Source organism: Fructilactobacillus lindneri DSM 20690 = JCM 11027 (assembly GCF_002907375.1).
Lineage (GTDB): Bacteria > Bacillota > Bacilli > Lactobacillales > Lactobacillaceae > Fructilactobacillus > Fructilactobacillus lindneri.
Map to the genome: position 1 here is coordinate 1 of NZ_MIYK01000017.1, position 57,671 is coordinate 57,671.

The window sequence follows — 57,671 nt, forward strand, 5'->3', positions numbered from 1 at the left end:
CATGTATTAGGCACGCCGCCAACGTTCGTCCTGAGCCAGGATCAAACTCTCATTTTAAAAATGAGAACTTTACTAGCTCTTATTTATTTTATTTCTTAAAGCAAATTGACTTTGCATAATGTTTTAACCTTTAAACTAAGTTTAAAGATTACCTTACACTTTTGTAATCAAAATCCTGTTCAGTTTTCAAAGATCTACTCTTGCACTGCTTCTGCAGTGCACTTACTATAATAACTCGTTTAGAAATAATTGTCAACGATTTAACTTGATTAATTTTAAAAAACTCAATTACTTAAAGATTAATTTGTCAAAGCATTTCGTAGTCATTCCTAACGAACAATTATTAGTATATCCTATTGGTCAAAGAATGTCAAACATTTTTAAACAATTAATTTTAAAAAATTTATTTTCAATTTTTAATCATAAAAACATGCCATTCCTTAAGCGACAATTAATAATATACACCCGGTTAATTCCCATGTCAACAATTTGGTCAAAAAAAGTCAAAATTATTTATAAAGTTACATTAGTTCACTAAGATACCTAATTAAATGCTTTAAGGTATAATTAAATTACTAATTAAAAAGAAGAAATATCAATGTTCTTTAAAAATAAAAAAAAATTAATTACTGCCGCTGCTTGTTGCTTAATGCTAATACCTTTATCAGCTTGTAATAAGAATTCAAATACCAAACCAAATAAAATCAATGTAGTGTCATCAGTCAACTTTTATGGAGACGTAGCTAAACAGGTCGGAGGAAAACATGTTAAAGTTGCTTCTATTATTAATTCCAATGTTGACCCTCATGATTTTGAACCAACAATTAATGATGCCAAAAAAGTCGATAAAGCTGATGTAGTGATAGCAAACGGAATTTGTTATGATGATTGGATGACTAACTTAATTAAAAATTCTAATGATAAAAAACAAACAGACATAGATGTCGGTACATTAATGCATAAAAAAAATGGAGACAATGAACATATTTGGTATGATCCTCAAACAATGGATAAACTAGCAAATAAATTAGCTGCAGTTTATTCTAAAAAAAGGCCTCAAGATAAGAAATTATACTATCACAATGCTAATTTCTATCGACAAAAATGGTCAAAAACAACAGCTTTAATTAAGCAAATTAAAAAATATTCTCATGGTAAATATGTTGCCGTTAGTGAGCCTGTCTTTGACTACTCTTTGATTTCAATGGGATACAAAATAAGTGATAACGGGTTCGCAAATGCAATTGAAAAAGGAGTCGATCCATCTGCAACAGATATTACACATCTACAATCAGATATTACACATCATAAAATTGCATTCTTTGTAAATAACATTCAAGCCTCTGATCCAGTCGTAGCGGGAATGGTTGATTTGGCTAAAAAAAATCATGTACCCATAGTTAATGTTTCAGAAACAAAGCCGCCTCATAAAAATTATATTCAATGGATGACAGGTCAATATAGACAAGTTCTCCATGCTCAAAAACAATAGCTAGCAAAAAAGACCTCATTTTTAATGAGATCTTTTTTATTATTTATTAATTTTAAGTTGTTGCATAACAGTTTGAAGCATTTGTTGCTTAGCTTTATTTTTGGCTTCTTGTTGGAATTCATTAGTGTACTTCTTAGTCAATTTTTCTTTCTGACTAGCAGTCATCTGTGGATTCTTTTGCATTTCAGCCATCATTTTACCTTGAACATATTGTTCGCCTTGTTGTTTCATAGCTGCCATAACTTGTGGATCTTTTTGTTTAGCTTGCATTTGGGCAGCTTGCTGCTTCATTTTTGTACCAATCTCTTTTGCCTGTTGCGGAGTTAGTACTAGATAGTTTTTATCAACATGAAAAGTATTAGTACGTTTTATAAATGTTTCTTTCTGTGCTAGTCCAAACATCATGCGATAAAAATTATTTTTGTAAACCCAATCTTCTTTAGTGGTAACCAATTTATTATCATTAGCACCTTTTTTAATTACATTTTTAGTATCGATAACTTTTGTAATGGTTGGCTTCTTTTGATCAGCATCTTTTTTATAAATAACAGCTTGATCATTAGATTTTTTACCAATCTTTTGATATAAAATCATATCCATTTGCTTATTAATTGAAGTAAATGAATGTTGTGTTGCTGTCGTTTTCTTCGTCATTCCAAAATGACCATGAAAATTGGCAATAATTCCCACAATTGCTAGTATTGTAATAATTCCAAAAAATATTCCACTTAAATTCGATACTAGTCGATTAGGAATCAAGTTCCAACAGATAAAGAAAGCTAATACGGCAATAATTAAAATAACAAAAATCATTATTCGTTACCTCCTTTAGCCTTTTTAGTATCCAATACTCGACCATTCTTTAACGCAAATGCAATAAGGAAGGCAATTACTGAAATTATAAACGCAATTCCAAACGTTGCTGTATAACCTTTTAAAGTAGCATTAATTGCTAAATCACGATAGTGAAGTGGATTATTAATTCTCATCATGTGAGATGGCATATTGTTTGAAGTTACGTTTGAAAGAATTGAAACCATGATAGAAGTTGCAATCGACCCACAGATTTGTCGAACGGTATTATTAACTGCTGTTCCATGTCCCATCATTTTAACTGACAATGAATTCATTCCAGCGGTGGTAACGGGCATCATAACCATAGCAATCCCAAACATACGAACCGCATACAATACAACGATGTAAGCAGTTGAAGTGTCTTTTGTCAAAAACATGAATGGAAATGTTCCAACTGATAGTAAGAATAATCCACCAATTGCCAAACGTTTAGCACCAAATTTATCAAATAGAATCCCTGTAATTGGACTCATCAATCCCATCATTAAGGCGCCACCTAATAAGGCAAGTCCAGAATGAAAGGCACTTAATCCTTTAACAATTTGTAAATATAAAGGAAGAACCATTTCAACACCAATCATAGCCATAAAAGCAACGGAAGCAATTGCAGTTGAAATACTAAATTTAAATGACTTGAAGACACTTAAATTCAAGAATGGATCCTTCATAGTTAATTGACGCCAAATAAATAATATAATAAAAATTGCACCAATAATCAATGACCATATAACGGTTGCACTTCCCCATCCATCATTACCGACAGATGAAAATCCATAAAGTGCACTACCAAATCCAATAGTAGAAAGAACTAATGATAAATAGTCTAGTTTTGATTTATGAGTTTTAAGAACTGGCTTAATGTAAAAAAGTCCTAAAATCAACACAATAGCAGCAATTGGAATTAAAATTCCAAATAAATCACGCCAATTATAATTATCAATTACCCAACCAGAAAGTGTGGGACCAATAGCAGGTGCTAATCCAATTACGATTCCACCCATTCCCAAAGCAGCTCCACGTTCCTCCGCAGGGAAAATCGATAATAAAATTGTCTGCATTAATGGTATAATTACCCCAACACCAACAGCTTGAACTAGTCGAGCTACAAATAAGACCTGAAAAGTTGGAGCAACATACGCCATAATCGTTCCAATTTCAAAAATTAACATTGCTCCTAAATACAACCATTTAGTATTAACCCGCTCTGCCAACCATGCACTAACCGGAATCAAAATTCCGTTAACCATCATAAATCCAGTAGTTAACCACTGAACCGTAGATGTACTAACGTGAAAGGCATGCATTAAAGTTGGAAAAGCTGTTCCTAAAATAGTTTGATTTAAGACGGCAACGAAAGCTCCTACTAATAACAAAAGAACAAAAATCGTACGATTATACGGTTTCCCCTTTGCATCAACAGTTTGTTTCTCACTCATCTAAAAACCCCCTAAATCTTAATAATAAGAATTACTGCCTACTATACAATTACGTTTTTCGCTTGTCAAGTAACTTTACAATTAAATAAAGCAGCAAAAAAACTTACACTCATGTTTCATGAGTATAAACTTTTTTGCTTTGATACTTATTGTTTATTGTCGCCTAGTTTAACTTTACTCAAAATATTTAAGTCAGAATCAATATCATAAACAATTGGTTGACCAGTAGCAATTTCAACATCCATGATATCTTCATCAGAAATGTTTTCGATATACTTAGTCAAAGCACGAAGTGAGTTACCGTGAGCTGCAACAATCACATTTTTGTTGTCTAATAACTTAGGTGCAATTTCGTCTTGCCAGAAAGGAATAACTCTTTCTAAAGTAGTTTTTAAGTTTTCACCTGCAGGAATTGCACGTGGATCTAAATCAGCATAACGACGGTCTTTAGTAGCAGATCCTTCATCATCAGCACTCAAAAGTGGTGGCAAAACATCGTATGAACGACGCCAAATATGAACTTGATCTACTCCATATTTTTCAGCAGCTCTTTCTTTATTTTTACCTTGTAAAGCACCATAATGACGTTCATTCAAACGCCAAGATTTCATTTCTGGAATCCAAAGTTGGTCACTTTCCTCTAAGGCATAATCTAAAGTTTTAATTGCACGTTTTAAAACTGAAGTATAAGCTTGATCAAATTCAAGACCAGCTTGTGCAATAAGTTCCCCGGCATGCTTGGCTTGTTTGACCCCTTCTTCACTAAGATCAACATCAACCCACCCAGTAAATTTGTTAGCTAAGTTCCATTCACTTTGTCCGTGACGAATTAAACATAATTTTGCCATTATTATACCTCTTTCATTTTTAAAGTCATTTTTTAAACATCTATATCATACATCATTTTAAGAGCTTTTTCAGCCACCCAGTTTTATGCAGTTGTGGTCGCTTTTTCTTATCAACTTTTTGAACTCCTAAAACATCTAGGAAAAATGTGAAAATTGGAACTGACACAATTAATCCCCATGTGCCTAAAAAGTGTTCGCCAAGCAACAATACTACAAACGTATAAAAAATTGGCAACTCTGTTTTAGCCGACATAAACTTAGGATTTAACACATATGCTTCTAGCAAATGAACCACAGAAATAATAATTAAAATATAAATAATATATCGAATTCCACCTACCGCATAACCTGCAATCGATAACGGTACCAATGAAATAATCACTCCCGCAACTGGGATTAAACTCAATAGAAAAATCATCACTGCAAAAATCAATAATTGAGGCATATGCATAAACGCTAAACAAATGGTTGTAATCGTAGTATTACAAATTGCAATAAAGAACTGTGCCTCTAAAACAACTCCAAATGTTTTAACAAAGATATTTCCAAAATAATAAATATCTTTGAAAAACCAACCAAACGTACTGGTAAGAAACTTTTGCGAAAACTCTTTCATTTGTTTTAACTCTAATGTAAAGAAAAAACTTAGAAGCAATGACATAAACATTGCAACTCCAATTGTTCCAGCGCTAGTAACATAATCCCAAATCAATCCCATACTGCCTTTAATTTGTTGCGGAATGTTCACCGTTTTCATGAAACTAACTACCATATTGCGTATTTGGGCATTTTTTATCATGTGTGGCCGTTCGTAAAACTTAAATAACATCCTCGTATATTCAATTCCCTGATCTGCAATTGCGGGTAAATAAACAATCGCAGCTACTACTACCAACCCAACAATTACTGCATACATTACAATCACTAAAATCGGTGTAGGAATTTTAATTCGCTTTCGAATCCAAATAACAGATTTAGTAACTAATAACGTAAAAATAAATGTTAATAACAAAGTTGTCATCATGTCGCGACAGATATATATAACTAATATCAAAAACATCAACACGCAAAAACGGCGCAATTTCACATTATTTAAAAAAACTTGCCAATAATTTTGCATTAGTTACAATCTCCATTTTTTAAAATTAAATATTAGCTTGCAAATAGGTTCGCATAAGTATCTGGGTTAGTATAAACATCATAAGGATCAGTACTTGGTGTGTAAGTGTTTGGATTGTTAGCAGGAGTAGCAGCTCCACTATTATTATTTGAACTACTGGTTGGCTCAGTGAAACGGTTGGCATATGTTTCTGGGTGAGTATAAACATTTAAACTACCCGTATCATTAGCTGAATTAGTAGAGTTGGCAGCTGTAGCAGCTGGTCTTGCTGTATTGCTACCAGTTGTTCTAGTACTAGTTGCTGCTGGTTGTTGCGTACTAGCTGCTTTTTTAGTAACGATAGTTGGTTGTGAGTTAGATTTATTAGTTTTAGTAACTACTGCAGCATTATTACTAGTAGTAACTTGATTATTATTGCTTGAACTATTGTTACTTGAATTAGTATCGCTTGAATTAGTGTTTTCACTCACGCCATCAGATTTATCTTTGCTGGAATCATTCTTCAACGCTTTATCATTTGATTTCTTCAAATCTTTAGCATTACTCAAAATATCTGAATAGTATGATTCAGTAATCACATCATCATTAAAAATTGTATCTAAAGTGTTATTTGAATCAGTGTATTTCTTGGCATTATGCTGTTTAACTGCCTTTGCATAAGTTTTTTTGAATTTTTTATCGTTTTTAATAACATCATTAGCAGTCTTAACTTTATCTTTAGCACGATCAGCTAATACCTTAGAACCATCTTTTTTATCTCTAGCATCTTTGTATGAATCTCGTGCGGTATCGAAATCTTTGTCTTTCATTTCGTTATTACCGTCAATGAATTTTTTAGTCTGATTCAATAAAGCATTAGCTTCTTTTGAATCAGGTTTTTCATCAACTGCTGCTTGTAGTTTATCCTTAGCTTGCGAATAATCCCCATTATTAATTTCAGTTTTTTCGTTTCTAATATTATTGTTATAAGCGGCAGAACTCGTAGAATGGTCAAAATAGAACCACCCACCAATGCAGGCTACGACTACAACTACAATCACGCCCCAAATCCATTTTTTCATTAAAAATACCTCCGTCTAAAAATTAATAAATTATTTGTTTAATTATACCATACTAAAAAATTCAATATCATCCTTAATAGTTACGTAAAAAAGCAAAATAGCATATAATGTACTTTAGATTTTAACAAAGAGAGGTACTTTTTATGCTCGAAAAACCATTTTATAATGAATTCCTTAAACGTAGTTTTAACATGCCAATGGAAGTAACATTTTGGGATGGAAAAACAAAAAAATATGGAAAAGGAACTCCAAAAGCTCATATTACCATCCATAAAGTCATTCCAATTCGCGAAATCAAGCGCAATGCTTCGATTGCCTTAGGAGAAGCGTATATGAATGGTACCATCGAAGTTGATGGAAACTTGGAAGATCTAATAACTTCCGCTTATGAAGCTGCTGATAGTTTCTTCCGTAATCAAAAATTTATTAAATTTTTACCTAAAGCTTCTCATTCAGAAAAAGAAAGTAAAAAAGACGTCCAAGATCATTATGATATTGGAAATCAATTTTACAAACTATGGCTTGATGAAACCATGACCTACTCTTGTGCTTACTTTGAAAAACCAACTGATACACTTTATCAAGCACAAGAAAATAAAATTCATCACATTATTAAAAAGTTAAATCCACAACCCGACCGTACACTATTAGATATTGGTTGTGGCTGGGGAACGTTAATGTTAACTGCTGCTAAGGAATACAACATTCGTGTTACTGGTGTAACTCTTAGTCAAGAACAATACGACTATGTTAACAACAAGATTAAAGAAGAAGGCTTGGAAAACTTAGCCACAGTCAAATTACAAGATTATCGTGAAATTCCTAAAGATGAAAAGTTCGACTATATAACTTCTGTGGGAATGTTTGAACATGTTGGTAAAGAGAATCTTGATGAATACTTCAAAGTTGTTTCTGATCATTTAGCTGATGGCGGGACTGCCTTGATTCATGGAATTACTAGACAACAAGGTGGAGCCGTAAATGGTTGGATTAATAAATGGATTTTCCCAGGCGGATACATTCCAGGATTAACCGAAAACATCCAACATATCATTGATAATGGAATGCAGATTTCTGATTTAGAATCACTACGTCGTCATTACCAAAGAACACTAGAAGAATGGGATAAAAACTTTAGAAAAGTAATTCCAGAAGTTACCGAAATGTTTGATGAAGATTTTGTCCGCATGTGGGACTTATATTTACAAGCTTGTGCTGCTTCATTTAAAGCTGGGAACATTGATGTAATGCAATATTTAATTTCAAAAGGTCCTTCAGGTGAAATACTCCCAATGACAAGAGACTATATGTACAAAAAATAATAATAAAGTAAAACAGCTTCGCTAGTTTTAAACTAACGAAGCTGTTTTGTTTAGTTTTATAAAACAATTGCCAATAAAAAGACAAGTGCCAATCCAACAATTACCGACAAGGCCATGGATCTTGTCCAAAAGGCAACTGCAATCACTACTACACTAGCAATCAATTCTGGAATTGTTCCGGCAATAGAAAAAGCATAGGTTTTAGTAATGAATAAATCTTTTACTACCAAAGATGTAAATAAACAAATTGGTACGAATTCCATCCACTCATTAAACCACTTTGGAATCTTACGTTTCCGAAAGAAAAACAAAGGAACAAATCGAGGTATTAAAGCCACCAGGAAGCATAATAAAACTAACAGAAAATGCTGCATTCCGTTCCATTCCATATTTTATACTCCTAACTTATTCCTTTGGCGTTCCCGCGGGATTTTTAAACATTTTAATTAAACGACTCTTATGGTGGGTTTTAATCCGTCTTCTTCTCAAATAGTTATCAATCAGAAATCCAACAAAAGATGCAATTAAAGTTGCACATACTAATCCCAGTGTTGATTTAGTTAGCACTAAGAAGAAAATAGCAAGAAAGGCAGCGAGAAAGGCAATCATAACTTTTAAAAGACTCTTAACTTGCATTACAATCATAAATAAAAACAATGCCGTTAACGCAAAATGAACAACAGTTAAATCGATCTTAACTGCGCTACCAACCACACTACCGACAAAATTACTTAAAGTCCAAAATAGCAACGTCCAATGTTCAATCTGCAACGCATCTCGAGGCGTAAACTTCTTATCAGTTGAAAATTTTAGATAGTTAACTGCGTAATTTTCATCATTCATGGAACAAGAAAATAAAAACATAAACAAAATGCTCTGCCCATGCAAATACTTTGATAAACTAGATCCCAACAAAGCATAACGAAGTTCAAGGAAAAACAACATCAAAACAATCGTTAATAAAGGTGAATTAATCGTTAACATCGATGCAATCAGAAATTGCACACCGCCAGAAAATACTAAAAGTGAAACTAAAATTGTATTAAAAGTATTAAAACCAGCAGCATGTAATAAAATCCCACAAGCTATTCCAATTGAAATATAACTTATATCTAGTGGAAATGAAATCCCAAAGTTTCTGCGCCAAGCAGATTCATTGGGATTCGGTACCAATTTAGTCAATTGAAATCCTCCAAAGTAGTGACTTCGTTTTTTTATTTTACAAATTTAATTTACAGTTCTAATTATATTGTATCTAAGCAAAATAAAAAACCATTTCTACTAACTTTTTCTAAAATTAAATTGTTTTAAAGGATATCCCGAAACAAATTTGTAAAAAAACCTGCTTTTTCATCAGACTTTTTAGTATAAACCGGAACAGCTGTATCTTTTCCAACATAAGCAACCTTTTGCTTATACATTCCTAACTTTAAACCACCAATTTTTTGATTCTTTTTAACTGGTGCCATGACACTTCCATCAGTATTTTGCAATTTTTTATCAATCGTAACTTGTTTAGTGACGGGAACATGTCTATTATTATTGTTCAACCAAAAATAAACAGACTTTTTTATTTTAACAGGTATGACCACATCCACCCCGTTTGCAACGCTAACATCTTTTTTAAAATTTTTTTTATCATATTTAACTGTGTGATGATTGTTATAAACCTCTTCCATCAAACGAGTTGTTTGTGAAAAACGTTGACCGCGAGGCGTGCAAAGTACCACTGTAATAATTCGTTTTCCATCTTTATTAGTCGTCGCAACTAAATTTTCTTCTTGTTTCTCGGTGGTTCCTGTTTTCAATCCATCAACTGGAAAAACAGGATTTACTTGGCTAGCACCCGCTACCATCTCATTAGTATTTTTAATCACTTTTTGTGGTTGGTTCTTAGCATCAACAAATGTAAATTACGGTTGTTTGGTAATATCCAATATTTTAGGATCTGTATGTAACAATTGCTTAGATAATATTGCTACCGATTTTGCCGACATAGTATTTACAGCCATCTCCGGTACGTTTTTTAATTTCAAACCATGCGTACCACAGTTAGTTAATCCGCTGGCATTATAAAAAGTAGCATCTTTAATCCCTATTTTTTTTGCAGTTTGATTCATCAAATCAGCAAATGCCTGACTATTTCCACTTATCTTTTGACCTAGGGCCATCGCTGCACCACTTGCTGATCCTATCAAAGCTGCATCACATAATTCACGTACTGTATATTCACGTCCAGATACTAGACCTGCACTTGTAGTCCCAGGAATAGCACTAATCTCGGCTACTTGTGGAGAAATTTTTACTTTATCGTTCCAACTAAGTTCATGCGCTTGAATCCTTTGAATCACGATATAAACTGTCATTAATTTACTCAGCGAGGCAATTGGCAGTTTTTTCTGTGCATTTTTTTGATAAATAATTTGACCAGTACGTGCATCAATTGCAATTTCACCCTTAGCTGTATCAGTCTGAGCCGGAGTTTTTACTGAATTATGTGTCTGAACTAAGCCCGTAGTTGTTTGAGCGTGTACTGAAATGTTACTTAACATTAAAATCAATCCTGTCATTACGACAGTTAAAATTAAAGTCTTTGGAAAAATCAACTGTTTTTTTCCAACTTTCATAAGAAATCACCTGCTAAAACACTTTTATTTTTTAATCGGTAAAGTAAATGTAAATGTCGTAAGTTTATTATTTGAGCCTACATTAATACTTCCACCTTGATTATTGATGATTTCTTTAACAATTGCAAGACCCAAACCGCTCCCACCAGTGTCAGTGTTACGAGATGATTCTTCGCGATAAAAACGATCAAAAACTTTTGACAATACTTTTTGCGGAATCCTTTTTCCATCATTAGCGACAATAAAAGTAACCACATTTTTACCAGTTAGTTTTGCGCTTAAATAAATATATTTACCATCTTTTCCATATTTAAGCGCATTAGTAATCAGATTATTAAATATTCGACCCAGCATTTCCGCATTAGCTTCGATTACTAAATCTTTCTTAAGCGGTTTCACTTTGATTTTCATACCTTTTCTATGTGCTTCCAATGCAAAAGAGGTTTCTAGTTGCGTCAACAACTGATTGACATCAATCTTATTAATTTCTACATTTCGATCAGCTAAATTATTAGCCTTAGTATATTCAAACAGCCGATCAACCAGCTTTTTCATTTGTTGTGACTTGTCGTAAGCAATCCCACAGTATTTTAAAATATCTTTTTCATCTTTATATTGATGATCTTCAATTAAACCAAGATACCCAATAATTGAAGTTAAAGGTGTCCGCAGATCATGACTAACGCTAGTTACCAAATCGTCTTTGGATTTTTCAATTCGTCGTTCTTCATCAAGCGACTTAATAACATTTTCCACTAACGAATTAACACTATTTACAACTCGTTCATTATCACCACTCAAATGAAACGGAATTTTATGGTCAAAATGACCATCTGAAATATAGTGTAACTCATCAATAATTCGACTAATTTGAATCCGTTTATAAATCCTTACCAACCGCCACCAGACAATGATGGCATCAACCACTAACATTAGTAACCAAAAAAGCCCTTCCCAACTTAGTAGTCGCTCTTGAAAGGGTCCAAAGGTCATTGATTGTTTAATAATAAAAATCCCATCGTTAACGCCCTGATTGGTACGAACAAAATTAATTAAAATATTACCAACCGCAATATTTACTAATAACAAAAGAATCAGTGTTATGATTCCTTCAAACCATAATTCGTTTTTTTCTCGCTTCGTCAGCTTAAAACTTGTTGTTGTCAATTTTTAACCTTCCACTTTGTAACCGACACCCCAAACAGTTTTAATGATGTCTTTTCCATTATTTGCTTCTTCAATCTTGTCCCGCAAATGACTCATATGAACCATTACTGTTTTAGCAGAAATGACACTTTCTTGTTTCCATACTTGTTCAAAAATCTCGTCAGCAGAAAACACACGGTTCGGATGACTGGCTAATAAATATAAAATTCCAAATTCAATCGCCGTTAATTGAATCTTTTTGCCATCGTCAGTTGTTACCTCATGTGAATCACGATTAATGGTTAAAGTGTCGGCATTAATAACATCTGGTTCGTCATTTTTTACATTATTTTTACTCCGACGAAGCAAAGAATGAACACGTGCCATTACTTCTAATGGATTAAAAGGTTTTGTAACATAATCATCGGCTCCTGAAGTTAAGCCTTTGATTTTATCGATGTCTTCTGTTTTAGCAGATAACACAATAATAGGAACTTGTGAGTCTTTTCTGATTTCATCAATCACTTCAATCCCACTCATTCCTGGCATCATAATGTCTAAAATCACTAAGCCAATATCACTTTCAGTGTGTAATTTTGAAAGAGCATCTTCGCCATTATAAGCAGCTACTGGTTCGTAACCTTCGTTTTTAATATAAATTTCTAATAATTGTGCAATTTCTTTATCATCGTCTACAACTAATATTTTCATTATGATTTCCTCTCATTTCATATCGTTTTACCAATTTTAACAAACCAAATCGCAAATAAAAGAAATATGATAAATTATAATAAAATCTTACAAAATAAAAAGCCGTTTTAAAAACGACTTTTTATTTTATTATTTTCGACCTGCAAACAAACCACTGGTAATGGTAAATTTTGATCTCATCAATAAGATTAATCCAACTCCAATAATTCCAATCACAATATTAACAATTGGTGAAACAACTGGATTAATCACTCGTGGCAACATGTTAGAACCATAGAAAATTAACATCCAAATTACAAACATCAAAGCCATCATTCCGGCTCTTACAACCCCATTGTGCTTATGTTTTACTCCAGGAGCAAACAACTGAGTCACCGCTGGCATCCCAATTCCAGCTACAATTGAGGAAATAAAGATACAAGTGATTCCAGCTGATCCGCCTTGATTGGCAGCAGCTGGTGATAAAAAGAACATGGCTCCATAAAGGAAGTTAAACAATACTAAGAACCATAAAACATTATATCCAGCATCAATGGCATAACGTTCGGGTGTCATTGGTCCCATCGGTTTTTTAGGTGGATTAACTACCATAGCAACCGCGTGATCAACACTACCGTATAAATTCTTGGCTGTTGTTCCCTTTTTTTGTGCCGTTTTAATCTCTTCAATCATTTCTTGAATAATATCAGTTTGTTTTTCAGCAACTACCTTGGTTTGTGCTAAAGCTTCTTTAAAACGCACCATATAATCCGCATTGCGCTTCGTTAAACCAATGTTATCAAATTCTTCATAGACTTCTTTTCGGCTATTATGGTGTTTTTGCTGCACATGTGCATTGCGTTTTCTATTTTCTGAATCGCTCATATTTCCTCCTAGACGTTGAAACGGAAGTTAACGATGTCCCCGTCTTGCATCACGTAATCCTTACCTTCAACTCGTAACTTGCCAGCTTCTTTGACTGCAGCTTCACTGCCTAATTTATCTAAATCACTAAATGCCATTACCTCGGCACGAATAAAACCACGTTCAAAATCAGAATGAATAATTCCAGCCGCTTGTGGTGCTTTGGTACCCTTTAAGAAAGTCCAGGCCCTCGTCTCTTTCCCACCAGCAGTGAAAAAAGTTTCCAAGTTTAACAATTTGTAAGCAGCCTGAATTAATTTATCCAAGCCGGGTTCTTCTACTCCAGCTGCTTCCAAAAATTCTTGCTTATCAGCATCATCTAATTCAGCTATTTCTTCTTCACTTTCAGCAGCAATACCGATTGCTTCTGCATTATGGTCGTTAGCATATTTTTGAACTGCTTGGAAATAATGATCAGCTTCGGGGTCACTCATTGAATCTTCGCTGATATTAGCAACATACAAAACTGGTTTTGAGGTTAATAAGAAGAGTCCTTTAACAATTTTTTGTTCTTCTTCATCAAAATCAATTTCACGAACTGCACCACCAGCTTCTAAAACCGGTTTAATCTTATTTAATACATCTAATTCAGCTTGAGCTTCTTCGCTTCCTTTAGTAGCTCGCGTCACTTTACCAATCCGTTTAGTAACGGCATCCAAGTCAGCTAAACTCAATTCCAAATTAATGGTATCAATATCAGCTACTGGATCGACTTTGTTAGTAACATGAGTGATATTATCATCATCAAAAGCCCGAACAACGTGCACAATTGCATCAACTTGGCGAATATTTTCCAAAAACTTGTTTCCAAGTCCTTCACCTTTACTAGCACCCTTAACAATCCCTGCAATGTCAGTAAATTCAAAGGTCGTTGGCACTACTTTTTTAGCAGGAATTAATTCCTGAATTCGATCCAAACGCTTATCTGGAACCTCTACCATTCCAACATTTGGGTTAATCGTAGCAAATGGATAATTAGCCATCTCTGCTCCGGCTTTTGTAATTGCATTGAAAAGGGTTGATTTACCAACGTTTGGCAACCCAACAATTCCAGCTGTTAATGACATCTAAAAGACCTCTTTCTTAATTATTTTCAACATGTTTTTCTAAAATCTTTTTCATTCGTTTTTCAAACTGGCGACGAGTCATCATTACCACATGACCGCAACCCCGACATTCTAATTTAATGTCAGCACCCATCCGAATAATTTCCCAACGATTGGTTCCACACGGATGGGATTTCTTCATTTCAACAATATCATGCATTCCATACATGCAAAACCCTCCTTAGTCGAGATGAACATCCAATAATCCCAAAATTCGATTTAAATCTTCATTTGAGAAGTAATCAATCTCAATTTTACCTTTTCCTGATTTGGGTTTAGTTTCATTAATTGAAGCTTTGGTTCCTAGTTTCTCCTGTAATTGGACTTCACTTTCCCTTAGATATGGAGACTTACTAGTTTTAACACTCTTTTTTTTCTTTTTATCATTCTGACCTAACGCATTAATCAATTTTTCCAATTGACGAACTGTCAGAGTTTCATCGGCTGCTTTTTGAGCTAAACGCAATAAATCAGCTTTATTTTTCACAGCTAGCAGTGTTCGCGCCTGTCCCATTGACAATTGGCCTTTTTGCAACATGGTTTTAACTTGCGGAGGCAGGTTTAATAACCGTAAATAATTAGCAATATAAGGACGACTTTTTCCTAAGCGACGAGAAACTTCAACTTGAGTAATATCTAAATTCGTCATTAACATCTCATATGCTTTGGCTTCTTCTAGCGGATTCAAATCCTCACGCTGCAAGTTTTCCATGACCGCAATTTCCATCATTTGTGCATCGGTAGCATCCCTAACAATCGCAGGGATACTAGTCCGACCAGCTGCTTTAGAAGCCCGAAACCGTCGTTCACCAGCCAAAATTTCGAACGAATCTCGCTTCTTGTCAGGCTGTCTCACAATAATTGGTTGAAAAACTCCTGAGGCCTTCACTGATTCAGTTAGATCATTTAAGGCTTTTTTATCAAATTTCTTTCGCGGTTGATAGGGATTTGGCGTGAGTTTCGTTAAATCTAATTGTTGTACTGCTTCATCACTCAAACTGATGTCATTATCGTCAAAAAGAGCATCCAATCCCCGACCTAACCCTTTACTATTTTTGTTTGTCATTGGCAGCTAGCACTTCCTTTGTCAATTTCATGTACACTTCAGCACCCTTAGATTTTGGATCATAGTCAATAATTGGAAGTCCATGACTAGGAGCTTCTGATAAACGAACATTTCGAGGGATAATTGTTTTATAAACTTTTTCTTTAAAGAACTTACGAACTTCGTTATTTACTTGTGTACCTAAATTTGTTCTAGCATCATACATTGTCAGTAAGACACCTTCTATGTACAAATCCGGATTAAAATGTTTTTGAACTAACTGTACCGTATTTAACAATTGACTCAATCCTTCAAGGGCATAATATTCACTTTGAACAGGAATCAAAATAGAATCACTGGCTGTAAATGCGTTAATGGTGATTAGTCCTAAGGAAGGAGGACAATCAATCAAAATGTAATCGTACTGACTATCAACCTGTGCCAGTGCACTTTTCAAACGCGTTTCCCGTGCCATTTGTGGTGTCAGCTCAATTTCAGCTCCTGATAATTGGATAGTAGCGGGAACAATATCTAGCCCTTCATGAGGTGAATGTAAAATCACGTCTTCCATGGGTTCTTCATTTACCAAGACATCATAAACATCTTTTTTAATGTTTTGCTTGCTAATCCCAACCCCACTAGTTGCATTTCCTTGGGCATCTGAATCAACAATCAGAACCCGTTTGCCTTCACTAGCCAAATCAGCTCCTAAATTAACAGCAGTAGTTGTTTTACCAACTCCACCCTTTTGGTTTGCCAACGAAATCACATGTGCCATTTAATCCCCTCCTTATTACTCAATTGGTTCCTTGTTTGGTGTACCAGCTTTACGCGGATACTTAATTGGTGTTTTGCGTTCTTTTTCAATCACAATAATATGGCGATCTTCATTGTTTTTTGGCAGTTTAAATTCAAAATCATCAACTACTTGACCACCTAAAACATGAATTGCTTTCTCAGCTGCAGCTAGTTCTTCTGGTGCTTTAGCAGCTTTCATGGCAATTAGCTTCCCGCCAATCTTAACTAAAGGCAGACACAACTCGCTCATTACACTTAATCGAGCCAAAGCGCGAGCAGTTGCTAGATCAAAACTAGCCCGATCTTTGGAACGTCGCCCGCCAAACTCTTCGGCACGAGCATGGACCAATGAAACGTGTTCTAAACCTAATAATTCAACTAATTTTTGTAAGAAAATGATTCTTTTATTTAAGGAATCCACGATAGTAACTTCAAGATTCGGATTGATAATCTTTAATGGAATCGAAGGAAAACCTGCACCTGCACCCACATCTACTAAACTTTTCTTTTCTTTTAAATCAGAAACATAAAAAGCAGGGGTAAGCGAATCATAGAAATGCTTCAAATAAACATCATCACGGTTTGTAATGGTGGTTAAATTAACTTTCTCGTTATATTCTACTAATAGTTTAAAATAAGCAGCAAATTGTTGCTCTTGATGCTCTGATAGTTCAATCTGGTGCTGCGCTAAAGCTTGTTTAAATTGTTCTGGCGTCATCTATAACTCCTAACTGCAAAACGCGCCCTGCACGTTATCTTTTAGCCAAAAATTCGTTCTTTTAAGATAGTTCTATTATACATTATAACGAAATTTTAACTTTTTAGTTAGCCAGAAAATAAAAAAGATTGGAATTTGTCCAATCTTTTTGGGTTTGATAATTATTTATTAAACTTTCATCTGTTTAACTTCGGCTTTAAACCAGTCATTAAAGGCTTGAGAATCAATATCAACACAAACTTCAGCATTGGTCTTGCCATTATGATAGGCAACACGAATATCAGCTACCGTTTCACCATTTGCAGGTCCTTCAGTCTGAATATCAATCCAAAGCGGCTTCGTTTGCATAAATTCTGGATGAAGTAGATAGAAAATTGTATTCACATCATGCATTGCTACCCCATTTTCATTTCGATCGCCATCACTGATGATAATATCATGCAGCATTTTACCAGCTGGATTCATGGTTTCAATTTCAGCAAGCGTTTCGTGTGTCAGTAAAGCTTTATTAGTCACATCTAGCCCAACCATTACAATTGGTACTCCTGCTTGATACATAATTTTAGCGGCATGTGGATCAGTAAACACATTGAATTCGGCTGCGCTAGTCATGTTTCCATAACCAAGTGTTCCGCCCATGGCTACAATTCGTTCAATCTTATCTTTTACTTCTGGATATTCGGAAAATAATAAAGCAATATTAGTGTACGATCCAGTTGGAACGAGCGTGACTTTCTCGTCACTTTCCATGATGTATTTGTGCAAAGCTTGCACCGCCGTCATTTTCAATGGTTCAGGAGTTTCGTTTGAAAATTGATAACCGCGCATTCCAGATTCACCGTGAATTCGGGCAGCATCTTCAAAGGGTTTAATCAAAGGCTGAACAGCTCCGGCAGCTACTGGAATTTTATCACCCTGGTTAAAAAAACTGATGATTTTTAATGCATTTTTAGTTGTTTTATCAACCGTTACGTTCCCAGCAACTGTCGTCACCAGCTTTAAATCAAGTTTTGGATCGTTAATAGCCACCGAAAGTGCAGCAGCGTCATCAATTCCTGGATCAGTATCCATAATAATTTTTGTCATTAAAGTTCACCATCAAGGAATTGTTGTTTTCCGTGACCAAAGCTCCAGTCCTCAGCATGATTAGTAGCAAACACAATCATCACATCTTCAGGACGCATATTCATTTCTCGACCGAATGCTTCCACCATGTCTTTACAATAAAATTTCTTTTGACCCATCGTTCGAGGAGTTGAAAGAATTTGAAATAAAATCACATCATCGCTACGATTAATTCCTAATCCAGCATCCATTAATTTCATTTCATAAGACTCGTGTTGCGTAACAACTTGAAACCGGTCGTCTTCTGGAACACCAAGATCTTTTCTCGTTAAATCATAAGCAAGTTGCATCACTTTTTGAATTTCTTCCGGGGTCCGTTGTCCCTTTACCATATCAATACGCATTAGTGGCACTACAATCACATCCATTTCTGATTATTTATTACGCTCATTTTAGCATATTGTGTAACAAAAAAGTGCAGCTAAGCAGCTGCACTTTTATAAATTTATTTAGTTTACCAAACGAAGATTCCAACAATTCCAGCTGACATCAATGAAACCAAGATACCAGATAAGAATAAGTAACCAACGTTTTTAGAAATCATATCGTTCTTTTCTCGATTTACTAAACCTTTCAAACATCCGATAATCATCCCAACTGTACTTACGTTAGCAAATGAAGTTAAAAAGACCGTCAATTCAGCACGATAGTGAGCACTGAAGAGGTGTGGATTATTAATATGTGGAGCAACTTGCCCCATAACCACAAATTCGTTTGTAATCAATTTAGTTCCCATGTATTGTGCAAATTGGAATGCATGGCTGACATCAAGACCCATTAACCAAGCAAATGGGAACATGATAATTCCTAAGATGTGTTCTAGAGATAACCAAGGATTGATTAATCCCAATAATTTACTAATCAAAGCAGCTAAAGCTACAAAAGCAATTACGTTTGCTACGATAATCAAGATTAATTTTCCGGCATTTAAAATTGAATCACCTAAGAACGAGAAAAATGGTTCGCGATGTGGCTTTTCAGGTTTATCAGCAACCGTTTCTTCTGCAACTTGATGATCGGCTTCTTGACTACCACCTAAATCACCAACTTCATAAATCTTATCTTCGGCTTTAGCAACCTTCACAGGATTCAAAATATTAGTAATGATAACGGCATTTAAAATGTTTAACGGAATAGCGGTTAACACGTATTGACCAGGAACCATTTGAGCATATGCTCCAACAATAGCGGCAGTAATACATGACATTGACATCATCGCAATAGTTAAAACTCGTTTACTAGAAATGTGTTTTAATTGGACGCTTGAAACTGCCATGGCCTCGGTATTACCTAAGAACATCATTTCAACTGCGTAAAATGATTCAAACTTAGGCTGACCCGTTACAAATGCCATCCCGCGACCAATCCACTTAATACAAAATGGCAAGATTCCAAAGTAAGTCAAAATATCAAACAATGGAACAATCATTAAGATTGGTAGTAAAGCTGAAGTAAAGAAGTTCATTTGTTTAACGTGCACCCAGTCAGGAAAAGCAAAAGCAATTCCGGTATAAGAAATGTTTACCAGCCATTGAAATCCACTAGCAGCACCTTTAACAATGTCTCGTCCCAAACTAAAATTAGTTAATAGGAATGCAATTACTAAGTTTAAAACTAAAACAATAGCAACTGAACGCCAATTAACATTTTTATGATCTTTGGAAAAAAGAAATGCAATTCCTAAAAAGACCAACACTCCAATAATATTAACAATCAGATATGTGTTCATTGATTAATTCCCCTCTTGTCCTGTAAGTATCAATTAATTTAAATTGTTACTTCATGAAAGGCAACAAGCTGTGTTTCGGCGAAATAACGCTGTCCTGTAATCCTAAAGCAGCTAATACTGTCGATCCGACCTCACAAACGTAAGGTTCTTCCTGAAAATGATGGTTTAGAGCTTGGTTATTATATAACATCGCCGGAAGAATCTTATAGGTTGAAAATCCGTCACGTGATTGAGCATCTCCTACTCGGCTGGAAACCACCATCAGCAAATCATCATCATGTAAATTGTTCATTAATTTACCAAGATAATTATCGACAACCGATAACTCATTCATAAAATTGTTTACCTGGTCCTTTTCATCAAATTCTTGCAAATCGGGAAGTTGTGCATAAATAAAGCCAGTTTCTACTTTTTCTAATTGATGATCTAATTCTGAAAAAGCTGCTTCATCAGTTCCAATTTGGAAAAGATTACAAAACTCTTGAGCAAACAAATAACTCAAAAAGCGGGAAATAATCACTGTTTCACTGCGTTTAGCAACCTCTTCAAAAACACTGGAAACTCGATAACTCAAAGAACAATCAAACATTTCACGTAAACCAGACAATGGTTTATTCACGATTGATCGTGTCAATGCCAATCCATAAGTAGCAATTGGTATATTATCGGTTCCAAAATCAGCATCTGAATAAGCCGCAAATAAACCCAGTTTATGTAATGACGGCAGAGCAAAGTCGGATGAATGCTTTAAAACGTGGGTCAACATAGTGTTCTTATCTGAATTGTGTTGGGCAGATTCCGTATTGGAGCGCAACCCCAATGCAGCTAAATCCACTAAAATTACTCGCTTATAACTCACTTAAAACCCTCCAAAAAGTAATCATCTTATCTTAATAATACCTTAAGAAACTTCTCCTAGCAATAACACATCTGAATTGCGTTAAAATAATCTATAAATAACTACGTAAAGGACTGGTACTGATGACAAAAAAAGAAAATTTAATTCTCCTAGGCGACTCGATTACCAACGGATTTGACGGTAAAAAAGATTTAAAGCACAACGTTTCTTATTATTTGGCAAAACTATTACCTAACTTTGAAATTACCAACGCTGGTGTCAATGCTGGTTCAATCTCTGGAAATACTGAACGGGACTTAACTTATCAAGTTAATACACATAATTTCAAGGATTATCAAGTTGCAACCATTGCATATGGTACCAATGATTTTGCTCACTGTTATGAAACCTTGGAAATAATTAGCCGTATTTTACAAAAAAATATCACTAAGATTAAAGAAGAAAATCCTAGTATCCTGCTCCTTGGGATTTTACCCACTAATCGTTTTGATGGTGGTATCGACAATCTAAATGTAGGCGGATTAGCCCATTATACTTTTGCTGAATTGTTAGAAACGTTGATAAAAGTTTATCAAAAAAATAATTTACCAATTTTAAACTGGAGAAAAACTGCTCCACATCTCATTGATAGTAACAATTATCGAACAACTTTAGGTGATCAGCGGTTACATCCAAATGCAGCTACTTATGAAAAAATGGCCCAAGTTATTGCTGATTTTATTATTGCTAATCTTTAAAAACGACGCGATTTTGGTGAGAATCGCGTCGTTTTTAATTAATTATTAACTTGATCATTACTTTTTAATACATAATCTCCGGATCCTTCACGTTGAATGATGGCCCGATATTGTGTCGTTTCATTGCCAGTTTGGTTATCTTTATCAACATCTACGCTAACTTGATACAAAACTTCTGTTTCCATGTCTCCAGCTGGTTTTACACTGGTAATCTTTAACTTCAGATTGTCATAATGCGTTTTATCATCATGATTATGGTTAATTAAATCTGATAGTGAATGATAGGCATCTCCATTTTTTCCTTTAGTAAACAAATCGTCAATGTTAGCATCATCAAGTGATTTATTATCGTTAGTACCATCGTTTACGGCACCCCAAATATCATTTAATAAATTAGTAGCATCCGCCTTACTAGCGACATTAGCAAATTTATATTTCAATGTTTGATTATTATTTTTCATTCCGATTGATTTAGCATCGCTTTTAATCGTCTTCTTATCAACTGGAACTGCTAAATAACTTGTACTATCGGGTTTAATCGGGACATTTTTAACTGATCCTTTTCCATCAGGTCCAGTCATTCCAACTTGTTTCCCATCGACAAAAATTTGAGAATTAGCTAGTCCTTTGGCATTAAAATTAATAATTTTAAGTGGAACGGAAACCGTTTCGTCTTGACCAGCTACCATACTAAACTGTTTATTCGTTTTAATCGGCTGATTATTAAGATTTAAGTTCACCGATACTGAATGAAAGCCGGGCATCATAGCTGGAGCGCGTAAACTATCATTACTGCCTGTATTTCCAACGATTTTATCATCAATTTTAACTGGAACCCCAGCGTAATTGGATTTAATCAATGGATGAATGACACTTGCTTCGACTTTATAATGTGGGAAAATCAAAAAATAGTTCCCACGATGTACAACTTTAAACCCTTGTGAAGAATCATTATTCAATAGATTTGCTTTTAGCTGCTTTAACGCTGTAGGATTTTGTTGGAAATAATTAACTAACGGTTGAATGGTGGCAGAATTAACTGACACATGCTTATCAGAAACCACCAAGTTACTAAGAATGGTTTTATTTTCATTATTTTCAATTCCTGAAATAAACTGTTTAACTTGGTTTTGTTTTGAATAATATCGTGTTCCATACCACCCAAGCCCGGCTAAAATCAATACTAAAATAATTAAAGTTGCCCAAAGGGTTTTGTGTGATTTTTTAATTCGGTGTTTACGTCGCATCTTTTCATCTCCAATACAAGTTGTTCTATTTTATCAAACATCTAGTAGTTGTTAAACTCTTGTTTTATCGTTATACTAACAAAGTATTTAAAACTAAATAGTTTGGGGTGCTGATTTTTCAGCTGAGATGATACCCGTTGAACCTGCTCTAGTTAATACTAGCGAAGGGAAACGTTACATATGATAGGAATACTCTATTTTGCTATGTAAATAAATCTTAAGTCCTCAAATTATTGGGGGCTTTTTTTATTTCCCCCAAGTAATTTATGGAGGTAATCATGATGCAACAACCATCTTTTTCAGAACAATTGAAGCAGCAGGCTATACCAATTATGACAAACATCAATCATCATCCGTTTGTCACAGGGATTCGAGACGGTTACGTTCCTAAAACAGCCTTGTTAAAATATGTCCAACAAGACGAACAATATTTAAAAGGGTTTATTGCTACCTATCAATCATTAGTAGACAACCTTAATGATGCCCAAGAAACCCAATTAATGAAAAACACGGAAACTGAAATCGGTCATGAACATTCACCTCACGAAATGTTTTGTGAAATTGCTAGAGTCGACTATGAACAACAATCAAATAAGCCAGTGGGCAAGATTACCAAAGGTTATTTAAATCACATGCAGTCATCTGCCGATTCAGGTTCACTCTTAAATACCCTAGCAGCTTTGACTCCTTGTCCCTGGACCTATTCAGTATTAGTCAAACAAATGATTATAGAAGGAAAAACTGGTAAAAATAATCCGTTTACGGAATGGATTGAATTTTATGGAAAAACTAATAGTGAAGATATTGACATGTCAAAACATTTCTTTAACCGAATTGACCAACTAGCTAGCAAGGCAACCACCGATGAATTATGCCAAGCCGAAGCTTACTTTTTAGATAGCTGCCAGTGGGAATTAGAGTTTTGGGAACAGGCATATCCACAAAAATAATAAAGTGCTGATTAGCAGTGAAAACTAGCTAGTCAGCACTTTATTTAATTTCAATGATTAAAAAGATCTGCCAATGTTTTTTGCTTTAGTTCATTTAACATTTGCTTCTCAGTAGTGTTTAAAATAGCTTTAATTTGGTTCAACATATATTTAGCTTCTGACTGATGATTAAACGATTCTGGATTAAAGTCATCATACATTTTAAAAAGTGCCGTCGAACCTTCAATTGCTTCAAAAACATCATAAAAACGAATCTCATCAGCAGCTTTGGCCAAAGCCAAACCACCTTTAGTTCCCTTTTTGGAATCAATTAAATTTGCCTTTTTTAACATTCCTACCAGTCTTTTAACACTGGGAATCGGGATATTTAAAGTTTCCGCAATTTGTTGAATGGTCAAATATGTCTCTGCTCCCATTTTTGTTTTTAATTCAATGTAAAATAAAATCTCCAACGACTGGGAAAAACCTACAGAATACGACATAATCCAACCTCTTTCAACATAAATGTACTTTTAATGATTGTACTACAAAAAAGAAATTTATTTACACTTAATTACTTGATGGTTACAGATGCAAGGTCACTAATAAAAAGTAGGCGATAAAGATTAACTTAATTGCTGGTCTGTTTCGCCCAATTCCACTACCTTACCAGTTTCACAATAAACAAGATATTCAGCCAAATTAACAATATGATCACCAATTCGTTCTAATAATCTAATTACCATTAAATAACTAGATGCCGCTATTGCTGTTTCTGGATTAGCAAGAATCCCAGTAGTAATTACCTTCCGAGTGGTTTGATAATATTCGTCAATTTTGTGATCTTCTTGGACAATTGTCGGAGCAATTAGAGCATCAAAAGTAGTATAAGCTTCCAAAACCTGCTCTAACATTTTACGAATGTGTTTCGTAATTTTAGCAATTACTTCTTCAACATCAGGCATCCGAGGATTTCCTTTAGCTTGAATAGTTTCTTTTGCAATCCCCACCGCATTATCCCCAATTCGTTCCAAATCAGTACTGGATTTTAAATAACTAATAATCACACGAAAATCAGTGGCAACTGGTTGTTGTAAAGCAATTAAATCCATGGCGTGTTTTTCCAGTTTGATTTCGTTGCCGTTTACCTCACCGTCACCATCAATTACTTGTTGTGCCAGTTTCACATCATGATCAATGTAAGACTTAGTCGATTGATATATCTGTTCGCTCACGTCAACGCCCATGTCAGTGAAATTTTGACGTAATTTTTCTAATCGGTCTTCAAATACTGTACTCATAATTTTGCCCCCCTGTTGGCTTAACTAACCAAATTTACCATTTAAATAATCACTAGTCGCTTCCTGTTCCGGATTCAAAAAGATTTTTTTTGTATCGCCGTATTCCACTAAATCACCGTTGAGCATAAATGCCGTTTTATCGGAAATTCGTGATGCCTGCTGCATACTGTGGGTCACAATAATAATCGTATATTGGTCTTTAATCTGCAATAGCATTTCTTCAATTTTAGCACTGGAAATCGGATCTAACGCACTGGTTGGTTCATCTAATAAAATCACATCTGGTTTAACCGCTAAAAGTCTGGCAATACAAATCCGCTGTTGTTGTCCGCCTGAAAACGAAAGGGCATTTTTAGTTAAATCGTCCTTTACTTCATCCCACACTGCCGCTTGTTTTAAACTTTCTTCAACTTTTTGTGAAATTATTTTTTTGTCTTTAATTCCCTGCACGCGCAATCCATATGCTACATTATCATACACTGAAAAAGGAAAGGGATTGGGCTGTTGAAATACCATCCCAACTTTTTTGCGTAATGAAACCACGTCTTGTTGCGGGCGATAAATATCATGACCATCAATTTTAAAACTACCTGTAATTGTCACGTCATGAATTAAGTCGTTCATTCGATTTAAACAACGCAGATAAGTTGATTTCCCACATCCAGATGGTCCAATCAAAGCTGTGATCTGACTTTTTTGAAAATCAAGATTAATGCCGTGTAAAGCCTCGTGTTCGCCATAATACAAGCGTACATCTTTGGTTGTAATTACCGTTTCGTTAGTAGTCATCATATCCTCCTAGTTAACCAAAGTGTCCGGAAATGTAGTCTTCAGTTGCCGGCATTTTGGGAGTCGTAAATAATTTTTTAGTCCGGTTATATTCAATCACATGTCCTAAATGGAAAAAGGCTGTTAAATCACTAGCTCTGGCAGCTTGTTGCATATTATGCGTCACAATAATAATGGTGTAGTTCTTTTTTAACTCTTGCATAGTTGTTTCAATTTTACGACTAGAAATCGGATCTAACGCACTGGTAGGTTCGTCCATCAATAAAATGTCCGGCTGAACGGCAATCGCCCTCGCAATGCACAGTCGCTGCTGTTGCCCACCTGACAAGGAAAGTGCACTAGTCGTTAACTTATCCTTAACCTCATCCCAGAGAGCGGCATCTTTCAAGCTTTTTTCAACACGCTGATCTAGATTATCGGTCATTCCGTTTTGGCGGAGTGCAAACGCAATATTTTCGTAAATTGATTTAGCAAAGGGATTGGGATGTTGAAAAACCATTCCAATCTGACGACGAACTTCGTAAACATTAATATTTTTTCTGTTAATATCAATATCCTGATATTTAATTTCACCTGTAACTGTCGCAATCTCATCATTTAAACGATTTAAACTTCTTAAAAAAGTTGATTTTCCTGAACCTGAAGCTCCAATTAACGCTGTAATTTTATGCTTAGGAAATTTCAAATTGGCATCAAACGTTGCCTGTTTTTTTCCATAAAATACATTAAGATGTTTAGTTTCAATTGCAATTGGATCGGTAATTTCTGTCAGATAATTTTCCGATAAAGTATATTTATTCACTGGAAATTCCTTTCTTTACTTCGTGCCGCTCATTTTCTTGTATAAGTAATTACCTAGAAAACGGGAAAGTAAAATAATTGACAAAATAACGATGATTAAAACTGCGGAAGCTCCACTAGAAATTTGCGTGGCATCTGGCGTGATTCCATCAGTATTTAATTTCCAAATATGAACTGCCAAAGTTTCAGTTGGACGCATCGGATTCAAAAAACTGGTAGAACTGAATGGATTCCAATTAGCGTAACTAATCACAGGAGTACTTTGACCCGCAGTGAAAATCAAAGCAGCTGCTTCGCCAAAAATCCTTCCAGCACTCAAAATAATTCCGGTTACTAAACCTGGAACAGCGGCTGGCAAAATAATTTTTAAAATTGTCCGCCACTTTGATAAGCCAAGTGCCCAACCTGCTTCACGCTGAGAATGCGAGACAGCTTTTAGTGATTCTTCTGTATTTCTAGTTAGCAAGGGAATATTTACAAACATTAAAGCAAATGCCCCCGATATAATGGAAAAATCAAACTGAAACTTAATTACTAAAACTAAATATCCAAACAGACCAATCACAATCGAAGGCAACGAACTTAACACTTCAATCGTTGTTCGCATCGTATTAGTTAAAAATGATGGCTTTGCAAACTCTGCCAGATAAATCCCAGCTCCTAATGCCAACGGACATGAAATTACCAGCGTAATTATCAAAATATAAACCGAGTTAAATAATTCATTGACAATTCCGCCGCCAGCTCCAAAATCTTTGGAAGGTGATGTCAAAAAGTGCCATGAAACATTTGGAATTCCAGTTATCAGAATATATCCCAATAAGGCCATTAAGATTAAAACGACCACTCCAACCATCGCTTTGATGATTAATAAAGCAATTTGATTGGCATGCTCTGCCTTCTTATTTACTGAGTTTTTCATTTTTTCATTTCTCCCCGTTTTCCAACCACTTTGATTAACAAGTTAAAAATCACCGACATGATTAAAAGTACTAAGGCCAATGACCACAATGCATTATTTGGCAAAGTCCCCATAATCGTGTCCCCCATTTGTGAAGTCAGCTGACTGGTTAAAGTTGCCGTGGGTGAGGTTAAACTAGTTGGTGTCAAAGCAGCATTTCCAATTACCATTTGTACGGCTAAGGCTTCCCCAAATGCTCGAGCCATTCCAAAGACAATTGCAGTTAAAATTCCTGGTAAGGCGGCTCTCAAGATTACCTTATAAATCGTCTGCCATTTAGTTGCTCCTAAAGCAAGTGATGCCTTGCGATAATGATCTGGCACTTGTTGCAGGCTATCAATGGTCAAAGAAGTGATAGTTGGTAAAATCATGACGAACAGGACAATCGACCCGGCTAAAATTCCAAATCCGGTTCCGCCAAATACAGAACGAATGGCAGGTACAATTACTACCAAGCCGATGAATCCATAAACCACGGAAGGGATTCCCACTAGTAATTCAATGACTGGCTGTAACATTTTTGCACCACGTTTGGGAGCTAATTCAGTCATATACAAAGCAACTGCGATGGCAAAAGGCGTGGCTAAAATTGCTGCAAGCAGAGTAACAGCAAATGAAGCAACAATCATGGCAAAGGCTCCAACTTGCGGTTGACCATTCTTACCTAACTGACCTGGATTCCAGTTACTACTAAAAATAAATTGCATCACAGAAACATGATTTTCAAAAAAGGTCGCTAACCCATGAATGGCAATGAAGCCAATGATGGAGACGGTTAGAATCATGATAAAACCGATACAAATCAAACTAATCGTTTTACCAAACCGGTCTTGACGTGTGGCTTTGCTGGGATGTAAAAGCCTTTGCTGCATTTTATTCATTTCAAGCACCCTCCTATTTAGGTTTATGCGTTACTTTACCCGCAGCATCCATTTGAACTTTCATATCATGAATACTGACGTAACCAGCTGCTTTAACTAATTTTTGCTGAGTTGGTTTGGACATAATGTAAGCAATAAATTTTTTGGTAGTTGGACTAGGTTGTTTGTTGGTATACATATGTTCATATGACCAGATTTTCCAACGGTTGGTTGTAATATTTTGATAATTAGGCTGAATATGATCAACGCTTAAAACCTTAACTTGATTATTTAGATATGGTAATGACAAATAACTGATTGTTCCTGGAGTATTTTCCACAATTTTTTGTACCGTTCCGTTTGAATCCTGTTCCTGACTCTTAACGGCATCTTTGCCTTTTAAAACACTCTTTTCAAATGTGGAACGGGTACCGCTACCTTGTGCTCGATTAATTACAATAATAGGTAAATCTTTTCCGCCGACTTCTTTCCAATTTTTGATCTTTCCAAGAAAGATATTTTCCAATTGTTTTTCCGAAAGATTATTAACCCCATTTTTTGGATTAGTAATTGGCGCAATTCCGACGACTGCTACTTGATGATCAATCAGCTTCTTGGCATGAATTCCATCTTTTTGTTCGGCAAAAATATCAGAATCGCCGATATTAACGGCCCCAGTTTCAACCTGACTTAAGCCAGTTCCAGAACCACCGCCTTGAACTGTGATACTAACTTTGGGATGTTCAGCCTGATAATCGCTACCGGCTTTTTGAACCAGCGGCTGCATTGCTGTTGATCCTACGGCAGTAACCGTATTTTGTTTATTTTTGCTGCCACAGCCGGTTAACATCAAAATTCCAACTGCCGCCAAACATATTGGCAATAATCTTTGGTAATGCATCAGCAACCTCCTAGTAATTGCTTTATTTAATTACAAAACTAAGTATAATTACTTCATGTAAAGTTAATGTTGACTTTATGTAAAGATTACGTAAATTAAAATCCGAGGTGACGACTTGCAGCACGTAACGTTAGTAACAAGCCATTTACGCTTAGCAATTGATTTTAGTCAGACTTTTAATGAACAGGAATATTTCGTCGATACACTTGATTCAATGAAACATTTTAAAACCGTGATGCTGCAAAAGAAAAGCGTCGGGATTTTTTGGGATTTAACAACTTTTCCTTATGCTGATTATCAAGCTGAACTAACTAAAATCAGAAATACATATCAGATTCCAATCCTAATGTTAGATAATGACAAAAACAACGTGTTACAGGTATTACAAGCCGGTTTTGATGATTATTTAATCAAACCCTATTCATACTTAGAATTAATCGCACGCCTAGAGCAAAAACAAAAATTATATCAACAATTAGTTGTTCCTGAAAACGCACCAAAATTACCCACACAGCCCAAAATCATTATTGATGATGTAGTTATCGACCAACAAAAATATAAGGCTTTTAAAAATCACAAAGACTTAGGTTTAACTCCCAAAGAACTAAAATTACTCCTATATTTGATTAAACACGATTCTCAAGTATTAAGTCGGCAACAGTTGCTAGAAGGTGTTTGGGGAGATTATTATGATATTTCTCAAACGACAAGGATGGTCGATATTCATATCAGTCATCTTCGTGATAAAATTGAAAAAGATCCTAAGAAACCAACCATCATTAAAACTGTGCGCGGTTTTGGTTATCAATTTATTGGGGATTACATTACGAAATAAATAATTCATCACATACAAAAAGCGTTCTAGCTTAATTAATAAGCTAGAACGCTTTTTTACTATTTTTCTGAAAGATGACCATCTACCAATTCATAAATATGGTCAGCATATTGATTTACTCGCTCATCATGTGTCACAACCACCACTGTTTTATTTTCTTTTTTAGCTAAATCTGACAATAATTGACAAACTTCAGTCACCCGTTGTTCATCTAATGACGCCGTTGGTTCATCAGCTAAAATAATATTGGGTTTTGTGTAAATTCCACGAATAATTGCGACTCGTTGACTTTGTCCACCAGACAATTCGTTGGGGAAATGATCGACTACTCGGCTAACCCCTAATCGATCAGTCAAGTTCTGCAATTCCGCAGCTGACATATTTCCTTCTGGTCGAACCTTATCAACTAAGACAAACTGATCACGAACCGTCAAATAAGGAACCAGCGTATGTGCCTGTAAAATAAAACCAATTTGATTTAAACGAAACTGATCCCGAGCCTTTGCACTTAGATTAGCAACCTTTTCATTTTCCAATAAAACTGTGCCCTCATCGGGATCACGCAAAGCTCCCATAATGGTAAGTAGTGTACTTTTCCCTGATCCAGACGGACCAGTAATAATGTTTACTTCCCCTCGTTTACTAGTGAAATTAATATTATCAAGCACTTGAAACCGATTATCTGCTTGACCAAAACTTTTACTAACATTTGTTAATTTAATTGCGTCCATTATTAACCTCCAATCGCATCTGCCGGGTCGACTTTTAGAATCATAATCGATGGGATTAAAGCACCTAACATTGAGGTAACTAATAATCCAATCACAGTTGTCGACATAATCAGCGGATCACAAGCAACTGGGACCGAGTTTCCTAATGCCATAGTAGTAAGCAAGGTTAATACGACTCCAATCACAATCCCGCTTATTACTAAAATAAAAGTCTGAAATAAAGTTGCTCGTACTAAAACTCCCGCAGGAATTCCCTGAGCCCTTAACACTGCATAATTTTCTAGTTTCTGCATCGTTAAAATATATAAGAAAACAGCAATCACAATCAGCGAAATAATCATTAAAAAGGCAATCATAAACGTAAAGATCGAGTTTTGCGCTTGATAACCAGGTAATTCATCAATTACCTTTTTAGCCGAATAAGCATGTAAATCACTATTGTGTGCCTTGTAATCAGCATTTTTACTAATCACTGCACTACATAAAAAGTCGCTAGTTAAATTGTGCAGTTGTCGCCAATCATCCATACTTCCATACACGACGGGAGCAATACTTAATTTAGCATTCTTAGTAAACCCAACAATTTCGTAAGAGTGATTATCAGAATTAAGTTTGATTTTGTCGCCTAAATGATATCCATTTTGTTGAAACTGGGTATCAACTACTACTTGATGATTTTTCTGAGCCTTATGTCCAGACGTTAATTTCAAATTCTGATAAATATATTGATGTGGATCAAGTCCAACAAACTGTGCTGAAACCCGAGATCGATCTTTAGCAGATGAAACCACGGGAGCGTTTCCCACATAGGCATCTTGTTTCGGATTAATTTTTAAATTCTTACCCTGTTCCTTAGTAATAACAGAACGACTAATATTAATGTTTGAATCTTTATTCAAAACAATCCGCTGTGGTTTCCAAGAATCAATGGCTTTCGTATTCTGGGTTGAAAGCCCGACTGCTAAACTAGTCAAAATAAAGATTAAATAACTAATTAAAACAATCATTGTTACAATCAAGCCATACCTTAACTTATAGTGTTTAATCTCTTTTAATGCTAAAAACATAACCTACTCCTTATGAAAGTTTTTCTAAATTTTCTTTGAGGCGTCGTAAAAAAAAGGGTTGCTGCTGCGGCTGCAATAAAATATCGCGAATCGTCTGATGAATTAAAATACTGACTCCCCATTTAGAACCAGATAACTCCAGTTCTGCTTGCGAAGGTGACAATAAGTAACGATTCTTTTGATAATATAGGGTCACAAACTCACGAACATGAGCGTTTTCACTTTCATTAATGAAATCGCTAATCATAGTTAAAATTGCATTTGGACTAAGTTTAGTTTGTCCGCCTTTCAATGGCCGATGAATCTCACGCATGACCATTTTAAATTCGTATTGATAAGCATCAGTTAAATCAGCAAAATACTTATAAAAAGCGCCACGAGCAATCTTTGCTTCCTTTACAATCCGTGCTACCTGAGCCTCTGCTAATGAATAATGCGAGAATTCATCTAGCAAGGCTTTTTGAATTCGAATCTGTTTTTCGTGTGATAAATTATCAAATGTTTGACTTGGCATAACTTCGCTTCCTATTCTTTTCAAAAGTGACACCGTGTCACTAGATTACCATTGACCTTTTAATCTGTCAATTAAAGTAACACTATTCATAATAATGCTAGTATACTGAGCAAAAAAATATCATTGTTCATTAATAAGTTTACAATTAAGATTGTAAATATAGTATTAAAATTAGAAGGGTTCGTTGAAAATGAGTCAGAGATTAACAGGAAAAGTTGCAATTATTACTGGTGGTTCCAAAGGAATTGGTTTTGCAACAGCACGTCGATTTGCTCAAGAAGGTGCCGCAGTAGTGATTACTGCAAGAAATGAAACTGAAGGTAACAAGGCTGCAACTGCTATCAATCAAGAATTTCCTGATAGCGTTAAATTTAAAAAACAAGATGTATCAAATTCGGAACGCTGGACAGAAATTTTTGCCGAAACCAAAGATGATTTTGGACCCGTAACTACCTTAGTCAATAACGCCGGAATCGGAATTGGCAAATCAATTGAAGAGACAACTGATGAAGAATGGCAAAAAGTAATTGGCATTGATTTAACAGGAACTTTTTATGGCATCCGCGAAGGAATTCGTCAAATGAAAAATAAAAACAATGGTGCTTCAATCATCAACATTTCATCAATTGAAGGAATCGTCGGCGATCCTATTTTAGGTGCTTATAATGCTTCTAAGGGCGGAGTAAAAATGATGTCGAAATCAGCTGCCCTTGATTGTGCGTTAAAAGACTATGGAGTTCGAGTTAACTGTGTCAATCCCGGTTATATCAAAACTCCCATGATCTCTGACGAACTTGATCAATATATGTCACAAAGAAGTAAAACTCCGATGGGACATCTTGGTAAACCGGACGATATCGCTTATGCCTGTGTTTACTTAGCTTCGGATGAATCAGCATTTACTACTGGCTCTGAAATGGTAGTCGATGGCGGATACACTGCTCAATAAACTAATCATAAACAAAAAGGATGACAGAAATTAGTTAGGTAACTAACCTTTTCTGTCATCCTTTTATTTAATTAACCATGCCGACCTGTAAATAAAGCCAACACAATCAGAATCAAAATAATTGGCAGCCATAACCATACTAGATTAATGAACAAACTAATCAGGAATAAGAAAACAATCAAAAAGATAATCGAACTACAACAATCCGATTTAATAAACCAAGATCCAAATAAAATTAACAATAGCAGAATTGCAAAAAAAGTGACCATAATAACTTGCTCCGTTCTTAATCAGTATTTGCCGCTTTGTTTTTGAAAAACCACATGTAGGCACCATAAAAACCGTTAACTAATTTCATGACTTCTAATGCTAACATCGAAGCTGACGCGGGACTCAAGCTTTGGAATTGTCGAAACCAAATGATTAAAGAAACGATATCCCACGCAATCCAAATCACCCACTGAAATCGATAGCCACCAATCATTAAAATCATGCCGACAATACTAAGTGGTAATATCGTGGCATCTAAATAAATCTGGGTCCCATTCAGCTTTTTGCTAATTATAATGACAACGACATAAATAACCACTAACCCAATTCCTAACAGAAACAATTGTAATTTAGTTAGTTTGCGGGGATTAATTTTTGTTTGCTGATCTTGTTGGCTTAATAAGTTGCCCCAAAAGAAAATCCCCAGAGTTTGCGTGATTAGATAATAAATATTGGTAGCTAAATCACCAATTAATCGATTTTCAACATCAATCAGTAAAAATAACAGAGATTCTAACAAACCCCAACTATAATTAGTAATCTTGCCTTCATCGCACAGCATTAGATTAACTAAACTAAAAATACTAGCAAATAACGAAACCCAGCCAATCCAGCTCGAAAACTCATGACTAACTCCAAATGTTATGAAAGTCACAAGCAGATTAATCATTAAAATAATCTTAGTACTTTTTTGAAACGATTTAATATCATGAAAATTATTTTTGATACTAAAGGTTTTGCGAAAACCTGCGTAAAATTGCTTTAGATATAATTCCAGTTGCATGCTATCTCATCCTTTTAATTTGTTTTTCATACATATCAAATTATTTTAGCATGAGTAAAACGATTGGACACTATTTAAATGCCCAATATTTAGATATAAAGTAATTAAAAATGATGATAACAATTTGAATGAAAATAATCACAAGAAAACTGTTTATTAACTCTGGACTACCAAGATGATTATGAATCAAGGGTATTTGAAAAATTTGAGCATGATAATCAATTCGATTTAATCCAATTAATTTTATGAAAAAATCAGCAAATTTTTGAATCAGTAAGTAAGTCAAAACAAAGTCAATTCCAAATGCAATCCCTCTGCCAATAAAGAAATCAACTATCTGGCTAGTTAGCTCTTTAGACTGTTTTTCAGTATTAAAAACGAAAAACTTATTCACTAAAAAAGCAAAGATGATAGAAACAGTTTCTGAAATCACAACTGGAATTTCAGGATTCGAGAAAAATGACATTGAAATAATTCTGACAACAAAATACACCAGAGTGGTTAAAACACCCCAAAATAAATATTTGATACGCTGGTCAAAAATAATATTTTTAATCCTTCGACGCATAAAAATTAATCCATCAAAGTTTGCTTAATATCATCAATACTCATTTCGCCATTCAGATACTTTTGGAAAGTTTCATTAAAAGCGTCATCAACATCATCACGAAAATCATAGTCATTGATAAAACTAGTGACCATTTTGTTGCTCGATTTAATAATCGCTGGAGAGTTAATGTAAGTTGTTAACCAAGAAGTATATAAGTTACCCAAACTACTTTTAGAACATTTAGTAGAGTCTAAATAGTATGAACTGTTGTTACCTAGAGCTACTGCCACTCTAAAATCAACCGTATCTTTGTTTTCGTCTGGAGTCGTACCAATTACTTGTCTTTCCTTTTCTAGTACTTTGTTAGCAATAAATTGTTTGTCAGCCATTTTTAAAACTCCTTTTGGATTTATCATTATGTGATAAGCTACTTTTATTTATACTAGAATACCATATTTATAAAACACGATTCTTGTTCTTTGCTCAAGGGTGCCTAATTTTTAATCTTCAAATAAAAATACGATACACATCTAGAATAGAATGTGTACCGTAAATGAATAACGCTACTTAAATTGGATTTGCAATAACCCACATAATAATTCCAACAATCCCTACAATCAAGGCGTACCAGCCAGAATATTTAGTTGTTTTTTTCATAACTTTCTTAACTAACCAAACTATAAACGAAATGAAAGCGGTATGATTAAAATACCAGCAATAGTGGTTAAAGTAGACATGTTCAAGCTCCTTAAATTAAATGATGATTTTTTAATCAATGATGTAACATTCAAAGATTAATAATATAATTATAACATTTATAGAAAAAACATTATTGTTAATTTAATGTAAATTCTTAATCTCATTAGAATGACGTAATTCTAAAACTTGCGGTAAGTTGATCTCTTTACTTAATTTGTTCTTAATCTCATTAGAATGACGTACTTCTAAAACTTGCGTATAGCTTCATTAGTTGTTAACGTAGTTCTTAATCTCATTAGAATGACGTACTTCTAAAACCGTCTCCGGACTAAAATTGCTGTCCGCCCAGTTCTTAATCTCATTAGAATGACGTACTTCTAAAACAATGTGTCAAGCTGTTGTAGATCCTGTTAGGTTCTTAATCTCATTAGAATGACGTACTTCTAAAACATTGTTGAATTCAACATATAATTCTTAAGAGTTCTTAATCTCATTAGAATGACGTACTTCTAAAACGACCAGCATTCTTTAAATCAGCGGCTGCGTGTTCTTAATCTCATTAGAATGACGTACTTCTAAAACGCTGTCTTTGAGGTGCGCGTGAAACGTATTGTTCTTAATCTCATTAGAATGACGTACTTCTAAAACTCGTTCGTGTTCTATTAATTTTTTATTAATGTTCTTAATCTCATTAGAATGACGTACTTCTAAAACTTTGCATTCCAGACAAGAACCGCTGAAAAAGTTCTTAATCTCATTAGAATGACGTACTTCTAAAACCAAAAGAACGATACACAGAAATTTGGTACGGTTCTTAATCTCATTAGAATGACGTACTTCTAAAACGATCCGTTAACGCAATCTTTCTAGTTGCCAGTTCTTAATCTCATTAGAATGACGTACTTCTAAAACGCTTTAAAGTTTTAATCTTATCGGCAACAGGTTCTTAATCTCATTAGAATGACGTACTTCTAAAACTGCGCAAAGATGGAACTATTTCATACCTTAGGTTCTTAATCTCATTAGAATGACGTACTTCTAAAACTACGCTTTAAAGTTAACTATATCTAATGGAGTTCTTAATCTCATTAGAATGACGTACTTCTAAAACTCCAGAAGGAGTTGTGATTTCTTCTGGACCGTTCTTAATCTCATTAGAATGACGTACTTCTAAAACCCGAAAATTGGTGGTATGATGGTACAACTGGTTCTTAATCTCATTAGAATGACGTACTTCTAAAACACAAGCTGATGAATTAATGAAACGTTCATTAGTTCTTAATCTCATTAGAATGACGTACTTCTAAAACGCTCCCACCTGAATTATGATTTGGTGGCTGGTTCTTAATCTCATTAGAATGACGTACTTCTAAAACCCTACTGGAACAACAAATGGGTCGAATTCAGTTCTTAATCTCATTAGAATGACGTACTTCTAAAACTAAGGACATTCATCATAGATTATTTAAGGGGTTCTTAATCTCATTAGAATGACGTACTTCTAAAACCCACTTCTTGGTCGAATTGGAAAACAATCAGGTTCTTAATCTCATTAGAATGACGTACTTCTAAAACAAGAAATTAATTCAAACCCTGGATATATTAGTTCTTAATCTCATTAGAATGACGTACTTCTAAAACCATATGCTTACATATGATAATAAGTGTAATGTTCTTAATCTCATTAGAATGACGTACTTCTAAAACCGTCTGTAATATTACCCTATCTAGCGATCAAATCTCACAAAATCACTATCAACACTGTAATAACGGCACTTTTCAAACAACTTGGAATATGGTTGACTAGAAAAGTTTAATATTAATACATACAAATCTAAATCTTTAATCATCTGAATCAAATTACTAATTTGACTGGAATCGAGATAATTAAATAAAACATTAAGAACAATTAGTTTTTTAGGATAAAACTTTTTATATGAATTAAGAACTACTTTAATTATATCATATGGATTATCGATTGCCGATTTCAAAACGTCGATTCCACTGTATTTATACAGCTTTTTTAAACTCCACTCTTCGTCAATCGACATTGGAATATCTTCTAAATATGAAGCACCTAAAAAAATACTTTTAATTTCTCTGTCCAATTGAAAAAGTCTCTGTCTTTCATTTTCATTTAAATCTTCAATAATTAAATTTTCTAATTTTAATTTGAATGGTAAAAACAAATTCGGATTAGAAATAACATTGTCTAAATATACTAAATTTTCTTGTGTATCAATAATTCCGTCATTATCACTAACAATGATATTATTATGACGACTTAATCCTATGATTAAATCACTATAAAATTTTGAATTGTTTGTTTGTAAAACAGTTAATATTCCATTTTCAATGACAAATGGTTTTTGTGGATAAATAGTAAGTTTCAAATTACCACCGTCCGATCCGATGTATTACGAACATCGTCTTTTTTATCACCAATTAAAAAGTGCATACTGTTATATTGTTTTTCTGTCACCATTAAAGTTTGAATTAATCCTTTAGCTGGTAAAAAAGTTCTAATTCGATTTTCAGTAAATTTAGCAGATTGTTTGCTAACACAAACTCGAGCATAAACTGAGTATTGAATCATTAAAAATCCTTCATTTATTAATTCTTTACGAAATTTGCGATAATTTCGTCTTTCTTCACTTGTATCAACAGGCAAATCAAACATTACTATTAATCTCATTACGCGATATCTCATCTCCTAATTCCACCTCAATCTTTACTTCGTCTTTTTCACCATTTAAATATTTTATACAATTAGCAACATGAGTCTTTAAGGCATTCCGTAAAATTGTTCTCTTACCATTGAATTTTATTTCTAGATTAAATAAATCTATTAATCCTATTTTAATGTCAGATGAAAGCTCTTTAATTTCTTGTTCACTAACCCACCAATCGATAATTGGACGAAATGGTTCCATTAAATCAGAACCAAGATTAAACTGATTTTCATCATTTTTATGATGAATTCCTAATTGAGTTAAACATCCATTAGTAACAATATTTCGATTAACAAATGATAATAAAATGGAATATCCATAATTCAAAGCAGCGTTATATGGATTAAATGTTCTTCGCTCAAAGCCTTCTTCAAATAATAATGGAAAATATTTTCTAGCAACGACTGCTTCTCTATTCGTAAGATCATCAATTTCAATTTTTCGAAATTCATAATCTAAATCTTCAGTGTTAATTCTTTTCTTTTGCAAAATTTCAATTTGCATTTTAATTTTTTCAGTAACAATCCAAGTCCATAAAAGTTCTTTCCTACTTTTATCCCATTCAAATTGTTTATGTAATAATGAAACGCTCCGATTATTTGGCATATAATCAACGGTTTCACAAACTGGCTCCCCAGTTGTATCTGAAAAAACTACGCTTACCGACATTTTTGCTAATTCACTAATTGCTCGTGAAGTAATTACTGCTTGAGTTGTACTAATCATTAATATCTCAATATCATCAATCGGTATTTCATTAATCGCAGCATTCGTTTGAACGATAATCCTTCTTCCTGAATATGATATTTTTGCATGCTGAGTAACTACTACTGTTCTCCATCCCATACGATGTTCTCCTTGACTTTTTAACTAATAATAGTTATATTTATTTTGTTGGTTGGAATGCCAACATTTTAATCTCATTAGAATGACGTACTGAGTTAAAATCAAACAAAGCCTTATGCTGAGTTTTATCTTTTGAGCCCTTAAGGGCCATACATATACAAAAGACAGCTATCAATTATCTGATAGCTGTCTTTTTCATTTTACAAATCAGAAATTTTAACTTTTCTTGAAAATAAACCTGTTGGTGATTGATAAATAAATTTTGCATTTTCACTTAATTTAATTCCAGCATTACCGCTAAAAAATCTACCAAAACTTGGAGATAGACCAATAGAAGATAGATTAGACCTAGAAGCATTTGCATGTAAACCTAGTAATAAATCATTTATTATTTTTAACATACGATCTTTATCATTAATTTCTTCAAACTTAGCTTTTGTTTCATCTGAATTCTCAACTTCATACATTTTCATATATTTACAAATATCATCAATAATTTCATTAAAAATAATAATTAAATCATTCTTACTAATTACATTAATGTTTTTAGATAAAATTTTCAGTGATTTATCAGATAAAATTAATTGCTGAGCATTTTGTCTATCTCCACTCCCAGAAATTGTAAACAACTCATCACCATCAATTACTAATTGATTAAGAAATATTTTTTCTGATAAGATATCAAATTTATTTGAATCATCTTTAATTATAAAATTTCTTATAAATTGCTTAGCGTTTGCCTGCCTATTCAATTTATCAATATACAGTAAGGGAATTTTGATAATCTTGTTTTCAATTTTATTCTTTTTAAATACTTTAATTAAAGAAACATAAGCTCCTGTTTCTGAAGAATATCCACCATAAATATCACTTGACCTATTTTCTTTTGGATTAATTAAATTTTTCATCTTACCATGGGAGGGATATAAAGTTTGTTTAAACAAATTGCCATGATTGGTTTCCAATTCTTTAGTAACCAACATTTTCTTAAAGTGATAGACATTTTTCATATAACCTAATAAAGCATCCGTATCTTTAGCAATTTTTCCATCTTCTTCATTTAATTGATGAGCTTGTTCAAACTTATAAATCAGATTAAATGATTTCAAATTATCAATTTCAGTTTTAGCAAAATCACCATACACAAAATATGGTTTTAACTTAGGATATTGTTGTAAGAGCCAATTCCCTACAAAGGCAGCTAAATATGCATCAAACGCATGATGATAATCATTAACATTTCGGTTCTTATAAAAATTAAATTTTTCTCGCATATGGTGAGTTAAGTTAGCTTTAACTGTCACAATGTTAGTTCCATTTTCTTCAGAATAACGGTTATGGAGTATTTCAGCAGCTAATTTAATCACTTGTCTTGTTTCGACTAACTGACGATTAATAAAACGTCCTTGATTATTAAATTTACTAATTGAGTTAGGAGTAAGCGTTAAATTATAGTATTTTTTATTACTAATTAAATGTAATTCTTTCAAATGTTTCCAAAAATTATGCATTTTAGAACCAAAAAATTCACCCGGCAAGTTATCCTTTTTAATTTGATTATTTATCTTAGAAGTAAGAACCCGATTGTCTAAAGAATTATCTAAAATAAATGATTGTGGCAAAATATGATCAATTTGATAATTAGATAGATTATCAATATCTAAAGGTTCACCAGTATATAAATCTTTTCCCCCTTGGGTAAAATAGAGATATAAACGATCAGTAAATTTAGCTTTATCTTTAATCTTATCTTTTAATTCATCTTTAACATTATCGTCATCAAACCAACTATTAGTAATATCTTTATAAACCTTTTCTAATTGACGACTTCGAGAATTGGTTAAGCGATGGTCTTTAGAATCTTCACGAGCGAATTCCATCATAATATTAACTGGTTCATACCCAACAGCCCTAATGATGTCATCAACAACTAAAATGACTTGTCGGATAGCTTTTTTATTTTGTGGAGATGTATACAAATTATTAATAATATCTTTTAAATCTTTTTCTTCTAAATGAGCGCCATTGTGTTCTGCTATGGCTTGCTTAAATGAATTTTGATTTACAATTTGCATAAAGTCTTGCTTTGAATCCCACAAAAGGTCAATAATACGCTGACCATTATCATCAACTAAATCGGCAAGTAATTTTTTAGATAGTTTACCCCAACCTTGGTAACGAAGTTTAACTACTTGTTTACGTTGGTCTTCGGTAAGCCATTTAATCTCTTTAAGTTTTAAAGCAAAGATATGCTGATCTTCAAAAATAGTCGACCATTCAATTATTTTTTCAAAATCTTCTTTTCTATCAATATCATCTAACTCATCGCCAAATATTTTAGCTAAATCAATGTATGTTGATAGACCATTATTCATATTTTTTTGGTCTGTTGTTCCCGTTATTTCTGGTGCATAAGGATAATCACCTTTAATCACTAGAGCATCCGCAATTTTTTTCAATGAGACACGTTTAGTTTGTTTCATAACATGCTCATAAACATATTGCTTTTGTTCGGGTGTAATTGGTTGTTTATTAATTTTTAAATTATTCAATTCATTTAAAACTACAAACTTTTGGTATAACAAACTATTCTTGGGTAAAACTGGCTCACCAATTAAATATGTATCAGTTGTAGTCATTCTAGTAATGAACTTAGTCGCCGTTTCAGTTCGGTCAACCTTTTTATCAAAGTTCCAAGGAGTAATTTCTTCTTTTTTAAGTTTATCTGAAATATTATCATTCTTAATCATCCAGGCAAACTTACCGTTATTACTCTGATTATTTTCAGTGGCTTTCACCATCGGACCCACATAATAAGGAACTCGGAAAGCAACTAATTCATCAAGTTTATATTTAGCTTGTCGACTACGTTTTTCATTAGGATTTAATTCAGCCAGAAAGGGATAATAATGCTTTTGACTTTCAATAATTTTATCCAACTCTTGTTGTTGTAATTGATGTGGAATTGCACCGTTTTCTTTAGAACGTTGCTTTGGTAAAAAATAATCATGTTCCAATAAATCATTTATTTTCTTTGAGGTTTCTGAATTATCTAAATTCTTTTGAATTCGTTTTCTTAAATCTTCAAAAGAAATTTTTTTATTATTTTCACCATCAATATAAGCTGAATAGGCAGCTTTTAATGCTTTAGCATGCTTTTTGTCAGAGTTATCAATAACCTGTTTCAACATGGTTAATTGTTCCTTATGATCATCATAACGATTAATCATCGCTTCAGATAAAGTTTTAGCATTTTTATCAGTAACCGAGTTATTTAAAATATCAGATAAGTTTAAAGCAAAATAAAGTTCTTTTAAAATCAAAAGGATTTCCCCAGCTTCATCGGTCATTTGAGCTGATAATCCTTCAATTTTATCGTCAAAATCATCACTATTAAAAGTTAAGCTCCATTCTTTGGCATTTTCAGCATCAATCCCAAAAATAACATCAAATTTTGCTTTCATACCTAAAATAGCTTTTATTATTTCAGTGGTAACCTTTTTATTGTTTTTATCAGAATTTTTATCAATTGGAATGTACAAAACTTTTGATAATTCTTTCTGCCGGTCATTTCTAGTTTTTGAATTGTCGCTAAGTTCTTTTACATATTTATTAGCATCTTCAGTAACCAATCGTAAGTCACGACCTTGATTTTCAAAAATACTATTTAAATCTTTAAAAGATTCTTCTAAATCAATTTTTCCACCTTTAAAATCTTGAACATTTGCTTGATTCAAAAAATGACCACGATATTTAATAATATGATGCATTGCTAAATAAATTAATCTAATATCAAACTTCTTTTCTGGATGATCAATAATTGACTGTCGCAAGTGATAAATAGTCTTATACTCATCATGAAAAGACTTATCATTTAAATTTCCATTATCAAATAAAATATTTCCAAACATAGTTTTGTTCGGATCTTTTGGTGAAACATTTGATTGTTTCAATCTTGCAAAAAAGCTAGGATCAACTTTTGCAATTTTATCAGCAAAAATTTCGTTTAATAAACGCAACCGCCACTTTCTCCGGGATAATCGTCTTCTTGTAGTTCTAAAACCACATCTTTCAGCCGCTGATTGTCCTTCTTTAAATAATCGAACACCAATTCCATTGTGTCCTTTAATATGTAATAATTTATTTTCATTGTCAGTAACTGCCCAACCTACTGAATTAGTTCCAATATCTAACCCTATGTTATACGGTATTACTTTCTGTGTCATGACGACCTCCCAAAAGATTAATACCGTTATTATAACATTTACAATTTATTACACCAATATTCCAATAAAACGATACATCCATGCAATAATAAAACTATTCCTATAAACGAGAGGTCCACCAATGACATCTACAACTATTTATCAACTAACCTGGCAAACTTTCCAACTTTTCTTATTATTATCAGTCTCTTTGATTGGTTTGCCACTCTTGACCGGATTTTTAACTGCCAAATTAGGTAAATTCACGCAAGGAACCTTAGTTAGAGGATTCACTGACAAAGCACAATACTGGCTCGGCGGCTTAGGTGTCATCATTCATGAACTTGGCCATCTATTTTTTTCATTGTTATTTTTCCATCGAATCAAAAAGCTGACTCTTTTAAATTTTTCCCATCGCGAAGACGGCTCGCTTGGAAGCGTAATAACATCTCATGACAAGGGTAACTGGTATCAAGCAGTCGGAAACTTTTTCATTGGATTAGCTCCAATGTTTAGCGGGATTTTCGTCATTTGGTTACTACTAAAATTCTTATGTCATCCATTTTATTCGGTTATTTCAGTTCCTCCACTTCTGAACCAAAATTTTTCTATTATAAATTATGTAGATTTTGCTTTAAAAACTGCTTATGGATGGCTAACTAATATTTTTACAGCTTTTCTAACTTGTGGCTTGGTAAATCAAATTATACTATTAATCCTGATTGGTTTAATCAGTACCACGACCTTTAGCCTTTCCAATGCCGACCTCAAAAGTTCGCTGCAAGGTGCAAAAGTTTATCTAATATTAGTTCTCGTTTTAGCAATCATTGCCAGCATCATTCTTTATTATCGTCCTGACCTAAACTATTTTTTGAATCACTTTGTGTTGCTAAGCATCGCATTTTGGTTAGTCTTATTTATTTTAATCAGTGTCTGTCTATTAATTAGCTGGTTAGAAATGAAGCTTATTATATGTATTTTTCATCTTTTTTAGCATCATTAATGATTTAATATTTGCTATAAAACAACAAAATTTTGTTATAATGTGCCTAACGATTTAATTCTATTTTAATGAGGTGAAATCATGAAAAAGAAAGTTTTATTAACAATCCTTAGTGCTAGTACCATTGCACTAACGGGGGTTTCAACTGCAACTCTTAGCCAACCTAATGTGCAAGCCTCAACTAAATCATTTTCAAAAGAGGTTCAAGGTAAATGGAATAATCAAGCTGGAGATACTTTTAAAATCAAAGATTCTAAGGCTACTTTGAAGGTCAAACATGGTAACAAAAAAGGGATATATAAATTTAAAGTAAAAGAAAAAACTAAAAACGGTTATCAATTAAAAGCCGATGGCAAAAAATTAGATAAATCCAATGAATATTCATTAACCACGTCACAAAGCGGATTAATGCAATTTAACTATGGCAAACAAACAATCCAATTTGATAATGGTTCAATGCGAGTAAAAGAAACCAGTAAAAGTACTAGTACAAATTAAATAACGTTTCATCCAAAAAGATCTTGATGACGACATCATCAAGATCTTTTTAAATACAAAATATTAATATAAAACCACAAAATCCAATCATTACACCAATTAAAGCTAAGCTATCAAATTTACTCCATTTCAATTGACGTAAATGAGTCCGTTTTTTACCATCCGTATAACCCCGCAAAATCATAGACGATGCCAACTGTTCTGCGCGCCGAAAAACATTCATAAATAATGGCACAAAGATCGCCACACTACTCTTGATTCGACTAAAAATCGACTGTTTCTGAAAGTCGATGCCACGTGCTTTTTGCGCATTTTTAATGTTAGTAACTTCATCAGTTAAAGTTGGTACAAACCGTAAGCCAATTGCCGCTACCAAACCAATATCATCAAGATTTACGCCTACAAATTTTAACGGATAGCAAATTCCCTGAATTGTTTGAGCAATATCCGCTGGATCAGTCGTCATTAAATAGATGGTTAAAACTACAATCGCAATTAAAAATCTGAAAAAGGCCAGCGTTGCAATATGAATCCCAAAACTAGAAATTGTAAAAATGCCCCAATGCCAGTAAACTTGACCACCTTTGCTAAACAATACTTGAATTATTGAGGTTAATAAGATTATATAAATGAAAAATTTAGTTCCTTTAAGAAAAAATTTCCAACCGACTTTAGACATTCGAATCAGCAATCCACAAATTACCAGTAAAATCACAAAACCAATCCAACTATGATTAACAAAACTAGCAATGATTAATAACACAGCCGTAATTAATTTTAGAAGCGGATTTAATCGGTAAATTAAAGTCGTCCCTGGCAGATATTGACCAAAAATAAACTTATTCATACTGGTCTCCTTTCTGCCCGAATTGCTTTACTAAAGTTTTAATTAACTCATTTTTAGTAATTGGCAATTCATTATTAAATTGGCGGCTTTTCATTAATTTTAGATAAAATTGGGATGCTTCGGGTAATTCCACTAATGATTGTGAATCCGAAAATAACTCGCGCGGAGTTTCATCGGCAATCACTTTTCCATTTTTCATTACCAACACTTGATCTGCAAATTCAGCCACATTTTCCATCGAATGCGTCACCATAATAATGGTCATCCCACGTTCTGTTTGTAACTTTTTCAACAGCTGCATCAAGTTTTGATTCCCAGCTGGGTCTAAGCCGGCACTCGGCTCATCTAAAACCAAAACTTCAGGTTCACAAGCCAATACTCCTGCTAGTGCAACCCGCCGCATTTGTCCTCCAGATAGTTCAAAGGGTGATTGTTCAAATAAGGATGCTTGAATTCCAACTTCAGCCAACCATTTTTCTGCTAACTCCTTAGCTTCATTTTCTGATTTACCAAAGTTAAGCGGACCAAACATCACATCTTTTAAAACCGTTTCAGCAAATAATTGATTTTCGGGAAATTGAAATACCATTCCAACGTTTTTACGCACCTGTTTTAATTGTTTAGCTTTAGTCCGATTAGTAATTACCTGATCCCCAACCGTAACTTCCCCAGTAGTTGGCAATTCCAGCCCATTCAACAGTTTAATCAGCGTTGATTTTCCACTACCGGTTTTACCAACTACTGCAGTAAACTTGCCAGTCGGAAAAGCTAAATTAATATCCTGCAACGCGGTAAATTCTAATGGACTATTTAAAGAATAGGTATAACCAACGTGTTTTAATTTAATTTCCATAACTGTTTGATTAACTCCTCTTCATCTAAATATTGCTGTGGTAAAGCGATGTCGCGCTTAGTGAGAGCTTGCTGAACTTGATAAGTTAATGGGGCTGTTAACCCGCAACGATTTAACAATTCAGCTTGTGAATAAAGCTGCCGAGGTTCAGCTTGCGTCAGAATCTCTCCCTTATTTAATAAAATAATCCGGTCAGACCACATTGTTTCATTAATATCGTGAGTAATTGCCAATACCGTAGTGTTTTGGGATTCATGTAACTTACGTACTACTTTTAAAATTTTCCCACGCGTAGTTGTATCAAGCATACTCGTTGCTTCATCTAAAATAATTAACTTTGGTCGTTGTGCCAACACACCAGCTAAAGCAACTCGCTGTTTTTGTCCCCCGGACAACTGACTCGGAGCATGATTAATAAAATTTTCCATTTCAACTGCTCGCAAAGCTTCATGAACGCGGGTGTTCATTTTTTCCCGCGACATTCCCTGGTTTTCTAACCCAAAAGCCACGTCATCTAATACCGTTGAGCTTACAAATTGATTCTCTGGATTTTGAAAGACCATTCCAATCTGCGCACGCAATTCGTTACCGTTTTCCAAATTCATCGTTTTCCCAAATACTTGGATCTGTTTACTTTTGTCTTCTAACAAACCAACTATCAGCTTAGCTAACGTTGATTTTCCGCTTCCATTAGCGCCAATCAAAGACACCCACTCGCCTTGATGAATCGTTAAGTTAATCTTTTTTAAACTATTTTGGTTTTTTTCTGGATAATGATACGTTAAATTTTTAATTTCAATTATTTTTTCAGTCATGATAAAATCCTTTACCAAATAAAATAAAGAGGATTTCTCTTTTTTAGAGGTCCTCTTTATTCTACCATGTTGCTATTTTGTTTTTGCTTGACGATGTTTTAATAACGGTAAACAAATTAACGGAACCACAATGGCAGCTAAAATTGTTTCTGGAATACTGTTGGTTCCAACTGTAGCCATTAAAACTTTAGTAATTAAGCTGGGGTCACTCACTCCGTATGCATGTGCAACGGCTGGTGTTCGATAAAAAATGGCAATCATTCCTAAAACTAAAAGAGCATTAGTCAAACTACCCACTACCGCAGTAATTACTAATGAAAGGACTGGTTTAATTTTAGTCTTCGTTAACGCAATAAAGACATACCCTGCAACCACTCCAATTAAAATCCGCGGTAAAATGGAAATCAATGGATTAGTAAAAATCAACGGTTCAACGGGGCTGGTTGGAGCCGTGAAAGCTCGGATAAATGATAATAAGCCCCAGACTCCGCCGACAATTCCTCCGTCTAGCGGACCTAACATGACAGCCGCAATGATAACGGTAATGTGAATTGTCGTTAAACTAAGTGGTCCCACAGGAATATATCCAAATAGTGGAACGAAATTTTGAACCATAATAATGGCAATAAATAATGCCAGGATTGAAATACGATAAGCTTTTGATTTTCTTAACATCAGCGTTACTCCTTCGATTAATAACCAAATTATACGCTAAAAACAACTCTTTTTTATAATAAATTAATATTGGCGCATTAGCTAGGGATTTAATAACAACAAATCAGAAGATATGTAACACCAAGTTCCTGACAATTTTATTGTGCTAAAATAAACAAAGTAAAATGAATGAAGGAGAATTTAACTTGAAAGATAAAAAATATTATGGTGACACACCACTATTAGTTGGATCATTAATTTTAGGTGCTGCATCAATGATTGGACTTACTATTTGGTCGTATACTTATGGCAATCCGAAGTTTGATAAAAAATAATTATGGAGATTAATGAACATGAATAGAGTACAAAAATACAAAAAACATTGGTATTCAAGAATTTGGGTCTGGTTAATAATTATAATTTTGATTTCAATTGTTGGTCTTGCAATGATTGGCAAAAATTCAAGTCATAAAAATGTTTCTGATACCAAAGATAAAACCAGTAAAACACATAAACATAAGAAACATAAAACTGATGAAAATTCAGCTGATGACCAAGCTGATTCTAATAATGACCAGTCAAATGCTCAATCGAATAGTAACGATAATAATCAAACAAGCACTTCACAACCTGTTAAAACAAGCACTTCTAATCACCAACCAAACAAATCAACGAGTTCAAATACTTCGCAACCAGTAAAAACAGCAAAACCTGCTACTACGAAACCTAATAATCAGCCACAACCTAAAGCACCTGCTACAAACAATTCACAACCAACAGATAATTCACAAAAATCCAGCGATGATAGTAAGCAGCCAGATCAGTCTAAACAGACTCCGCAAGATAATAATCCTCAGCCACAATCTGACGATAATAGTGACGACAATACTGCAAAACCACAAGCTAATGAAGAATTCGTTGTAAAGCCTTCATCTGATACAACAGCTAATCAAGAGAATACCAATGATTCCACTAATAACTAATATCAACAAAATGAGTAATGCACAATGATGCATTACTCCTTTTGTTATTTTATGAATTAAATAATTTTATCGTATAAAACGCATCAGCTGATTCAATACTCGTTTAATCCACCCTGCCTGATGTGCATTTCGATAGGCTTGTTCTCGCTTACTTCCTTTAGTATGCTTAGCAATTTCGTACAGTACAGTCGTAATAATAATAAGCAATAACGCAATCAACACAAATAGACTATTGCGACCATGTAAACCATATTTAGCTAAATAAATGATTTTATTTATCGAAAATAATAATGAGTAAATGATGTTTAATGACATATCCTTACCCCTTTCTACCTACTATATATTATCGGTATCAAGCTCGATGTCAAAAATTATCCTTTTCTACGTTGTTAAGAGGTTCATAATCTTATAATGTTTATTAAACTATGATTGTTGGTAACTCTAACTCAAAGAAATGAAGTTCACTAATGAAAAAGTTAAACAACAAATATCTTAAATCCGTCTATAACCCCATCATTATTATTTTAGCAATCGTCTCAATCACGATGGCAATTTTAGATCTTAATAATATTATCAATCTCACCAAATATCCTTACTATGAAATTGATATTTCAATTTGGATTATTTTTATCTTTGATTATTTTGGCGGACTAATTTTGGCTCAAAATAAAAAGTTGTTTATTAAACATCATATTTTTGATTTGCTTGCGATTATTCCAGTTAATTCTTTTTTCATGATTTTTAAAACCTTCCGCTTTACCAGGGTCTTTAGATTAGCAAAATTAACCAAACTAAGTCGCTTGCTTCGCCTAGTTGGAGTTACTGGTAAATTAAAAGACCGAGTTACTAAATTTTTAAAAACGAACGGTTTCATTTACCTAGCTATCATTTGTGGCATTATTTTAATCATTTCGGCTGGAATTTATTCATTATCGGAAAATATTTCTTTCTCTAAAGCTCTCTGGTGGGCAATGGCAACCACGACTACGGTTGGTTATGGTGATATCAGTCACACAACAACAATTGGAAAACTAGTTGCCGTGGTACTAATGTTAGTCGGAATTGGTTTTGTTGGGATGCTCACCAGTACCATCACTTCATTTTTCGCTCATGAAAATCAAAAAGTCGAATCTGTGCCTGATGAAATCAGAAAGTATAAATCATTGCTGGATGATGGTATCATTACCAAAACAGAATTTGAAGCTAAAAAGAAACAACTACTGAAATTAAAATAAAAGGAGTATTTTATGATAACTGCAACTATCATTATAATTGGAATTATCGTTTACATTCGTTACAAGAAAAAGAAAGCATCTCCGGATGTAAGTAAAGAACTAATCAAATATCAAAAACTACTTAAAAAGGGCATCATTACACAAGAAGAGTTTGATAAAAAGAAAGAAGAATTGTTAAAATTATAGGTAATAAAATAATTTGCTGTTTTTAAATCACTTTCATTCAAAAATATGTTAAAATATACCTAACAAAAAAGGAAGAGATGTGGCAGCATCTCTTCCCGATTGCAAGTCAGTGTGGTTTTGTGGTTAGACTAATCTTTATGATTAGTCTTTTTTATTATCATAAAGGCTTTAGCAAAGTTAATTGCTGCTTTAGATAATATGTATATGCTGATTACAGCAATATACACCACAGATTCCCTCTGTAAAATGATGATTTCACTAAATCACTCCTTTGATTTAAAGTCAGTGATTAGGGTGATTTGTAAAACCACATACCTTGCTAAGCAAAATTTAAAAGGGGATCAATCCTTAAAAATCAAGCCTATTAGTATTATAACTTAATAACTAATAAAAATGTTTCATTAATTAATGAAAAACTCGACTTCCAACGAAAGCGAGTTTTTTGCTATTTAAATGGTTTATAAAATCGATCATCTTTACCAACATATAAAATTAATTTTCTTAAGCATATCAAAAAATATTAAAAAAGTAGTATCATTATTGAAAATAACAATAATGGACTAATGGTATATGAATAATCAGAAATTAATAATCAAAGATATTCCATATAATAATGATGGTTTAAAAAAATTAAAATCACAAAATAATAGTGAAATTAAAGAATACTTATTAGAATATCCAACTGTGTATGTAATTAATGATAAAAAATCAAAAGATTTCAATGTTTACGTTGGCGAAAGTAATAATATTATTCAAAGAACAAAACAACACTTTATTGAAGACAGAGAAGATATGAGTAGATTTAAAAATTCTTCTAACTCTAAAATGTTTGTTATTGGGAATTCCCATTTTAACAAATCCCTAACCTTAGACATTGAAAATCAATTAATGCTTTATTTATCCAGTGTTGACACTGTTAACTCATTAGATAATCGAAGAGATAATCCTCAAAACAAATACTATACCTCTGAGGAAATGACTGATATTTTTAGGGATATTTGGAATGGATTGCATAAACATAACCCAATACTATTTCCGCTCCAATCTGAAGTAGAAAACTCAGCTATTTTCAAGTCTTCTCCTTTCCACAAACTAAATAGACAACAAAATGTCGCAAAAGATAAAATAATTAATAAAGTTGCTACAATTTTAGATAGCAAAAAACAAGAACATCAATTGATCCTTGTTGAAGGTGACGCTGGATCAGGTAAAACTGTTCTTCTAAGTACCATTTTTTACTTATTAAATAACCTAGATAAATATACAGATAAAGAAAACCTTAATAACATTGATACTCACTTACTAGTTAATAACGATGAGCAGGTAAAGGTTTATGAGCAAATCGTAAAAAGACTTAAATTAAATGAGAATAATAAAAACATTGTAGAAAAACCAACTAAGTTTATTAATGGTAATGCTAGATCCGATGTTACTTTAATTGACGAATCTCATCTTTTGTGGACGCAAGGAAAACAAGCTTATCAAGGTAAAAACCAATTAAATGACATTATAGAAAAATCAAAAATAACTATTGCAATTTTTGATAAACACCAAATTTTAAGAACCCAAAGTTATGTTGAGGAAGAACAACTCAATAAATTAGAAGAAATTTCAGAAAAACAAGGCAATCTAATTCATTTAGATACACAAATGAGGATGAATGCATCACCAGAAAAAATGTATTGGCTAAATGAATTAGTATATGGTAGAAAATTATACAATATTCCTTCTAAAAATGATGGATACGAACTTAAAATATTTGATGATGTAAATGAAATGTTCAATCAAATTAAAGCAAAAAATGATAACAAAAATAATGGACTTTCACGTGTTGTTGCAACTTTCGATTGGCCTTATTCACAAAAATCTCAGAAAAACGGACAATTATATGATGTTACAATTGGTAATTTTTCAAAGCCTTGGAATTTACAATTACCTCGTCCCAAAGGTGTAAGTAAAAAATTAGCTTGGGCAGAACAAAAACAAACTATTAATGAGATTGGATCAACTTTCACAGTACAAGGTTTTGATTTAAATTATTGTGGCGTAATTATTGGACCATCTGTAAAATTTAGAAATGGAAAAATAATCTATGATCCATCTGAAAGTAAAGATAAAAATGCTACGCAAAATCGTACTATGTCAGATAAATCTAAGAAAAAGTTAGCTGATGAATTAATTCCTAATGAACTAAATGTTTTACTAACACGTGGTGTTAATGGATTATATATTTATGCTGTTGATGATGCTTTAAGAAAAGAATTATTAAAGGCTCAGAGAAAATAAACACAATATTAATTTAGTCTAAGAAATGATAAAAACTTCCCAAGTTAGTAAATTCCAACTTGAGAAGTTTTTATTTATTATTTAAACATCTATTTAATTCAAATCATCTTGTGAATTACTACTAACATCGCTACTTGAATTATCATCATCATTATTACTACCACTTTGCGAACTACCATCAGAATTATCCTGATTAGCATCCGTACTATTCGTATCGGAATCGTCATTCATATCAGTCTGGTTTGAACTGTCATTCTCACCCGAATTATCATTCTGTTTATCATCGTTATTAGTATTATCGGCAGAATTATCTGTGTCAGACTCAGCTTTCGCCTTTAAAGCATCTAAATCAGGTTTCCCAATTTGATCCATATAATCTTTTCCAGTGTTGGAAATCCATTGACTCGAACTAGTTGGTTGAGACGTATAGATTTCAAAAACACCTTGTCTTTGGTAACAAGCTAATACTCGTTGTTTTTTACCGTCAATCGTCAAATATCCAATCCAATACGAATTTCCATCTCCACCTTCTGCTCCTGCTGCATTGGGATTAGGATTATGATAAATAGAATATGACCCGTTTGGTCCCTGATCGTTACAAAGTTGTAATGGCAAACTATTCTTTGTAATCGCAGTACCAGAAGCAGCCATTATAAACTTATTGGCACTAATTACCGCATACTTTTTACTGCCGTCATACCAAGTTCCCCAAAACTCACTGGGAATCGAAACATTTTGTGAGTTATTCTTACTACTGCTTTTACTCGAAGTTCTTTGAGTTGCCGTAGTCTTAACTGATGGCGTTTTACCAGTATTTGAATTTCTAGCTCTATCAGAACTTGAGGTTGGTTCAGTTTGTGAACGTGTTTGCGGATGGTTTTCATCACCAATCACATACAAACTCCCTAGCCCCAAAATCAATAAAAATACGAATAAAATTATCCACCACAATTTATTTGTTTTTCGTTTATGCATGCTTATCTCCTACAATAATGATTAAGTTATCTACTATTATAATATAAACTCAATCACTAACTTGAGATTAATCTTTCAATTCTTCACGGAGTTGTTCCTCAGCCTTTGAAATTCTCATTCGAATAATACGTTTCAACACCATGATTAACATACTTACCATAATTAAGGTAAATACGATTGTAAATAACGTTGCGCCAGTCTGAATGCCTAGCAACTTAAAGCCGCCGCCTTCAAACAAACCGTTAATTTTAACTGCTGGATTAATCTTTTTAGCTGCAAACAATCCAGTCATGATACTTCCCACAATTCCTGAAACACCATGACAGCCAAAGGCATCTAAGGTATCATCAATTTTAAGAATTGGTTTAACAACATTGATAAAGAAATAACTAACGATAGTGGCAACTAATCCAATGACCATTGCACTTTCCACTGACACAAAACCACAAGCTGGCGTAATCGCAACCAAGCCACAAAGAGCCCCGGTACAGATACCTAGCAAAGTCGCATTTCGTTTTGTAAAAACATCTAAAATAATCCAAGCTAACATAGCAGTTGCCGCTGCAACCGTGGTTGTCAGCATTGCCTGCATCGCAACGGTGTTAATCGCAAAGGCTGAACCAGCGTTAAATCCATACCAACCAATCCATAACAATGCAGTTCCTAACAAGACCCAGCTCAAGTTCAGCGGACTCCCATTTTGTTTCACTAAACGAGGTCCGAGGAAGTAAGCCAAAACTAGGGCTGTTACCCCAGCATCAATATGAACAACCGTTCCACCAGCAAAATCCAATGCTCCCCAATTTTGTAAAAAACCGCCGCCCCACACAATGTGAACTAAAGGATAGTAAACGAAAATCGACCATAAAACTGTGAACGAGATTAAAAATTTAAAGTCCATCCGTCCCACGATTGCTCCGACAAACAACGCTGGCGTAATGATTGCAAACATCATTTGAAAAATAATGTAGGCTACATTGGTGATACTGCCTGAAGTTTGAACTGCTCCGGCAGCTAACTTAACATTATGTAACATGAAATTATGTAAATTACCGATGACGTTAAAGTAGTTTCCCGAAAATGAAAGTGAATATCCGATGGTAATCCACAACAATACCGGAATACTACACATAATAAAAACCGACATTAACGTATTGTTGATGTTTTTCTTGGGTACCATCCCTCCGTAAAAAAATGCTAATCCAGGTGTCATTAGGAAAACCAATACTGAACAAATAAAAATAAACACGACGTTTGTAGCCACCATTTGCAACCTCCTACGAAATTTAATGTCTTCAGTATAATCGGCTCATTTTAAACTAACTAGGTTTGATGTCGCGTTTTGTGACAAATCTATCAATTTTTACAAAAAGACCTCCAACAGTCAGCCTGGTAGCTCACCATTGGAGGTCTTTATTTTTATTCTAAATTAGCATGACGCTGTTTCATGAATTGTTCAGTAATCTTAGCATTCTGCATATAAGCTAACGTTACCGCATCGCCAAACAACCAAACCGACTGTTCAAACAAACTACCCATCGGCTGTTGCGAATCACGTTGATCATTTACCATATTTTTACTTTTGCCTGGCAAAATTGAAATCTGATTTGCAATCTTAGCCAACGGTGAATCATCGTTTGTTGACCACAACCAAATTTTGGCATCAGCTTTTTGTGCTTCCTTAGCAATATTTACTGTTCCCTGTGTGGTTCCAGAAGCGGAAGCAACAATCAACAAATCATCCGCTGTAATCGCTGGCGTGGTAGTCTCACCAACCACGTATGCTGACTTGCCCATTTGCACGAGCCGCATCGCAAAGCCTTTGAGTCCTAATCCGGAACGTCCGCCGCCATATACAAAAATATGGTTAGCATGTTTGATTAACTCAATGTCCTTGTCTGTCACTGGAACTGCTTGTTGGTCTAATTCATGTAAAATTTCATTCCACATCATGATTATTTTAAAGCAGCCTTAAATTCTTCAGCAACTTTAGTAGGATCATCGGTGGTCGAAATTCCACCCCCAACGATTAACAAGTCAGGATCAGCTTGTTTAACTTCTTCCAAGTTATCTAACTTAATACCACCTGCAATCGCAGTCTTAGTGTTCTTAACATTTTCTTTGATTAAAGCAAAGGTTTCAAATGGGGTTTCGCCTTTTGCTTGTAAATCATAACCAGTATGAGTTCCAATGTAGTCAGCACCAAACGCATCAATTTCACGAGCTCGTTTGGCCACATCTTGAACCCCAATCATGTCGACTAAGATTTCTTTTCCATCATCATGAGCTGCCTTTACTGCATCTTTGATGGATTGGTCTTCAGCCACACCTAAAATAGTCGTAATATCAGCACCATATTTAACGGCTTGGTTTACTTCATATGAAGCAACATCCATAATCTTCAAATCAGCCAGTAAAGTAATATCAGGGAATTGCTTTCTGATTTTGGCTAAACCTTCAAGTCCAAAGTTAATTACCAATGGAGTTCCGTATTCAAAAATATCAATACTGTCTTTCGTTTTTTCAATTAATTTAATTGCACCGTCTACGTCTTCTAAATCGATGGCAAGTTGAATTTTCATAATTGTTTTCCTCCTCTAATGTCAATGGAAGTCAAGTATAGCAGAGATTTACAGCGGCTAAAAATGATTGGTTTGTAAATCAATGCACAAAAAAAGCCGACATGATTGTCGACTTTTCTTTTTTATGCAGGTATTTTAGATTCGTCAAAGATTGGATAACTTTTGCTTTCGGCATATCGGGCCGCTACCGGAGTTGCATAGAGATTAATGCCGTCTTTTTTAAACATTTCTAACGCCACGATTCGATTCATCAAGGCTTTAGTTTCTGCTTCCTGCAAATTTTGGTTCGTGTAGTTCAACTTCATGGTACGGATTTTATGTTGTTCTGATTTAAATACTAATTCTAAAATTTTCATCTAATATCTCCTCTTATTCTGCAATGATAGTGGCGTTATTAACAACAACTTTTTCAAAACTATCGCCGGATAGGTCTGCTAATACTGCTCCAAATTTTGTGAGTTGTTCGTCTGAAACATCTTCTACGACGTTTGTAAAATTACGACGTAGTCCTTTTTCATGACCTGCTCCCACCATCGTATAAGTTGCATTAGCTTTAATCCAAGTTTTTTTCATTTTTATCTCCTCTTTGTAGGTCTCAGTTTATTTTGTAATCAGTTGGCCAACCCTTACATATACTAGTAACGTTTTAGCGTACCGATGTGTTACCCCAAATTGGTTTTATTTTTTGTTGTAGTTTCAAACGCCACTGATACAGTGTCTTGCGAGAGACATTTAAATCATTAGCAATTTGTGAGATTGTCTTTCCTTCTATATATAATCCATTTAGAAGGCGCTGCTCATTTTGATTTAACCCTTGTAATAATTTTTGATACAAGAGTTTTATTTCCACATCATCACTTGCACCATCATTAAATGCTAGGTTGCTCAGAAGGTCGTCTACCCCCCCCCACCCGGCATTTTTGGCGCTGATTCGATTGGTCTGGCGCAATCCATCAAGAATTTGCCATCTCACAGACTGATAAATATAATTCAACATTTTCTTCTGATTTTCTCGTTCATGCGGATATTTATCATAAGCAGCCACAAACGCTAATCGTCCGTCTTGGACTAAATCCTGATAATTATCATGAAACGGACGGATATTCAGACTTTTCAAAACTCCATACACCACTACTTCGTGATCA

At 33.9% G+C, this 57,671-nt stretch carries 64 protein-coding genes, 1 pseudogene, 1 CRISPR repeat array and 1 riboswitch (1 of these 67 running past the window's edge); of the genes and pseudogenes, 13 read left to right on the forward strand and 52 right to left on the reverse strand.

Annotated elements, in window-relative coordinates; all coding sequences use genetic code 11:
• Positions 1-598: 598 nt before the first annotated feature.
• Positions 599-1,492: a metal ABC transporter solute-binding protein, Zn/Mn family gene (locus BHU33_RS05455; RefSeq protein WP_056997557.1), complete on the forward strand. Its 894-nt coding sequence runs from the start codon at positions 599-601 to the stop codon at positions 1,490-1,492.
• A gap of 39 nt (positions 1,493-1,531) precedes the next feature.
• On the opposite strand, the gene BHU33_RS05460 is transcribed toward BHU33_RS05455, so the two are convergent.
• From BHU33_RS05460 to BHU33_RS05480, 5 genes are all read right to left on the reverse strand, one after another.
• Positions 1,532-2,305: a DUF4811 domain-containing protein gene (locus BHU33_RS05460; RefSeq protein ID WP_054646816.1), complete on the reverse strand. Its 774-nt coding sequence runs from the start codon at positions 2,303-2,305 to the stop codon at positions 1,532-1,534.
• A complete protein-coding gene (locus BHU33_RS05465) occupies positions 2,305-3,783 on the reverse strand; it encodes an MDR family MFS transporter (RefSeq protein WP_054646815.1) in 1,479 nt (492 codons plus the stop codon). The genes BHU33_RS05460 and BHU33_RS05465 overlap by 1 nt, the downstream gene beginning before the upstream one ends.
• Positions 3,784-3,929: 146 nt before the next feature.
• Positions 3,930-4,631 carry a 2,3-diphosphoglycerate-dependent phosphoglycerate mutase gene (locus tag BHU33_RS05470; RefSeq protein WP_054646814.1) on the reverse strand — a complete coding sequence of 234 codons (702 nt, stop codon included), beginning with the start codon at positions 4,629-4,631 and terminating at the stop codon, positions 3,930-3,932.
• Between the two features lie 52 nt (positions 4,632-4,683).
• Positions 4,684-5,751 (reverse strand): AI-2E family transporter, encoded by a 1,068-nt coding sequence (locus tag BHU33_RS05475; RefSeq protein WP_054646813.1) that lies wholly within the window; start codon positions 5,749-5,751, stop codon positions 4,684-4,686.
• A 32-nt stretch (positions 5,752-5,783) separates the two neighbouring features.
• Positions 5,784-6,812, reverse strand: a complete 1,029-nt coding sequence (locus BHU33_RS05480; protein ID WP_054646812.1) for a hypothetical protein — start codon at positions 6,810-6,812, stop codon at positions 5,784-5,786.
• A gap of 143 nt (positions 6,813-6,955) precedes the next feature.
• On the opposite strand from BHU33_RS05480, the gene BHU33_RS05485 reads away from it, so the two are divergent.
• Positions 6,956-8,134, forward strand: coding sequence for an SAM-dependent methyltransferase (locus tag BHU33_RS05485; protein ID WP_056997558.1), 1,179 nt, complete (start codon positions 6,956-6,958; stop codon positions 8,132-8,134).
• A 56-nt stretch (positions 8,135-8,190) separates the two neighbouring features.
• On the opposite strand, the gene BHU33_RS05490 is transcribed toward BHU33_RS05485, so the two are convergent.
• From BHU33_RS05490 to BHU33_RS05565, 16 genes and pseudogenes are all read right to left on the reverse strand, one after another.
• A complete protein-coding gene (locus tag BHU33_RS05490; RefSeq protein ID WP_054646811.1) occupies positions 8,191-8,523 on the reverse strand; it encodes an AzlD domain-containing protein in 333 nt (110 codons plus the stop codon).
• A gap of 16 nt (positions 8,524-8,539) precedes the next feature.
• Entirely contained in the window at positions 8,540-9,316 is a 777-nt protein-coding gene (locus tag BHU33_RS05495) for an AzlC family ABC transporter permease (RefSeq protein WP_054646810.1), read from the reverse strand.
• Positions 9,317-9,441: 125 nt separating this feature from the next.
• Positions 9,442-9,813 (reverse strand): hypothetical protein, encoded by a 372-nt coding sequence (locus tag BHU33_RS05500; protein ID WP_225354805.1) that lies wholly within the window; start codon positions 9,811-9,813, stop codon positions 9,442-9,444.
• A gap of 54 nt (positions 9,814-9,867) precedes the next feature.
• Positions 9,868-10,761 (reverse strand): annotated as a pseudogene (locus BHU33_RS05505) (D-alanyl-D-alanine carboxypeptidase family protein); the annotation flags it as partial.
• A 24-nt stretch (positions 10,762-10,785) separates the two neighbouring features.
• Entirely contained in the window at positions 10,786-11,928 is a 1,143-nt protein-coding gene (locus BHU33_RS05510) for a sensor histidine kinase (protein WP_054646807.1), read from the reverse strand.
• 3 nt (positions 11,929-11,931) lie between these two features.
• Positions 11,932-12,618 (reverse strand): response regulator transcription factor, encoded by a 687-nt coding sequence (locus BHU33_RS05515; RefSeq protein ID WP_054646806.1) that lies wholly within the window; start codon positions 12,616-12,618, stop codon positions 11,932-11,934.
• Between the two features lie 129 nt (positions 12,619-12,747).
• Complete coding sequence (locus BHU33_RS05520) at positions 12,748-13,482, reverse strand: DUF1129 family protein (RefSeq protein ID WP_054646805.1); 735 nt, start codon at positions 13,480-13,482, stop codon at positions 12,748-12,750.
• Between the two features lie 8 nt (positions 13,483-13,490).
• Entirely contained in the window at positions 13,491-14,588 is a 1,098-nt protein-coding gene (gene ychF / locus BHU33_RS05525) for a redox-regulated ATPase YchF (RefSeq protein WP_054646804.1), read from the reverse strand.
• A gap of 16 nt (positions 14,589-14,604) precedes the next feature.
• Complete coding sequence (locus tag BHU33_RS05530) at positions 14,605-14,796, reverse strand: DUF951 domain-containing protein (RefSeq protein ID WP_054646803.1); 192 nt, start codon at positions 14,794-14,796, stop codon at positions 14,605-14,607.
• 12 nt (positions 14,797-14,808) lie between these two features.
• Positions 14,809-15,693 (reverse strand): ParB/RepB/Spo0J family partition protein, encoded by an 885-nt coding sequence (locus tag BHU33_RS05535; protein ID WP_054646802.1) that lies wholly within the window; start codon positions 15,691-15,693, stop codon positions 14,809-14,811.
• Positions 15,677-16,450, reverse strand: a complete 774-nt coding sequence (locus BHU33_RS05540; protein WP_054646801.1) for a ParA family protein — start codon at positions 16,448-16,450, stop codon at positions 15,677-15,679. The genes BHU33_RS05535 and BHU33_RS05540 overlap by 17 nt, the downstream gene beginning before the upstream one ends.
• 15 nt (positions 16,451-16,465) lie before the next feature.
• Positions 16,466-17,188 (reverse strand): 16S rRNA (guanine(527)-N(7))-methyltransferase RsmG, encoded by a 723-nt coding sequence (gene rsmG / locus BHU33_RS05545; protein WP_054646800.1) that lies wholly within the window; start codon positions 17,186-17,188, stop codon positions 16,466-16,468.
• A 168-nt stretch (positions 17,189-17,356) separates the two neighbouring features.
• Positions 17,357-18,274, reverse strand: a complete 918-nt coding sequence (rihC, locus tag BHU33_RS05550) for a ribonucleoside hydrolase RihC (protein WP_054646799.1) — start codon at positions 18,272-18,274, stop codon at positions 17,357-17,359.
• Complete coding sequence (locus BHU33_RS05555; protein WP_225355263.1) at positions 18,274-18,657, reverse strand: tautomerase family protein; 384 nt, start codon at positions 18,655-18,657, stop codon at positions 18,274-18,276. The genes rihC and BHU33_RS05555 overlap by 1 nt, the downstream gene beginning before the upstream one ends.
• 110 nt (positions 18,658-18,767) lie before the next feature.
• Complete coding sequence (locus tag BHU33_RS05560; RefSeq protein WP_056997559.1) at positions 18,768-20,042, reverse strand: NupC/NupG family nucleoside CNT transporter; 1,275 nt, start codon at positions 20,040-20,042, stop codon at positions 18,768-18,770.
• Between the two features lie 46 nt (positions 20,043-20,088).
• Positions 20,089-20,901: a hypothetical protein gene (locus tag BHU33_RS05565; protein WP_054646797.1), complete on the reverse strand. Its 813-nt coding sequence runs from the start codon at positions 20,899-20,901 to the stop codon at positions 20,089-20,091.
• 122 nt (positions 20,902-21,023) lie between these two features.
• On the opposite strand from BHU33_RS05565, the gene BHU33_RS05570 reads away from it, so the two are divergent.
• Complete coding sequence (locus BHU33_RS05570) at positions 21,024-21,638, forward strand: SGNH/GDSL hydrolase family protein (protein WP_056997560.1); 615 nt, start codon at positions 21,024-21,026, stop codon at positions 21,636-21,638.
• A gap of 38 nt (positions 21,639-21,676) precedes the next feature.
• On the opposite strand, the gene BHU33_RS05575 is transcribed toward BHU33_RS05570, so the two are convergent.
• A complete protein-coding gene (locus tag BHU33_RS05575) occupies positions 21,677-22,885 on the reverse strand; it encodes a TcaA second domain-containing protein (RefSeq protein ID WP_054646796.1) in 1,209 nt (402 codons plus the stop codon).
• A gap of 93 nt (positions 22,886-22,978) precedes the next feature.
• Positions 22,979-23,072: riboswitch (TPP riboswitch) on the forward strand.
• Positions 23,073-23,163: 91 nt separating this feature from the next.
• On the opposite strand from BHU33_RS05575, the gene BHU33_RS05580 reads away from it, so the two are divergent.
• Complete coding sequence (locus tag BHU33_RS05580; protein ID WP_159442464.1) at positions 23,164-23,835, forward strand: TenA family protein; 672 nt, start codon at positions 23,164-23,166, stop codon at positions 23,833-23,835.
• A gap of 50 nt (positions 23,836-23,885) precedes the next feature.
• On the opposite strand, the gene BHU33_RS05585 is transcribed toward BHU33_RS05580, so the two are convergent.
• The 7 genes from BHU33_RS05585 to BHU33_RS05615 form a co-directional block, all read right to left on the reverse strand.
• On the reverse strand, positions 23,886-24,317 hold the full coding sequence (locus BHU33_RS05585; RefSeq protein WP_054646794.1) for an Rrf2 family transcriptional regulator: 432 nt from the start codon (positions 24,315-24,317) through the stop codon (positions 23,886-23,888).
• Positions 24,318-24,440: 123 nt separating this feature from the next.
• Positions 24,441-25,115, reverse strand: a complete 675-nt coding sequence (gene phoU, locus BHU33_RS05590; protein WP_054646793.1) for a phosphate signaling complex protein PhoU — start codon at positions 25,113-25,115, stop codon at positions 24,441-24,443.
• Positions 25,116-25,139: 24 nt separating this feature from the next.
• Complete coding sequence (pstB, locus tag BHU33_RS05595) at positions 25,140-25,904, reverse strand: phosphate ABC transporter ATP-binding protein PstB (RefSeq protein ID WP_078775191.1); 765 nt, start codon at positions 25,902-25,904, stop codon at positions 25,140-25,142.
• Between the two features lie 13 nt (positions 25,905-25,917).
• Positions 25,918-26,706 (reverse strand): phosphate ABC transporter ATP-binding protein PstB, encoded by a 789-nt coding sequence (pstB, locus tag BHU33_RS05600; RefSeq protein ID WP_054646791.1) that lies wholly within the window; start codon positions 26,704-26,706, stop codon positions 25,918-25,920.
• A 15-nt stretch (positions 26,707-26,721) separates the two neighbouring features.
• Positions 26,722-27,627 (reverse strand): phosphate ABC transporter permease PstA, encoded by a 906-nt coding sequence (pstA, locus tag BHU33_RS05605; RefSeq protein ID WP_054646790.1) that lies wholly within the window; start codon positions 27,625-27,627, stop codon positions 26,722-26,724.
• Entirely contained in the window at positions 27,624-28,547 is a 924-nt protein-coding gene (gene pstC, locus BHU33_RS05610; RefSeq protein WP_054646789.1) for a phosphate ABC transporter permease subunit PstC, read from the reverse strand. The genes pstA and pstC overlap by 4 nt, the downstream gene beginning before the upstream one ends.
• Positions 28,548-28,560: 13 nt before the next feature.
• Positions 28,561-29,427: a phosphate ABC transporter substrate-binding protein gene (locus BHU33_RS05615; protein ID WP_054646788.1), complete on the reverse strand. Its 867-nt coding sequence runs from the start codon at positions 29,425-29,427 to the stop codon at positions 28,561-28,563.
• Between the two features lie 115 nt (positions 29,428-29,542).
• Between BHU33_RS05615 and BHU33_RS05620 the strand changes: the two genes are divergently transcribed.
• On the forward strand, positions 29,543-30,262 hold the full coding sequence (locus BHU33_RS05620) for a winged helix-turn-helix domain-containing protein (RefSeq protein ID WP_054646787.1): 720 nt from the start codon (positions 29,543-29,545) through the stop codon (positions 30,260-30,262).
• A 59-nt stretch (positions 30,263-30,321) separates the two neighbouring features.
• On the opposite strand, the gene BHU33_RS05625 is transcribed toward BHU33_RS05620, so the two are convergent.
• Genes BHU33_RS05625 through BHU33_RS05635 form a run of 3 tightly spaced genes read right to left on the reverse strand, consistent with a single transcriptional unit; the run spans position 30,322 to position 32,574 of the window.
• Complete coding sequence (locus tag BHU33_RS05625; protein WP_054646786.1) at positions 30,322-30,993, reverse strand: ABC transporter ATP-binding protein; 672 nt, start codon at positions 30,991-30,993, stop codon at positions 30,322-30,324.
• A 2-nt stretch (positions 30,994-30,995) separates the two neighbouring features.
• Complete coding sequence (locus BHU33_RS05630) at positions 30,996-32,060, reverse strand: ABC transporter permease (RefSeq protein WP_054646785.1); 1,065 nt, start codon at positions 32,058-32,060, stop codon at positions 30,996-30,998.
• 10 nt (positions 32,061-32,070) lie between these two features.
• Positions 32,071-32,574 (reverse strand): TetR/AcrR family transcriptional regulator, encoded by a 504-nt coding sequence (locus tag BHU33_RS05635; protein WP_054646784.1) that lies wholly within the window; start codon positions 32,572-32,574, stop codon positions 32,071-32,073.
• A gap of 190 nt (positions 32,575-32,764) precedes the next feature.
• On the opposite strand from BHU33_RS05635, the gene BHU33_RS05640 reads away from it, so the two are divergent.
• Positions 32,765-33,523 carry a glucose 1-dehydrogenase gene (locus BHU33_RS05640; protein ID WP_054646817.1) on the forward strand — a complete coding sequence of 253 codons (759 nt, stop codon included), beginning with the start codon at positions 32,765-32,767 and terminating at the stop codon, positions 33,521-33,523.
• 71 nt (positions 33,524-33,594) lie between these two features.
• Here the strand turns inward: BHU33_RS05640 and BHU33_RS07455 are convergent, their stop codons facing one another.
• The 8 genes from BHU33_RS07455 to cas9 form a co-directional block, all read right to left on the reverse strand.
• Positions 33,595-33,792, reverse strand: a complete 198-nt coding sequence (locus tag BHU33_RS07455) for a hypothetical protein (protein ID WP_141117424.1) — start codon at positions 33,790-33,792, stop codon at positions 33,595-33,597.
• A 17-nt stretch (positions 33,793-33,809) separates the two neighbouring features.
• The gene (pnuC, locus tag BHU33_RS05645) at positions 33,810-34,577 is read right to left on the reverse strand and encodes a nicotinamide riboside transporter PnuC (RefSeq protein WP_054646783.1); all 768 of its coding nucleotides are present in this window, start codon (positions 34,575-34,577) and stop codon (positions 33,810-33,812) included.
• Positions 34,578-34,647: 70 nt separating this feature from the next.
• The gene (locus BHU33_RS05650) at positions 34,648-35,145 is read right to left on the reverse strand and encodes a GtrA family protein (RefSeq protein WP_054646782.1); all 498 of its coding nucleotides are present in this window, start codon (positions 35,143-35,145) and stop codon (positions 34,648-34,650) included.
• Between the two features lie 5 nt (positions 35,146-35,150).
• On the reverse strand, positions 35,151-35,516 hold the full coding sequence (locus BHU33_RS05655; RefSeq protein ID WP_054646781.1) for a hypothetical protein: 366 nt from the start codon (positions 35,514-35,516) through the stop codon (positions 35,151-35,153).
• 460 nt (positions 35,517-35,976) lie between these two features.
• A CRISPR array of direct repeats spans positions 35,977-37,533; the repeat unit is 36 nt; unit sequence GTTCTTAATCTCATTAGAATGACGTACTTCTAAAAC.
• Positions 37,534-37,553: 20 nt separating this feature from the next.
• Positions 37,554-38,219, reverse strand: coding sequence for a type II-A CRISPR-associated protein Csn2 (csn2, locus tag BHU33_RS05660; RefSeq protein ID WP_054646661.1), 666 nt, complete (start codon positions 38,217-38,219; stop codon positions 37,554-37,556).
• A complete protein-coding gene (cas2, locus tag BHU33_RS05665) occupies positions 38,216-38,521 on the reverse strand; it encodes a CRISPR-associated endonuclease Cas2 (RefSeq protein ID WP_054646660.1) in 306 nt (101 codons plus the stop codon). The genes csn2 and cas2 overlap by 4 nt, the downstream gene beginning before the upstream one ends.
• A complete protein-coding gene (cas1, locus tag BHU33_RS05670) occupies positions 38,499-39,404 on the reverse strand; it encodes a type II CRISPR-associated endonuclease Cas1 (RefSeq protein ID WP_054646659.1) in 906 nt (301 codons plus the stop codon). Before cas1 ends, cas2 begins: the two co-directional genes overlap by 23 nt.
• 200 nt (positions 39,405-39,604) lie before the next feature.
• Positions 39,605-43,630, reverse strand: a complete 4,026-nt coding sequence (cas9, locus tag BHU33_RS05675; protein ID WP_054646658.1) for a type II CRISPR RNA-guided endonuclease Cas9 — start codon at positions 43,628-43,630, stop codon at positions 39,605-39,607.
• A gap of 121 nt (positions 43,631-43,751) precedes the next feature.
• On the opposite strand from cas9, the gene BHU33_RS05680 reads away from it, so the two are divergent.
• Both BHU33_RS05680 and BHU33_RS05685 read left to right on the forward strand, forming a co-directional pair.
• Positions 43,752-44,603, forward strand: a complete 852-nt coding sequence (locus tag BHU33_RS05680) for a hypothetical protein (protein WP_054646657.1) — start codon at positions 43,752-43,754, stop codon at positions 44,601-44,603.
• 90 nt (positions 44,604-44,693) lie between these two features.
• Positions 44,694-45,110 (forward strand): hypothetical protein, encoded by a 417-nt coding sequence (locus BHU33_RS05685; RefSeq protein WP_054646656.1) that lies wholly within the window; start codon positions 44,694-44,696, stop codon positions 45,108-45,110.
• Between the two features lie 49 nt (positions 45,111-45,159).
• On the opposite strand, the gene BHU33_RS05690 is transcribed toward BHU33_RS05685, so the two are convergent.
• The 4 genes from BHU33_RS05690 to BHU33_RS05705 all read right to left on the reverse strand — a co-directional run bounded on the left by BHU33_RS05690 (position 45,160) and on the right by BHU33_RS05705 (position 48,300).
• Positions 45,160-45,957, reverse strand: a complete 798-nt coding sequence (locus BHU33_RS05690) for an energy-coupling factor transporter transmembrane component T family protein (protein WP_054646655.1) — start codon at positions 45,955-45,957, stop codon at positions 45,160-45,162.
• Positions 45,950-46,810 carry an energy-coupling factor transporter ATPase gene (locus tag BHU33_RS05695; protein ID WP_054646654.1) on the reverse strand — a complete coding sequence of 287 codons (861 nt, stop codon included), beginning with the start codon at positions 46,808-46,810 and terminating at the stop codon, positions 45,950-45,952. Before BHU33_RS05695 ends, BHU33_RS05690 begins: the two co-directional genes overlap by 8 nt.
• Positions 46,795-47,625 carry an energy-coupling factor transporter ATPase gene (locus tag BHU33_RS05700; RefSeq protein ID WP_054646653.1) on the reverse strand — a complete coding sequence of 277 codons (831 nt, stop codon included), beginning with the start codon at positions 47,623-47,625 and terminating at the stop codon, positions 46,795-46,797. The genes BHU33_RS05695 and BHU33_RS05700 overlap by 16 nt, the downstream gene beginning before the upstream one ends.
• Positions 47,626-47,697: 72 nt before the next feature.
• The gene (locus tag BHU33_RS05705) at positions 47,698-48,300 is read right to left on the reverse strand and encodes an ECF transporter S component (protein WP_054646652.1); all 603 of its coding nucleotides are present in this window, start codon (positions 48,298-48,300) and stop codon (positions 47,698-47,700) included.
• A gap of 185 nt (positions 48,301-48,485) precedes the next feature.
• Between BHU33_RS05705 and BHU33_RS07720 the strand changes: the two genes are divergently transcribed.
• Together BHU33_RS07720 and BHU33_RS05710 are read left to right on the forward strand one after the other, a co-directional pair.
• On the forward strand, positions 48,486-48,614 hold the full coding sequence (locus BHU33_RS07720; protein WP_263850443.1) for a hypothetical protein: 129 nt from the start codon (positions 48,486-48,488) through the stop codon (positions 48,612-48,614).
• Between the two features lie 18 nt (positions 48,615-48,632).
• Entirely contained in the window at positions 48,633-49,262 is a 630-nt protein-coding gene (locus BHU33_RS05710; RefSeq protein WP_054646651.1) for a RodZ family helix-turn-helix domain-containing protein, read from the forward strand.
• 66 nt (positions 49,263-49,328) lie between these two features.
• Here BHU33_RS05710 and BHU33_RS05715 read toward each other — a convergent pair whose 3' ends face one another.
• Positions 49,329-49,577, reverse strand: a complete 249-nt coding sequence (locus BHU33_RS05715) for a hypothetical protein (RefSeq protein ID WP_054646650.1) — start codon at positions 49,575-49,577, stop codon at positions 49,329-49,331.
• A 152-nt stretch (positions 49,578-49,729) separates the two neighbouring features.
• Here BHU33_RS05715 and BHU33_RS05720 point away from each other — a divergent pair, with 152 nt between their 5' ends.
• The 3 genes from BHU33_RS05720 (at position 49,730) to BHU33_RS05725 (ending at position 52,969) form a co-directional block, all read left to right on the forward strand.
• The gene (locus BHU33_RS05720) at positions 49,730-50,497 is read left to right on the forward strand and encodes an ion channel (protein ID WP_054646649.1); all 768 of its coding nucleotides are present in this window, start codon (positions 49,730-49,732) and stop codon (positions 50,495-50,497) included.
• Positions 50,498-50,509: 12 nt separating this feature from the next.
• Positions 50,510-50,683 carry an SHOCT domain-containing protein gene (locus BHU33_RS07460; RefSeq protein WP_141117419.1) on the forward strand — a complete coding sequence of 58 codons (174 nt, stop codon included), beginning with the start codon at positions 50,510-50,512 and terminating at the stop codon, positions 50,681-50,683.
• Positions 50,684-51,253: 570 nt separating this feature from the next.
• Positions 51,254-52,969, forward strand: coding sequence for a DUF2075 domain-containing protein (locus BHU33_RS05725; protein WP_056997561.1), 1,716 nt, complete (start codon positions 51,254-51,256; stop codon positions 52,967-52,969).
• Positions 52,970-53,062: 93 nt separating this feature from the next.
• On the opposite strand, the gene BHU33_RS05730 is transcribed toward BHU33_RS05725, so the two are convergent.
• The 7 genes from BHU33_RS05730 to BHU33_RS05760 all read right to left on the reverse strand — a co-directional run.
• Positions 53,063-53,944, reverse strand: a complete 882-nt coding sequence (locus BHU33_RS05730) for a hypothetical protein (RefSeq protein WP_054646648.1) — start codon at positions 53,942-53,944, stop codon at positions 53,063-53,065.
• Between the two features lie 67 nt (positions 53,945-54,011).
• Positions 54,012-55,211 (reverse strand): ammonium transporter, encoded by a 1,200-nt coding sequence (locus tag BHU33_RS05735; protein WP_056997562.1) that lies wholly within the window; start codon positions 55,209-55,211, stop codon positions 54,012-54,014.
• A 152-nt stretch (positions 55,212-55,363) separates the two neighbouring features.
• A complete protein-coding gene (gene hxlB, locus BHU33_RS05740) occupies positions 55,364-55,897 on the reverse strand; it encodes a 6-phospho-3-hexuloisomerase (RefSeq protein ID WP_054646647.1) in 534 nt (177 codons plus the stop codon).
• A 2-nt stretch (positions 55,898-55,899) separates the two neighbouring features.
• On the reverse strand, positions 55,900-56,526 hold the full coding sequence (hxlA, locus tag BHU33_RS05745; RefSeq protein ID WP_054646646.1) for a 3-hexulose-6-phosphate synthase: 627 nt from the start codon (positions 56,524-56,526) through the stop codon (positions 55,900-55,902).
• 122 nt (positions 56,527-56,648) lie between these two features.
• Positions 56,649-56,882 carry a DUF2922 domain-containing protein gene (locus tag BHU33_RS05750; protein WP_054646645.1) on the reverse strand — a complete coding sequence of 78 codons (234 nt, stop codon included), beginning with the start codon at positions 56,880-56,882 and terminating at the stop codon, positions 56,649-56,651.
• Positions 56,883-56,895: 13 nt separating this feature from the next.
• On the reverse strand, positions 56,896-57,099 hold the full coding sequence (locus tag BHU33_RS05755) for a DUF1659 domain-containing protein (RefSeq protein ID WP_054646644.1): 204 nt from the start codon (positions 57,097-57,099) through the stop codon (positions 56,896-56,898).
• Between the two features lie 73 nt (positions 57,100-57,172).
• Positions 57,173-57,671 carry the 3' portion of a sigma-70 family RNA polymerase sigma factor gene (locus tag BHU33_RS05760; RefSeq protein WP_054646643.1) on the reverse strand. Its footprint extends 50 nt past the window's final position, so only the last 499 of its 549 coding nucleotides appear in the window; its start codon lies beyond the right edge, outside the window — the gene reads right to left on this strand; its stop codon occupies positions 57,173-57,175.

Bases quoted from the DNA above. Each gene is read 5' to 3' on its own strand.
- BHU33_RS05535 (WP_054646802.1), bottom strand. From the start codon at position 15,693: ATGACAAACAAAAATAGTAAAGGGTTAGGTCGGGGATTGGATGCTCTT.
- BHU33_RS05490 (WP_054646811.1), bottom strand. From the start codon at position 8,523: ATGGAATGGAACGGAATGCAGCATTTTCTGTTAGTTTTATTATGCTTC.
- BHU33_RS05480 (WP_054646812.1), bottom strand. From the start codon at position 6,812: ATGAAAAAATGGATTTGGGGCGTGATTGTAGTTGTAGTCGTAGCCTGC.
- BHU33_RS05585 (WP_054646794.1), bottom strand. From the start codon at position 24,317: ATGTCGTATTCTGTAGGTTTTTCCCAGTCGTTGGAGATTTTATTTTAC.
- BHU33_RS05650 (WP_054646782.1), bottom strand. From the start codon at position 35,145: ATGCGTCGAAGGATTAAAAATATTATTTTTGACCAGCGTATCAAATAT.
- BHU33_RS05580 (WP_159442464.1), top strand. From the start codon at position 23,164: ATGATGCAACAACCATCTTTTTCAGAACAATTGAAGCAGCAGGCTATA.
- BHU33_RS05655 (WP_054646781.1), bottom strand. From the start codon at position 35,516: ATGGCTGACAAACAATTTATTGCTAACAAAGTACTAGAAAAGGAAAGA.
- BHU33_RS05530 (WP_054646803.1), bottom strand. From the start codon at position 14,796: ATGTATGGAATGCATGATATTGTTGAAATGAAGAAATCCCATCCGTGT.
- BHU33_RS05635 (WP_054646784.1), bottom strand. From the start codon at position 32,574: ATGCCAAGTCAAACATTTGATAATTTATCACACGAAAAACAGATTCGA.
- rihC (WP_054646799.1), bottom strand. From the start codon at position 18,274: ATGACAAAAATTATTATGGATACTGATCCAGGAATTGATGACGCTGCT.
- pnuC (WP_054646783.1), bottom strand. From the start codon at position 34,577: ATGCAACTGGAATTATATCTAAAGCAATTTTACGCAGGTTTTCGCAAA.
- BHU33_RS05700 (WP_054646653.1), bottom strand. From the start codon at position 47,625: ATGACTGAAAAAATAATTGAAATTAAAAATTTAACGTATCATTATCCA.
- cas2 (WP_054646660.1), bottom strand. From the start codon at position 38,521: ATGAGATTAATAGTAATGTTTGATTTGCCTGTTGATACAAGTGAAGAA.
- BHU33_RS05460 (WP_054646816.1), bottom strand. From the start codon at position 2,305: ATGATTTTTGTTATTTTAATTATTGCCGTATTAGCTTTCTTTATCTGT.
- BHU33_RS05640 (WP_054646817.1), top strand. From the start codon at position 32,765: ATGAGTCAGAGATTAACAGGAAAAGTTGCAATTATTACTGGTGGTTCC.
- BHU33_RS05730 (WP_054646648.1), bottom strand. From the start codon at position 53,944: ATGCATAAACGAAAAACAAATAAATTGTGGTGGATAATTTTATTCGTA.
- BHU33_RS05690 (WP_054646655.1), bottom strand. From the start codon at position 45,957: ATGAATAAGTTTATTTTTGGTCAATATCTGCCAGGGACGACTTTAATT.
- BHU33_RS05540 (WP_054646801.1), bottom strand. From the start codon at position 16,450: ATGGCACATGTGATTTCGTTGGCAAACCAAAAGGGTGGAGTTGGTAAA.
- pstB (WP_078775191.1), bottom strand. From the start codon at position 25,904: ATGACTACTAACGAAACGGTAATTACAACCAAAGATGTACGCTTGTAT.
- BHU33_RS05485 (WP_056997558.1), top strand. From the start codon at position 6,956: ATGCTCGAAAAACCATTTTATAATGAATTCCTTAAACGTAGTTTTAAC.
- BHU33_RS05705 (WP_054646652.1), bottom strand. From the start codon at position 48,300: ATGTTAAGAAAATCAAAAGCTTATCGTATTTCAATCCTGGCATTATTT.
- BHU33_RS05515 (WP_054646806.1), bottom strand. From the start codon at position 12,618: ATGAAAATATTAGTTGTAGACGATGATAAAGAAATTGCACAATTATTA.
- BHU33_RS05500 (WP_225354805.1), bottom strand. From the start codon at position 9,813: ATGGAAGAGGTTTATAACAATCATCACACAGTTAAATATGATAAAAAA.
- BHU33_RS05630 (WP_054646785.1), bottom strand. From the start codon at position 32,060: ATGTTTTTAGCATTAAAAGAGATTAAACACTATAAGTTAAGGTATGGC.
- BHU33_RS05520 (WP_054646805.1), bottom strand. From the start codon at position 13,482: ATGAGCGATTCAGAAAATAGAAAACGCAATGCACATGTGCAGCAAAAA.
- phoU (WP_054646793.1), bottom strand. From the start codon at position 25,115: ATGAGTACAGTATTTGAAGACCGATTAGAAAAATTACGTCAAAATTTC.
- BHU33_RS05715 (WP_054646650.1), bottom strand. From the start codon at position 49,577: ATGTCATTAAACATCATTTACTCATTATTATTTTCGATAAATAAAATC.
- BHU33_RS07460 (WP_141117419.1), top strand. From the start codon at position 50,510: ATGATAACTGCAACTATCATTATAATTGGAATTATCGTTTACATTCGT.
- BHU33_RS05455 (WP_056997557.1), top strand. From the start codon at position 599: ATGTTCTTTAAAAATAAAAAAAAATTAATTACTGCCGCTGCTTGTTGC.
- BHU33_RS05475 (WP_054646813.1), bottom strand. From the start codon at position 5,751: ATGCAAAATTATTGGCAAGTTTTTTTAAATAATGTGAAATTGCGCCGT.
- hxlA (WP_054646646.1), bottom strand. From the start codon at position 56,526: ATGAAAATTCAACTTGCCATCGATTTAGAAGACGTAGACGGTGCAATT.
- BHU33_RS05465 (WP_054646815.1), bottom strand. From the start codon at position 3,783: ATGAGTGAGAAACAAACTGTTGATGCAAAGGGGAAACCGTATAATCGT.
- BHU33_RS07455 (WP_141117424.1), bottom strand. From the start codon at position 33,792: ATGGTCACTTTTTTTGCAATTCTGCTATTGTTAATTTTATTTGGATCT.
- BHU33_RS05560 (WP_056997559.1), bottom strand. From the start codon at position 20,042: ATGAACACATATCTGATTGTTAATATTATTGGAGTGTTGGTCTTTTTA.
- BHU33_RS05695 (WP_054646654.1), bottom strand. From the start codon at position 46,810: ATGGAAATTAAATTAAAACACGTTGGTTATACCTATTCTTTAAATAGT.
- BHU33_RS05570 (WP_056997560.1), top strand. From the start codon at position 21,024: ATGACAAAAAAAGAAAATTTAATTCTCCTAGGCGACTCGATTACCAAC.
- BHU33_RS05720 (WP_054646649.1), top strand. From the start codon at position 49,730: ATGAAAAAGTTAAACAACAAATATCTTAAATCCGTCTATAACCCCATC.
- BHU33_RS05710 (WP_054646651.1), top strand. From the start codon at position 48,633: ATGAATAGAGTACAAAAATACAAAAAACATTGGTATTCAAGAATTTGG.
- BHU33_RS05555 (WP_225355263.1), bottom strand. From the start codon at position 18,657: ATGCGTATTGATATGGTAAAGGGACAACGGACCCCGGAAGAAATTCAA.
- BHU33_RS05625 (WP_054646786.1), bottom strand. From the start codon at position 30,993: ATGGACGCAATTAAATTAACAAATGTTAGTAAAAGTTTTGGTCAAGCA.
- BHU33_RS05750 (WP_054646645.1), bottom strand. From the start codon at position 56,882: ATGAAAATTTTAGAATTAGTATTTAAATCAGAACAACATAAAATCCGT.
- BHU33_RS05725 (WP_056997561.1), top strand. From the start codon at position 51,254: ATGAATAATCAGAAATTAATAATCAAAGATATTCCATATAATAATGAT.
- BHU33_RS05470 (WP_054646814.1), bottom strand. From the start codon at position 4,631: ATGGCAAAATTATGTTTAATTCGTCACGGACAAAGTGAATGGAACTTA.
- BHU33_RS05685 (WP_054646656.1), top strand. From the start codon at position 44,694: ATGAAAAAGAAAGTTTTATTAACAATCCTTAGTGCTAGTACCATTGCA.
- pstA (WP_054646790.1), bottom strand. From the start codon at position 27,627: ATGAAAAACTCAGTAAATAAGAAGGCAGAGCATGCCAATCAAATTGCT.
- rsmG (WP_054646800.1), bottom strand. From the start codon at position 17,188: ATGACGCCAGAACAATTTAAACAAGCTTTAGCGCAGCACCAGATTGAA.
- BHU33_RS05615 (WP_054646788.1), bottom strand. From the start codon at position 29,427: ATGCATTACCAAAGATTATTGCCAATATGTTTGGCGGCAGTTGGAATT.
- hxlB (WP_054646647.1), bottom strand. From the start codon at position 55,897: ATGATGTGGAATGAAATTTTACATGAATTAGACCAACAAGCAGTTCCA.
- BHU33_RS05735 (WP_056997562.1), bottom strand. From the start codon at position 55,211: ATGGTGGCTACAAACGTCGTGTTTATTTTTATTTGTTCAGTATTGGTT.
- cas9 (WP_054646658.1), bottom strand. From the start codon at position 43,630: ATGACACAGAAAGTAATACCGTATAACATAGGGTTAGATATTGGAACT.
- BHU33_RS05755 (WP_054646644.1), bottom strand. From the start codon at position 57,099: ATGAAAAAAACTTGGATTAAAGCTAATGCAACTTATACGATGGTGGGA.
- BHU33_RS05575 (WP_054646796.1), bottom strand. From the start codon at position 22,885: ATGCGACGTAAACACCGAATTAAAAAATCACACAAAACCCTTTGGGCA.
- pstC (WP_054646789.1), bottom strand. From the start codon at position 28,547: ATGAATAAAATGCAGCAAAGGCTTTTACATCCCAGCAAAGCCACACGT.
- ychF (WP_054646804.1), bottom strand. From the start codon at position 14,588: ATGTCATTAACAGCTGGAATTGTTGGGTTGCCAAACGTTGGTAAATCA.
- BHU33_RS05680 (WP_054646657.1), top strand. From the start codon at position 43,752: ATGACATCTACAACTATTTATCAACTAACCTGGCAAACTTTCCAACTT.
- cas1 (WP_054646659.1), bottom strand. From the start codon at position 39,404: ATGGGATGGAGAACAGTAGTAGTTACTCAGCATGCAAAAATATCATAT.